Origin of the sequence: Bradyrhizobium sp. AUGA SZCCT0105, from assembly GCF_018129565.1 — a bacterium.
Taxonomy (GTDB): domain Bacteria; phylum Pseudomonadota; class Alphaproteobacteria; order Rhizobiales; family Xanthobacteraceae; genus Bradyrhizobium.
Genome location: NZ_JAFCMK010000010.1, coordinates 111,109 through 164,052 on the forward strand (window position 1 = coordinate 111,109; position 52,944 = coordinate 164,052).

The 52,944-nt window shown below is 65.0% G+C and carries 47 protein-coding genes and 1 tRNA gene (1 of these 48 only partly in view); 26 read left to right on the forward strand and 22 right to left on the reverse strand.

Annotated elements, in window-relative coordinates; all coding sequences use genetic code 11:
• Positions 1-436: the beginning of a bifunctional helix-turn-helix domain-containing protein/methylated-DNA--[protein]-cysteine S-methyltransferase gene (locus JQ573_RS34060; protein WP_212312991.1), read on the reverse strand. 464 nt of this gene lie to the left of the window's left edge; 436 of the gene's 900 nt are visible here — the first part of the coding sequence; the start codon lies at positions 434-436; the stop codon falls past the left edge of the window.
• Positions 437-547: 111 nt separating this feature from the next.
• Complete coding sequence (locus JQ573_RS34065) at positions 548-1,108, reverse strand: DUF2244 domain-containing protein (protein ID WP_249132626.1); 561 nt, start codon at positions 1,106-1,108, stop codon at positions 548-550.
• 22 nt (positions 1,109-1,130) lie between these two features.
• On the opposite strand from JQ573_RS34065, the gene nth reads away from it, so the two are divergent.
• From nth to JQ573_RS34095, 6 genes are all read left to right on the forward strand, one after another.
• Positions 1,131-1,904, forward strand: a complete 774-nt coding sequence (gene nth, locus JQ573_RS34070) for an endonuclease III (RefSeq protein ID WP_212312685.1) — start codon at positions 1,131-1,133, stop codon at positions 1,902-1,904.
• A 123-nt stretch (positions 1,905-2,027) separates the two neighbouring features.
• The gene (locus JQ573_RS34075; RefSeq protein ID WP_212312982.1) at positions 2,028-3,122 is read left to right on the forward strand and encodes an HlyD family secretion protein; all 1,095 of its coding nucleotides are present in this window, start codon (positions 2,028-2,030) and stop codon (positions 3,120-3,122) included.
• Positions 3,109-4,737, forward strand: coding sequence for an MFS transporter (locus JQ573_RS34080; protein WP_212312683.1), 1,629 nt, complete (start codon positions 3,109-3,111; stop codon positions 4,735-4,737). The genes JQ573_RS34075 and JQ573_RS34080 overlap by 14 nt, the downstream gene beginning before the upstream one ends.
• 139 nt (positions 4,738-4,876) lie before the next feature.
• Positions 4,877-5,938, forward strand: coding sequence for a type III polyketide synthase (locus tag JQ573_RS34085; protein WP_212312681.1), 1,062 nt, complete (start codon positions 4,877-4,879; stop codon positions 5,936-5,938).
• Positions 5,935-6,447 carry an isoprenylcysteine carboxyl methyltransferase family protein gene (locus JQ573_RS34090; protein ID WP_212312679.1) on the forward strand — a complete coding sequence of 171 codons (513 nt, stop codon included), beginning with the start codon at positions 5,935-5,937 and terminating at the stop codon, positions 6,445-6,447. Before JQ573_RS34085 ends, JQ573_RS34090 begins: the two co-directional genes overlap by 4 nt.
• 62 nt (positions 6,448-6,509) lie before the next feature.
• The gene (locus tag JQ573_RS34095; RefSeq protein ID WP_212312980.1) at positions 6,510-8,012 is read left to right on the forward strand and encodes a DHA2 family efflux MFS transporter permease subunit; all 1,503 of its coding nucleotides are present in this window, start codon (positions 6,510-6,512) and stop codon (positions 8,010-8,012) included.
• On the opposite strand, the gene JQ573_RS34100 is transcribed toward JQ573_RS34095, so the two are convergent.
• The 3 genes from JQ573_RS34100 to JQ573_RS34110 all read right to left on the reverse strand — a co-directional run bounded on the left by JQ573_RS34100 (position 8,009) and on the right by JQ573_RS34110 (position 11,399).
• The gene (locus JQ573_RS34100) at positions 8,009-8,761 is read right to left on the reverse strand and encodes a sulfate transporter family protein (protein ID WP_212312677.1); all 753 of its coding nucleotides are present in this window, start codon (positions 8,759-8,761) and stop codon (positions 8,009-8,011) included. The two genes, JQ573_RS34095 and JQ573_RS34100, sit on opposite strands and share 4 nt — an antisense overlap.
• A 145-nt stretch (positions 8,762-8,906) precedes the next feature.
• Positions 8,907-10,319, reverse strand: coding sequence for an MFS transporter (locus tag JQ573_RS34105; protein ID WP_212312675.1), 1,413 nt, complete (start codon positions 10,317-10,319; stop codon positions 8,907-8,909).
• 156 nt (positions 10,320-10,475) lie between these two features.
• Entirely contained in the window at positions 10,476-11,399 is a 924-nt protein-coding gene (locus JQ573_RS34110) for a LysR family transcriptional regulator (protein WP_212312673.1), read from the reverse strand.
• 121 nt (positions 11,400-11,520) lie between these two features.
• On the opposite strand from JQ573_RS34110, the gene JQ573_RS34115 reads away from it, so the two are divergent.
• Both JQ573_RS34115 and JQ573_RS34120 read left to right on the forward strand, forming a co-directional pair.
• Complete coding sequence (locus JQ573_RS34115) at positions 11,521-12,690, forward strand: CaiB/BaiF CoA-transferase family protein (RefSeq protein WP_212312671.1); 1,170 nt, start codon at positions 11,521-11,523, stop codon at positions 12,688-12,690.
• 7 nt (positions 12,691-12,697) lie between these two features.
• Entirely contained in the window at positions 12,698-13,645 is a 948-nt protein-coding gene (locus JQ573_RS34120; protein WP_212312669.1) for a hydroxymethylglutaryl-CoA lyase, read from the forward strand.
• Positions 13,646-13,766: 121 nt separating this feature from the next.
• Here JQ573_RS34120 and nikR read toward each other — a convergent pair whose 3' ends face one another.
• Positions 13,767-14,210 carry a nickel-responsive transcriptional regulator NikR gene (nikR, locus tag JQ573_RS34125; RefSeq protein WP_212312666.1) on the reverse strand — a complete coding sequence of 148 codons (444 nt, stop codon included), beginning with the start codon at positions 14,208-14,210 and terminating at the stop codon, positions 13,767-13,769.
• Positions 14,211-14,370: 160 nt separating this feature from the next.
• Here nikR and JQ573_RS34130 point away from each other — a divergent pair, with 160 nt between their 5' ends.
• Positions 14,371-16,572 (forward strand): TonB-dependent receptor, encoded by a 2,202-nt coding sequence (locus JQ573_RS34130; RefSeq protein ID WP_409334680.1) that lies wholly within the window; start codon positions 14,371-14,373, stop codon positions 16,570-16,572.
• Here JQ573_RS34130 and JQ573_RS34135 read toward each other — a convergent pair whose 3' ends face one another.
• A complete protein-coding gene (locus JQ573_RS34135) occupies positions 16,573-18,171 on the reverse strand; it encodes a glycosyltransferase family 39 protein (RefSeq protein ID WP_212312977.1) in 1,599 nt (532 codons plus the stop codon).
• A gap of 179 nt (positions 18,172-18,350) precedes the next feature.
• The gene (locus JQ573_RS34140; RefSeq protein ID WP_249132627.1) at positions 18,351-19,232 is read right to left on the reverse strand and encodes a YiiX/YebB-like N1pC/P60 family cysteine hydrolase; all 882 of its coding nucleotides are present in this window, start codon (positions 19,230-19,232) and stop codon (positions 18,351-18,353) included.
• Positions 19,233-19,430: 198 nt separating this feature from the next.
• On the opposite strand from JQ573_RS34140, the gene JQ573_RS34145 reads away from it, so the two are divergent.
• The gene (locus JQ573_RS34145) at positions 19,431-20,840 is read left to right on the forward strand and encodes an NAD(P)/FAD-dependent oxidoreductase (RefSeq protein WP_212312664.1); all 1,410 of its coding nucleotides are present in this window, start codon (positions 19,431-19,433) and stop codon (positions 20,838-20,840) included.
• A gap of 390 nt (positions 20,841-21,230) precedes the next feature.
• On the opposite strand, the gene JQ573_RS34150 is transcribed toward JQ573_RS34145, so the two are convergent.
• From JQ573_RS34150 to pheS, 4 genes are all read right to left on the reverse strand, one after another.
• Complete coding sequence (locus tag JQ573_RS34150) at positions 21,231-22,175, reverse strand: MBL fold metallo-hydrolase (RefSeq protein WP_212312657.1); 945 nt, start codon at positions 22,173-22,175, stop codon at positions 21,231-21,233.
• Positions 22,176-22,204: 29 nt separating this feature from the next.
• Positions 22,205-22,981, reverse strand: coding sequence for a sulfite exporter TauE/SafE family protein (locus JQ573_RS34155; protein WP_212312650.1), 777 nt, complete (start codon positions 22,979-22,981; stop codon positions 22,205-22,207).
• Between the two features lie 179 nt (positions 22,982-23,160).
• Positions 23,161-25,569: a phenylalanine--tRNA ligase subunit beta gene (pheT, locus tag JQ573_RS34160; RefSeq protein ID WP_212312648.1), complete on the reverse strand. Its 2,409-nt coding sequence runs from the start codon at positions 25,567-25,569 to the stop codon at positions 23,161-23,163.
• Between the two features lie 81 nt (positions 25,570-25,650).
• A complete protein-coding gene (gene pheS, locus JQ573_RS34165; RefSeq protein ID WP_212312646.1) occupies positions 25,651-26,733 on the reverse strand; it encodes a phenylalanine--tRNA ligase subunit alpha in 1,083 nt (360 codons plus the stop codon).
• Positions 26,734-26,928: 195 nt separating this feature from the next.
• Between pheS and JQ573_RS34170 the strand changes: the two genes are divergently transcribed.
• The gene (locus tag JQ573_RS34170) at positions 26,929-27,339 is read left to right on the forward strand and encodes a hypothetical protein (protein ID WP_212312637.1); all 411 of its coding nucleotides are present in this window, start codon (positions 26,929-26,931) and stop codon (positions 27,337-27,339) included.
• Between the two features lie 2 nt (positions 27,340-27,341).
• Here the strand turns inward: JQ573_RS34170 and rplT are convergent, their stop codons facing one another.
• From rplT to infC, 3 genes are all read right to left on the reverse strand, one after another.
• Positions 27,342-27,701 carry a 50S ribosomal protein L20 gene (gene rplT / locus JQ573_RS34175; protein ID WP_029081033.1) on the reverse strand — a complete coding sequence of 120 codons (360 nt, stop codon included), beginning with the start codon at positions 27,699-27,701 and terminating at the stop codon, positions 27,342-27,344.
• A gap of 77 nt (positions 27,702-27,778) precedes the next feature.
• Complete coding sequence (rpmI, locus tag JQ573_RS34180) at positions 27,779-27,979, reverse strand: 50S ribosomal protein L35 (RefSeq protein WP_008539890.1); 201 nt, start codon at positions 27,977-27,979, stop codon at positions 27,779-27,781.
• Positions 27,980-28,372: 393 nt separating this feature from the next.
• The gene (infC, locus tag JQ573_RS34185) at positions 28,373-28,912 is read right to left on the reverse strand and encodes a translation initiation factor IF-3 (RefSeq protein WP_092126381.1); all 540 of its coding nucleotides are present in this window, start codon (positions 28,910-28,912) and stop codon (positions 28,373-28,375) included.
• Between the two features lie 228 nt (positions 28,913-29,140).
• Here infC and JQ573_RS34190 point away from each other — a divergent pair, with 228 nt between their 5' ends.
• Entirely contained in the window at positions 29,141-29,977 is an 837-nt protein-coding gene (locus JQ573_RS34190; RefSeq protein ID WP_212312635.1) for a carboxylesterase, read from the forward strand.
• 180 nt (positions 29,978-30,157) lie between these two features.
• A complete protein-coding gene (locus JQ573_RS34195) occupies positions 30,158-30,625 on the forward strand; it encodes a nuclear transport factor 2 family protein (RefSeq protein WP_212312633.1) in 468 nt (155 codons plus the stop codon).
• A gap of 128 nt (positions 30,626-30,753) precedes the next feature.
• Here JQ573_RS34195 and JQ573_RS34200 read toward each other — a convergent pair whose 3' ends face one another.
• Genes JQ573_RS34200 through JQ573_RS34210 form a run of 3 tightly spaced genes read right to left on the reverse strand, consistent with a single transcriptional unit; the run spans position 30,754 to position 33,417 of the window.
• Complete coding sequence (locus JQ573_RS34200; RefSeq protein WP_212312631.1) at positions 30,754-31,551, reverse strand: acyl-CoA thioesterase domain-containing protein; 798 nt, start codon at positions 31,549-31,551, stop codon at positions 30,754-30,756.
• A gap of 34 nt (positions 31,552-31,585) precedes the next feature.
• Positions 31,586-32,776, reverse strand: a complete 1,191-nt coding sequence (gene queG / locus JQ573_RS34205) for a tRNA epoxyqueuosine(34) reductase QueG (protein WP_212312629.1) — start codon at positions 32,774-32,776, stop codon at positions 31,586-31,588.
• A complete protein-coding gene (locus JQ573_RS34210) occupies positions 32,725-33,417 on the reverse strand; it encodes a glutathione S-transferase family protein (RefSeq protein ID WP_212312627.1) in 693 nt (230 codons plus the stop codon). Before JQ573_RS34210 ends, queG begins: the two co-directional genes overlap by 52 nt.
• A gap of 262 nt (positions 33,418-33,679) precedes the next feature.
• Between JQ573_RS34210 and JQ573_RS34215 the strand changes: the two genes are divergently transcribed.
• On the forward strand, positions 33,680-34,486 hold the full coding sequence (locus JQ573_RS34215; RefSeq protein ID WP_212312625.1) for an undecaprenyl-diphosphate phosphatase: 807 nt from the start codon (positions 33,680-33,682) through the stop codon (positions 34,484-34,486).
• Positions 34,487-34,677: 191 nt separating this feature from the next.
• On the opposite strand, the gene JQ573_RS34220 is transcribed toward JQ573_RS34215, so the two are convergent.
• Positions 34,678-35,646, reverse strand: a complete 969-nt coding sequence (locus JQ573_RS34220) for a complex I NDUFA9 subunit family protein (protein WP_212312623.1) — start codon at positions 35,644-35,646, stop codon at positions 34,678-34,680.
• A 148-nt stretch (positions 35,647-35,794) separates the two neighbouring features.
• On the opposite strand from JQ573_RS34220, the gene JQ573_RS34225 reads away from it, so the two are divergent.
• Positions 35,795-35,881, forward strand: a tRNA-Leu gene (locus tag JQ573_RS34225).
• Positions 35,882-36,266: 385 nt separating this feature from the next.
• On the opposite strand, the gene JQ573_RS34230 is transcribed toward JQ573_RS34225, so the two are convergent.
• Both JQ573_RS34230 and JQ573_RS34235 read right to left on the reverse strand, forming a co-directional pair.
• Positions 36,267-36,482, reverse strand: a complete 216-nt coding sequence (locus tag JQ573_RS34230; protein WP_212312621.1) for a hypothetical protein — start codon at positions 36,480-36,482, stop codon at positions 36,267-36,269.
• A 15-nt stretch (positions 36,483-36,497) separates the two neighbouring features.
• Entirely contained in the window at positions 36,498-37,763 is a 1,266-nt protein-coding gene (locus JQ573_RS34235) for an MFS transporter (RefSeq protein WP_212312619.1), read from the reverse strand.
• Between the two features lie 441 nt (positions 37,764-38,204).
• Here JQ573_RS34235 and JQ573_RS34240 point away from each other — a divergent pair, with 441 nt between their 5' ends.
• The 8 genes from JQ573_RS34240 to ptsN all read left to right on the forward strand — a co-directional run bounded on the left by JQ573_RS34240 (position 38,205) and on the right by ptsN (position 48,067).
• A complete protein-coding gene (locus JQ573_RS34240; RefSeq protein ID WP_212312610.1) occupies positions 38,205-40,985 on the forward strand; it encodes an autotransporter outer membrane beta-barrel domain-containing protein in 2,781 nt (926 codons plus the stop codon).
• 242 nt (positions 40,986-41,227) lie between these two features.
• Positions 41,228-41,842 (forward strand): ribonuclease D, encoded by a 615-nt coding sequence (locus JQ573_RS34245; protein ID WP_212312608.1) that lies wholly within the window; start codon positions 41,228-41,230, stop codon positions 41,840-41,842.
• A 182-nt stretch (positions 41,843-42,024) separates the two neighbouring features.
• Entirely contained in the window at positions 42,025-42,762 is a 738-nt protein-coding gene (gene lptC, locus JQ573_RS34250; protein ID WP_212312606.1) for an LPS export ABC transporter periplasmic protein LptC, read from the forward strand.
• Positions 42,763-42,767: 5 nt separating this feature from the next.
• Positions 42,768-43,499, forward strand: coding sequence for an LptA/OstA family protein (locus JQ573_RS34255; protein ID WP_212312604.1), 732 nt, complete (start codon positions 42,768-42,770; stop codon positions 43,497-43,499).
• A 358-nt stretch (positions 43,500-43,857) separates the two neighbouring features.
• On the forward strand, positions 43,858-44,844 hold the full coding sequence (gene lptB / locus JQ573_RS34260) for an LPS export ABC transporter ATP-binding protein (RefSeq protein ID WP_212312602.1): 987 nt from the start codon (positions 43,858-43,860) through the stop codon (positions 44,842-44,844).
• 90 nt (positions 44,845-44,934) lie between these two features.
• On the forward strand, positions 44,935-46,590 hold the full coding sequence (gene rpoN / locus JQ573_RS34265) for an RNA polymerase factor sigma-54 (RefSeq protein WP_212312600.1): 1,656 nt from the start codon (positions 44,935-44,937) through the stop codon (positions 46,588-46,590).
• A gap of 185 nt (positions 46,591-46,775) precedes the next feature.
• Positions 46,776-47,375: a ribosome hibernation-promoting factor, HPF/YfiA family gene (hpf, locus tag JQ573_RS34270; RefSeq protein ID WP_092120840.1), complete on the forward strand. Its 600-nt coding sequence runs from the start codon at positions 46,776-46,778 to the stop codon at positions 47,373-47,375.
• 230 nt (positions 47,376-47,605) lie between these two features.
• Positions 47,606-48,067: a PTS IIA-like nitrogen regulatory protein PtsN gene (gene ptsN / locus JQ573_RS34275; RefSeq protein ID WP_029082506.1), complete on the forward strand. Its 462-nt coding sequence runs from the start codon at positions 47,606-47,608 to the stop codon at positions 48,065-48,067.
• Positions 48,068-48,250: 183 nt separating this feature from the next.
• Here ptsN and JQ573_RS34280 read toward each other — a convergent pair whose 3' ends face one another.
• Positions 48,251-48,889 carry a TetR/AcrR family transcriptional regulator gene (locus tag JQ573_RS34280; protein ID WP_092120837.1) on the reverse strand — a complete coding sequence of 213 codons (639 nt, stop codon included), beginning with the start codon at positions 48,887-48,889 and terminating at the stop codon, positions 48,251-48,253.
• 329 nt (positions 48,890-49,218) lie between these two features.
• Here JQ573_RS34280 and JQ573_RS34285 point away from each other — a divergent pair, with 329 nt between their 5' ends.
• From JQ573_RS34285 to JQ573_RS34295, 3 genes are all read left to right on the forward strand, one after another.
• Positions 49,219-50,022, forward strand: a complete 804-nt coding sequence (locus JQ573_RS34285) for an SDR family NAD(P)-dependent oxidoreductase (protein ID WP_092120835.1) — start codon at positions 49,219-49,221, stop codon at positions 50,020-50,022.
• A gap of 36 nt (positions 50,023-50,058) precedes the next feature.
• Positions 50,059-51,189 carry a DUF5938 domain-containing protein gene (locus tag JQ573_RS34290; RefSeq protein ID WP_212312598.1) on the forward strand — a complete coding sequence of 377 codons (1,131 nt, stop codon included), beginning with the start codon at positions 50,059-50,061 and terminating at the stop codon, positions 51,187-51,189.
• A 143-nt stretch (positions 51,190-51,332) separates the two neighbouring features.
• Positions 51,333-52,871, forward strand: coding sequence for an AMP-binding protein (locus tag JQ573_RS34295; RefSeq protein ID WP_212312596.1), 1,539 nt, complete (start codon positions 51,333-51,335; stop codon positions 52,869-52,871).
• Positions 52,872-52,944: the final 73 nt, after the last annotated feature.

The following is a 52,944-nucleotide window of genomic DNA, read 5'->3' on the forward strand; positions in this document are numbered from 1 at the left end:
CGATCGCGGTGCCGAACGGCGAGGGGTGGAAGCCGAAGCGCAGCGTCATGCCGCCGCCGCCGGTCTTCCATTCGCCGGGAGACATCGCCTCATGGGTGACGAACAGATCGTGCAACCGTCCCGGTCCCGAGAGACCTGAGTCGAGTGCGGCGTCGAGCACGCTGGCGGAATCGCGCAGCAGGTTCTTGGCGTGGTCCAGCGTCAAAGCCTGCATGAAGGCCTTCGGCGTCAACCCGGCCCAGCGGCGGAACAGATGGTGCAGTTCATCCGGCGTCACGGCGGCGGCATCGGCCATCGCTTCGATGGTCGGCTGCGCGCGCCAGTGCTCCGAGATGAACGCGATGGCGCGCCGTACCGAGTCATAGTCGCGCAGCGCGGCGCTCTGGTGGAAGCCCGGCTTGGCCAGGCGCTGGTCGTGTATGGCGAGTGTCATCATGGTGTCTGATTTAGGAGCCATGGCGCGTCCAAACCACCCGATTTCCGACAAGCATGATCCGGAAAAGTGGGGACCGGTTTTCCGGCAAGATCATGCTTAAAATAAGTATGATCAAGCGATGGGATTGTAAGTCGGGCCGCGTTTCGCGGTGTTCAGTGCGGCCGCCAAGGCTTTGGAAAAGCTGGCCTTTTCGTCCGGACCCAGGAAACTGCCGACGCTGACCCGGCGGCCCCGGGACACCAGATAAAGCCGCTCGATGCCGAACTCCTCGTGCGAGATCTGCTCGAACCGCACCCAGAGCGGGTTGAGCACCCATTCCGCCACATGGCCGCGGTGACTGGTCCGGCGCACCCGCAGTTCCGACGGCGTGACGGTGATCTCTTCGCTCGCCTTGGCGGAGCGGAAATTGACCTTGAACGCCCAGTAGATCACCAGCACGTCGAGGCCGAAGAAACCGAAGATCGGCCAGGCGCCGAGCCACCAGAACACCGCGCCGGCGATGAAGCTGACCAGTGTGACGAACGACATCAGCACGATGAAGCCGGTGCGATTCAGCGAGCGGTGCGGCGTCAGCAGCGCCGAGAACAGTTTCGGCTCCGTGTCGGGCGCATCGACGTCGAGGCCATTGGCCCTGGGGTCTTCGCCCGGATCAAAGTCGTTGCCTGCGGTCATGACGTGTCAGTATATCCCGTTCATGGCCAAAATCATCCGCTCTCAACGCGCCAGCACCTCAAGCGTTCGGTCCGCGCCGAAGAAGAAAGCCGCGAAAGCGGCAAAGCCGCTGCCCAAAAGCGTGGCAAAGAAGGCTGCCAAGAAAACCGCAAAGCCGAAGCCGTGGACGGCGGAGGAAGTCTACGAGGCCTTCGACCGGTTCCGCAAAGCCAATCCCGAGCCGAAGGGCGAGCTCGAGCATCTCAATCCCTACACGCTGCTGGTCGCGGTGGTGTTGTCGGCACAGGCAACCGATGCCGGCGTCAACAAGGCGACGCGGGCGCTGTTTGCGATCGCCGACACGCCGGAGAAGATGCTTGAGCTCGGCGAAGACAAGGTGCGCGACTACATCAAGACCATCGGGCTCTATCGCAACAAAGCCAGGAACGTCATCGCGCTGTCGGAGAAGCTGATCGCCGAATTCGGTGGTGAGGTGCCGCGCACCCGTGCCGAAATCGAATCATTGCCCGGCGCGGGCCGCAAGACTGCGAATGTCGTGCTCAACATGGCGTTCGGCGAACACACGATGGCGGTCGACACCCATGTGTTCCGCGTCGCCAACCGCACCGGTCTCGCGCCCGGCAAGACGCCGCTCGAGGTCGAGCTGGGACTGGAGAAGGTCATCCCGACCGAGTTCATGCTGCACGCCCATCACTGGCTGATCCTGCACGGCCGCTACACCTGCCTCGCGCGCGGTCCGCGTTGCGACGTATGCCTGATCAATGATCTTTGCCGGTGGCCGGAGAAGACCGTCTGAGCCATGATCGTCATGTGATAAGTGACGCGCCCGGCATTCGGCGCGCGTGATTGAGGGGAGTGTGGTGTGGCAGAGCAGGTTCAAGACGGTCCGTCACAAGTCAGCAAGACCGCGCCAGCAGCAGTGACAACACCAGCCAGGCCGCAGCCTGCGGCGAGCGGCTTCTGGAGCCGTTTTACCATCCCGCTGTTCGCGGTGCTGGCCGCGCTTGTATTCGTCGCGGTGGCGACCACGCATTGGGACGCCTGGGTCGGCAGCGCCACCATCCAGACCACCAATGATGCCTATGTGCGCGCCGAGTTGACCCAGCTCAGTAGCCGCGTGTCCGGCGAAGTGCTCACGGTCGCCGTCTCCGATTTCCAGCGCGTCAAGGCCGGCGACCTCCTGGTGCAGATCGATCCTGCCGACTATCAGGCGCAGGTCGCGCAGGCTGAGGCGGGTGTGGTCGGCGCGCAGGCCGCGCTCGATAACCTCAACAACCAGGTCGAGCTGCAATACGCGACCATCGCGCAAGCCGAGGCCTCGCGGTTGTCTGCGGAGGCGCAGCAGACCCTGGCACGCCAGGAGCAAGAGCGTCAGCAATCGCTGTCGCAAACCGACGCCGGCACGCGGCAGCGGCTCGAGCAGGCCACCGCATCCTATGCCAAGTCGGATGCCGACGTGCAGGCCAGCCGCGCGGTGATCGCCGCGCAGCGCCATCAGCTCGAGGTCCTGCAAGGCACCAAGAAGCAGCGTGCCGCCGACCTCGACGCCGCCAGGGCGCTGCTGGCATCGGCCAAGCTCAAGCTTGGATATACCAGGATCGCCGCACCGTTCGACGGCGTCACCGGCGAGCGCCAGGTGCAGCCGGGTGATTATGTCAACATCGGCACCAATCTGATCAATGTCGTGCCGCTGCCGAACGTCTATGTGATCGCCAACTACAAGGAAACCCAGCTGACCAACGTCAGACCGGGCCAGCCGGTCGAGGTGACCGTCGATACGTTCTCCGGCCAGACGCTGCGCGGCGTCGTCGAGCGCATCGCGCCGGCGAGTGGATCGCAATTCGCGCTGCTGCCGCCCGACAACGCCACCGGCAATTTCACCAAGGTGGTGCAGCGCATCCCGGTGCGCATCCAGTTCGACAAGGGCCAGCCGCTGCTCGATCGCCTGCTGCCCGGCATGTCGGTGGTCACGCGGATCAACACCGGCGAGGCGGTCGCCAATGGCGGAAAGTGACGAGCGCGAGCGCGGCCCGGTCTCGCGCGGCGATGTCGCGCGCTATCCGCTGTTTGCCGTTATCGCCGTGCTGCTCGGCGCGTTCCTGGCGAATTTCGACAGCCGCCTGACCTCGGTCGGCCTGCCCGACCTGCGGGGCGCGTTCTCGCTCACCTTCGACGAGGGCGCCTGGCTCTCGACCGCTGCGATCGGCTCGCAGATCTTCATCGCGCCCGCGGTGGCCTGGCTCGCCACCGCGTTCGGCCTGCGGCGCGTGCTCGGAATTCCGAGCCTGGTCTATGCCGTGGTTTCGCTGACCATCCCGTTCGTGCACGACTACACGACGCTGATCGCGCTCAGCATCGCCCACGGCATGCTGCTCGGCACCTTCGTGCCGGCGACGCTGATGATCATCCTGCGCAACCTGCCGATCCGCTGGTGGCTGCCGGCGATCGCGATGTATTCGATCCGCGTCGGCTTCGCGCTGGATTCGTCGAGCTCCCTGGTCGGCTTCTATGTCGAGCATCTCGGCTGGCCGTGGCTGTACTGGCAGGGCGCGGTGATCGCGCCGCTGATGGGGTTGATGGTGTATCTCGGCACGCCGAATGAGCCGGTCAATCGCGACCTGCTGCACCATGCCGATTGGGGCGGCATGCTGTTGCTCGGCGCCGGCCTGGCGATGGTCTATGCCGGGCTCGATCAGGGCAATCGGCTGGACTGGTTGTCGTCGGGCACCGTGATGGCGCTGCTGATCGGCGGCGGGCTTTTGATCATCGCCTTCATGATCAACGAGACGGTCGCGCGCCGGCCGTGGGCGCATTTCAACGTGCTGTTCTCGCGCAATATCGGGCTCTCGCTGATCGTCATCCTGCTGTACACGCTGACCAGCCTGTCGAACTCGTCGCTGGTGCCGAATTTCCTCGGCACCATCGGCGCGCTGCGGCCGGAGCAGTCGGGCGTGCTGCTGTTCACCTACGGCGCGCTGCCGATGTTCGTGCTGGTGCCGATCTCGATTGTCCTGTTGCGTCACCTCGATCCGCGCATCGTCGTGGTGCTCGGATTCTCGGCATTCGCAGCGGCCAATCTCTGGGGCACGCAGCTGAGCCATGTCTGGGCGCGCGAGGACTTCGTCGGCATCGTCCTGCTCACGTCGGTCGGGCAGGCGTTCACGCTGCTGCCGATCATCATCATGGCGCTGTCCAATTCCGATCCGTCGCGGGCGACGGCGTTCGCGGCCTATATCCAGATCATGCGGCTCGGCGGCGCCGAGATCGGCATCGCCCTGATGGGGACCTGGCTGCGCGTTCGCGAGCAGATCCATTCGAACTATCTCGGACAGCACGTCCAGAGCGGCGATGTCGACGTCGTGAACCTGCTGAAGCGGTTGGCGGGTGAATTTTCCGGCCACGGCATCGGGGCGGCGACGGGACGCGCCATCGGCACGCTCGCGGCGCTGGTGCAGCGCGAGGCCAACACGCTCGCCTACATTGACGGCTTCTGGCTTTGTTTCTGGATCGCGATCCTGGCGCTGTTCCTGGTCGCCCTGATCACGCGCGCGCCGCAGGGTCCGCTGTCGCCGGTGCCGCTTGGCTTCGTGAAGAACGTGCTGCGCAGGTTGGGCGCCGCCGCTTCCTGACTTGCGAACGGCGCGGATATCGCCGGGGCTTGCCGCTGCCGGGTCAATTTATAGTGAATGCGGCGCCCCAGCTATCTCGTGGGTGTCTGAAATATTTTGCACGTCGCGTGGTTCCACAAGTGGGGGAACGGGAGCCACGATGATCGAGACCAAGCAGACGGCCGCGCTTGTTTCCATGGCGACGGCGGTTCCACCGCATCTATTCCATCAGGGACAAATCCTGCAGGCCGCGCGCGACCTTCTCGCCGACCGCTATCCGGAGTTCGAGACGCTCTCCAGCCTGTTCGCCAACACCGGCATCCAGCATCGCTACGGCGTGAAGCCGATCGACTGGTATCTCGAACGGCGCGGCTGGCCGGAGCGAACGCAGGCCTTCCTGGAAGGCGCGGAGGCGCTGTTCGTCGATGTCGCCCGCAAGGCGATCGCCCGTGCCGACCTGACCGGCAGCGACATCGATATCGTGGTCACGGTGTGCTCGACGGGCATCGCCACGCCGACGCTGGAGGCGCGCGTCGCGGGCCAACTCGGCCTGCGGACCGATGTGTCGCGCGTGCCGGTGTTCGGCCTCGGCTGCGCGGGCGGCGTGTCGGGCCTGTCGATCGCGGCGCGGCTGGCGCAGGCGCAGCCAGGCGCGAATGTGCTGCTGGTTGCGCTCGAGCTCTGCACGCTCGCGGTTCGCCACGACGAGCTCACCAAGGCGAATATCGTCGCGGCTAGCCTGTTCGGCGACGGCGCCGCTGCGATCGTGCTGCGCGCCGGCGACGGCGGTGCGACGCGGATCGAGGCGGCCGGCGAAAAGCTGTGGCCGGATACGCTCGGCATCATGGGCTGGACGGTCGATCCGGAAGGCTTCGGCGTCGTCTTTCAGCGCACCATTCCGGATTTCGTTCGCGACCATGTCGGACCGGCCGTTGCCGAGATTCTGGCTCGGATGGAGCTGACGGCCGATGACATCGATCGCTTCCTCTGCCATCCCGGCGGCTCCAAGGTCATCGCCGCCTTGGAGCGGGCGCTCGCGCTCGATCAAGGCACGCTCGATCACGAACGCGACGTCATTGCTGCCTGCGGCAACATGTCGGCCCCGACGGTTCTCTTCGTCCTCGAACGCGCCCGTGCCAAGGGCTTGCCGCCGCGCTCGCTGCTCACGGCGCTCGGGCCCGGCTTCACGCTCAGCTGCGTTGCGCTCGGGCACGCGGCATGAGCCTCGCCTCGCTCATCCTTGCGCTGGTCACCTTGCAGCGTCTCGGCGAGCTCGTGCTGTCCCGTCGCAACACGGAGCGGCTGCTGGCGCGAGGCGCGATCGAGGTCGGCGCCGGTCATTACCCGCTCATTGTGCTGGTTCACGCCGGCTGGCTGACAGCGCTGTGGATCTGGGGCCGTAACCAGGATGTCAGCCTGGCCGCGCTCGCGGCCTTTCTCCTGCTGCAAGGCTTGCGGCTGTGGATCCTCGCGGCGCTCGGACCGCGATGGACCACGCGGATCATCGTCTTGCCGGGCGCGCCGCTGGTCGCATCCGGGCCGTACCGACATTTTCCACATCCAAACTATGCCGTCGTCGTCGGTGAAATCGCGCTGCTTCCGCTCGCCCTGCATCTGCCGGTGCTGGCGCTGATTTTCACCTTGCTCAATCTCGCGGTGCTTGCGATCCGGATTCGCACCGAGAGCCGCGCGCTCTCGGTTGCGGACTGGCCGCGCGTCAGCACGCCATGAGCGACCGGGCGGAGCATCGCACCGACAGCCCGTCGGCGGCGACCTGGGCCGGCTTTCTCCTGATGTGCCTCGGCATGTTCATGGCGATCCTCGACATCCAGGTCGTCGCAACCTCGCTGCCGACGATCCAGCGCGCGCTGGCTATCTCGCCTTCAGCGATGAGCTGGATCCAGACCGCCTATCTGATCGCGGAGGTGATCGCGATCCCGTTGACCGGATTGTTCACCCATGCGTTGTCATTGCGATGGCTGTTCGCGATCGCCGTGAGTCTGTTCACCGTCGCCTCGGTCGGCTGCGCCTTCAGTGGCGGATTTGCCGTGCTGCTGGTCTTTCGCGTGCTGCAGGGATTTTCCGGTGGCGTCCTGATCCCAGCGGTGTTCTCCGCCGTGTTCACGCTGTTTCCGGCGCGCCTTCATCCGGTGGCGACCACGATCGGCGGCGTCGTCGCGGTGCTTGCGCCGACCGTTGGACCGGTCGTCGGCGGCTGGATCACGCAGACCTGGTCGTGGCCTTGGCTGTTCCTGATCAACCTGGTTCCGGGAACGATCGCGGCCACGGTCACGCCGTTGCTGCTGCCGAAGGAGGGCGCGAATCTCCGCGCCTTCGCCAGGCTAGACGCATGGTCGCTGGTCCTGCTTTCAGCGGCGCTCGCGAGCCTCATGATCGGTTTGAAGGAAGCGCCGCAGCGCGGCTGGGGCTCGATGCCCTGCCTGAGCCTGCTGATCGGAAGCATGGCCGGGATCACCCTGCTGATCCGGCGCACGCTCCGCGCGGCGCACCCGATCGCGCGATTGACCCTGTTCAGGCGGCGTTCGTTCGCGATCGGTTGCGCCCTGAGCTTCTGCCTCGGCACCGGCCTGTATGGATCGACCTATCTGATGCCGGTGTTCCTCGGCTTCGTCCGCCGCCATGATGCCTTCGAGATCGGCACCATCATGCTGGTCACGGGGGTTGCGCAGCTGATCGCAGCACCTATGGCGGCAATTCTCGAAAGCCGCGTCGGCGCGCTCCTGTTGACTGCTACAGGCTTCGCCTTGTTCGCGCTCGGTCTCGGCTTGAGTGCATTTCAGCCGCGCATCGCGGATTTCGGCGAAATGATCTGGCCGCAGATCATGCGCGGTGTCGCGATCATGTTCTGCTTGCTGCCGCCGACGCGCATTGCGTTGGGCACTCTGCCGGAGGCGGAGGTTGCCGACGCCAGTGGATTGTTCAACCTGATGCGCAATCTGGGGGGCGCGATCGGGATCGCCTTGATCGATACGATCCTCTATGGCCGAAGCCCAATTTATGGTGAGGATTTTCGTGCACGCCTGCTGGCAGGTGATCTCAACGCCGCACAGGCGATCGGCCTCGATCCAATGTTGCTGATCAACCGCCCGCCGGGGCCGCCGGATGACGCCACGGTGGCGTTTATCCGGCCGCTGGTCGAGCGGGCGTCGCTTGCCCTCAGCGTCAACGAGGCATGGGCGATGCTCGCCTGCGTCGCGATCGTCGGGCTTCTGCTGGTGTTATTGGCGCGCGATCGGACGCCGGCATCGGTGCAGGTGCCCCCAGATAGAGCTTAGACGGATCGGACGTTGCTTCGCCGCGCCGGCTCGATCAGCTCGCGGCGCGGGCCTGACAGCCGCTTGTACATGTGCACCATGAAGGCCATCCCGAACAGCGGCGTCGCCAGATTGACGATCGGGATCGAGACGAAGGCGGCGATGAACAGGCCGGCGGTGAACACGGTTGCCGCATTCTCCTTGCGCATCGCCTTGGCATCCTCTGGCGAACGGAAGCGCATCGCGGCGAGCTCGAAATATTCGCGGCCGAGCAGCCAGGCGGTCGCGATGAAGAAGATGATGAAGCCCGCACCCGCGAACAGCACGAACGGCAGCGCGACGAGGTAGACCAGGATCGTCAGCAGCGCCGTCTTGACGCCCTCGATGGTCGCGAGCGTGACCGGCAGCGCTGTGCCGGGATGGTCGGCCGGATAGTGCTCGCGCTCGACATGATCGGCGACGTCGTCGACAAACAGGCTCGCCACCAGTGAGGTGATCGCGGGCATCAGGAAGATGCCGCCGAGCACGACGCCGAGGCCTGCCGAGATCGAGATGACCCAGGACAGCACGTGCAGGGTGGAATGGAAGTTGGGGCCGAGCATGCCTTCGGCCCAGACCTCGCCGGCGTCGGCAAACCAGCTCAGCAGCCGCTGCAATCCGATCGCCAGCACGGTGATCAGCACTAGCGCGAGCCCGATCGAACGCCACAGGATCGTGCGCATCGGCGGCGACAGGATTTGCGAAAGCGCCTTGACGGCGGCGTCGAACATGACTGGGTTACCTCTGCAAAATGACGTGCGAGAGGTAGCCACCCAATATGGCTTCGGCAAGTGCCGCTTGTGTCGCGGTCACAGCGTTTTCGAGCGAAGTCGGCCTTTGATGCGGGGTCGCCGCCGCTTCGCGTCAAGAAACGCTTCAGGCGTCGAGCGGCTTGCCGCGGACGTTGGGTCCCCAGACACCGATCGTGATGATGACGATGACCATCGCGGCGGTGATCAGGCCGAACACCCCGCTGACGCCGGCCTCCTTCAACATGAACGCCACGATGAAGCCGGAGAAGGTCGCGCTGAGCCGGCTCATCGAATAGACGAGGCCTGCCGCGCGCGCCCGGATCGCGGTCGGAAACACCTCGGTCTGGTAGGCGTGATAGGCGTAGGACAGGGTCATGTTCGCGCCGGTCACCAGCACGCCGCTGGCGATCAACAGCGCCGGCTCGGTGAGCTGAGCGAAGGCGAGGCCGAACACCGAGATCGCGGCGGCCGCTCCGCAAATGATCCATTTGCGCTCGAAGCGGTCGGCGAAGGTTGCGGCCAGCAGCGGCGCGAGCGGGTAGGCAAAGGCAATGATGAAGGAATATTGCAGGCTCTTGGTGACGTTGATGCCCTTCTCGACCAGCAGCGCCGGAACCCAGTTGGAGAAGCCGTAGACGCCGAACGCCTGGCACAGATTGAAGATCATGAAGAGCACGACGAGCGAGGCGTAAGGCGGCCGGAACAGGTCGGCATAGCCGGTCTCGACCGCCGCACGTGCCGGCGCCATCGCGGCTTTAACGGCAGGGCGCGGCGTGGCCGTAGGCGACGAAGCCTCGAGCCTCCGCATGATTGTCTCGGCTTCAGCAAGGCGGCCATGGCGGGCCAGCCAGAGCGGGCTTTCCGGCACGTAGAGCCGCAGCACCCAGATGATCATGCTGGCGGCGGCGCCGATCAGCACCACCCAGCGCCAGCCATCGATGCCGTAAGGCGAGAGCGGCACCAGCCACCACGACAGCGCGGCGACGATCGGCACCGCCGAGAGCATCACCGCCTGGTTGATTGCAAAGGCCCGGCCGCGCATCCAGCTCGGCACCAGTTCGGTGATGTAGGCGTCGATGGTGATGACCTCGATGCCGATCCCGATTCCGGCGATGAAGCGCCACAGCAGCACGCCGCCAGGTGTGGTCTGGCACGCCATGATCACCGAAGCTGTGCTGTAGAACAGCAGCGAATAAGTGAAGACGGCCTTGCGCCCGAAGCGATCGGCGAGGAAGCCGAGGCAGAAGGTGCCGATGAACAGGCCGGCGAAGGTCGCCGCGACGAAGGCGCCGATCCCGGAGAAGCCGAAGAAGGCCTGTGTCGTCGTGGTCATCAGCCCGCTGCGGGCGAGGCCCGGCGCGATATAGCCGGTGAAGAACAGATCGTAGATCTCGAAGCAGCCCCCGAGCGAAAGCAGGATCACCAGCCGCCAGACATAGCCGGAAGTCGGCAGCGCCTCGAGGCGCCGCGAGATCTCGTCCCGCCCGCTTGTCGTGTTGGCAAGATCGGCAACCGAGCCGAGTTCGACGGCGCTCATGGTGGTCCTCCCCGAATGGTCCAATGGCCGCCTTTCTTGCGAAGGCGTGCCGGCTAGGCATGTTTGACAGCCGATAACCAGAAATCCAGACGAACATATCGAAGGAATCGTTCGATATTTTCGATAGCGCTGGTTCTGACGCGGTGAAAGCGTGCTTCAGATCAGCAGCGTTGCCTCCCACGCACCGCGCCCGACCTGTTCAGCGATCAGGGAGCGGATCAGCCGGCACATCTCCTCCATGACATAGGTCATCGGCCGGTTGCGCAAGCGGCAGAGATAGAGCGTGCGGCTTAGCCTGGGTTCGATCACTTCGCGTGCGACCAGCAATCGCGCCTTCAATGGCTCGCTGACGAAATGTGTCGTCGCGATCGTGCAGCCGAGACCCGCGGTTAAGGCACCGATCATGCCGCTGGTTGAATTGAGGTGGAGGATTGCATTGGCCTCCAGCCGCTTCAGCGGCACGGGGTCGTCCAGCAGGGCGCGGGCCGACAGCCCGTGCCGCAGCAGGATCAGTGGCAACTGGGCCACCTGCTCGAACGTGATCGGTCCCTTCTTTCCGATCAGCTTTTCGGTGCCGACGCAGAACATCTGCTCCTCCAGCACCGGCTCGGCGATCAGATCCTTCTCCGATGGCGGATTGTAGACCAGCGCGAGGTCGACATCTGAGCTCATCAAATGCAGCAGCGTCGCGCCGGAGAGACTCTCGGTCAGCGACAGCTTCAGGTTGGGATATTTCGCCAGCACGGTCCGCATCAGCGGCACGCCGATCGCCTTCATGCCGGAATTGGCCATGCCGATCGAGATATCGCCGGCAATCGCGCTGCCGCCTTCCTTGATCTCGCGCTCGGCCGCCGCCATCGCGCGCAGGATGATGCGGGCATGCTCGTAGAGCCGCTCGCCCGCCGCGGTCGGCTCCATGCCGCGCGGCTTGCGCTCGAACAGCGGCGTGGCGAATTCGGCCTCGAGATTGGCGATGTGGTGGCTGAGCGCGGATTGCGCGACATTGGCCTGATCCGCCGCCCGCGACAGGTTGCGTTGCTCGTAAACCGCGATGAAATAGCGAAGTTGGCGCGAATCCATTGGGGTTCTGCGTTCTAGAACGACGAATGCACTATTCGACAGATTATATTTTTCAGATAGCGTGCGGAAGCCTAACCTGCGCCGATCAGTCAAAACGAGCGCAACGAGCACGGAGAAACCGATGACCGGGAGCGGACTGCCGCTGGAAGGCGTGAGGGTCGTCGAGATGACCCACATGGTGATGGGGCCGACCTGCGGGATGATCCTGGCGCAACTCGGCGCCGAGGTGATCAAGGTCGAGCCTCCCGCCGGCGACAAGACCCGATCGCTCGGCGGCATGGGCGTGTCGTTCTTCCCGCTGTTCAATCGCGGCAAGCGCAGCGTCGTGCTCGATCTCGCCAACGCCGAGGACCGCGACACGATGCACCGGCTGCTCGCCGGCGCCGACGTGTTCCTGGAGAATTTTCGTGACGGCCAGCTCGACAAGCAGGGACTTGGGCCTGAAGAGCTGCGCGCGAAATATCCGCATCTGATCATCGCCGGCCACAAGGGCTTTCTCTCCGGGCCCTACGATCATCGCCCGGCGCTCGACGAGGTCGTGCAGATGATGTCAGGGCTCGCCGCGATGACCGGCACCCGCGACAAGCCGCAGCGCGTCGGCTCTTCCGCCAACGACATCATGGGCGGCATGTTCGGCGTGATCTCGATCCTGGCCGCGCTCTATCAGAAGCGGGGCGGCAATGGGAATGGCGCCGACATCCGCATCGGCCTGTTCGAGAACTGCCTGTTCCTGGTCGCCCAGCACATGGTCGAGTACGAGATGACCGGGCGGAAGCCGCGCTCGATGCCGGAACGCGAGCACGCCTGGCCGATCTACGACATCTTCGATGCCGCCGGCGGCGACCGCATCTTCATCGGGGTCGTCACCGAAGGTCATTGGCAGAGTTTTTGCCGCGAGTTCGGCTTGCAGGAATTCGCCGACGATCCGACGCTGCGCTCGACCACGGACCGCATCATGGCGCGCGACCGGATCATTCCGCGCGTCGCCGAGGTGATCAAAGGCTGGAACGTCGCCGACCTCTCGGCCAGGCTCGACGCGCTCAACATCTGCTTCTCGCCGATCAACCGGCCGGAGGATCTGCTCAGGGATCCGCACGTGCTGCGGCCTGGCGGGCTCGTCAACACCATCAATGCCGACGGCAAGCCGTTCCGCGTTCCCGCGCTGCCGGTCGAATGGAACGGCAGCAACATCGGCGAAGGCCTGAAAGTGCCGGTGCTTGGCGCCGATACCGATGCGGTGCGTGCCGAACTCGCACAACAGAAGATTTCATCAACCGGAAACGCTGCGTGAGGCTCACATGACCCGCGTCCACGATATCTATCCCAACGACAAGGTAAGCTTGCGCGAAGTCGGCTTGCGCGACGGCCTGCAGCTCGTGAAGACATTCCCGTCGACCGCGGCGAAGCAGCGCTGGGTGCGCGATGAATATGCCGCCGGCGTCAGGCATTTCGAGGTCGGCTCGTTCCTGCCTGCCAAGACCTTTCCGCAATTCGTCGATGTCCGCGATGTCATCGCGACCATCGCCGCGCTGCCCGGCGCGCATGGTGTCGCGCTGGCGCTGAACGAGCGCGGCGTCAACGAGGCGCTGGCCTCCGGTGTCGCCGAGATCGCCTCGGTAGTGTCGGCGACCGAGGAACACAGCCAGGCCAATGCCAACCGCTCGCGCGAGTCCGCGATCGAGAATATCAAGCGTCTCTGCGAGCTGCGCGACGCCAGCGCGCACAAGCCGCTGGTCAATGCCGCGATCTCGATGGGGCTGGGCTGCTCGATCGTGGGTGCGGTCGACCCGAAGGAGGTGCTGCGCCTCACCGAGAAGCTCTATGAGGTCGGCGTCGACATGGTCGCGATTGCCGATACCGTCGGCTATGCCGGACCGAAGCAGGTCGGCGAGCTGACGCGCGGCGCGGTGAAGATCGCAGGCGCGAAGCCCGTCTGCGTCCATCTGCACGACACCCGCGGCATGGGCATCGCCAACGCCTCCGCCGCGCTCGATGAGGGCGCCCGCGTGCTCGACGGGTCGCTCGGCGGCCTCGGCGGCTGCCCGTTCGCGCCGGGCGCGACCGGCAATGTCGTGTTCGAGGACCTCGTGTTCCTGTGCGAGAGCAAGGGATTTCCGACCGGCGTCGATCTCGACCGGCTGGTCGAGGTGCGCGCGATCCTGAAAGCCGAGATGCCGAACGAACAGCTCTATGGCGGCCTCGCCCGCGCCGGCTTGCCGCGCGGCACCAAGGCGAAGGCGGCGTAGCGAGTTCTTAGCGTAGTCGTGTAGCCCGGATGAAGCGAAGCAAAATCCGGGAGGCTTTGTCCGCGAAACCCAAGGCCCCGGATTGCGCTGCGCTCCATCCGGGCTACGCAGCAGCGCAAGCTCAATCATGCCTGTGCCCGTGCCCCCGCTTGCGCGGCTTCTTGTCCGCCGCGGTCGGAATCATCACGACGCGGCCGTAACGAACCCCGCGCTCGGCGATGATGTGATCGGCGAGATGTCGGACCTCGCCGCTCGGGCCCTTCAGCGCGGTCACCTCCATGCAGCTGTCGTCGTCGAGATGGACATGCAGCGTCGCCAGCGACAGGTCGTGATGGCCGTGGAAATTCTGCACCAGCCGCTTCGACAAATCGCGCGCGGCGTGATCGTAAACATAGACCAGTGCCGCGACGCATTGCCCTGACGGCGCGTCCTCCGCGCTCTGTTGCAGGCCGGCGCGCGCGAGATCGCGGATGATCTCGGAGCGGTTCTGATAGCCCCGCGCCTCGGCGGCGGCGTCGATCTCCGCGAGCAGATCATCCTCGATGGTGATGGTGATGCGTTGCATGGACTATCCGTGTTGGCTCGATTGCCTGCTCGATTGGCTGGCGGTATGACATTCATATTGAAACGTCATACCACGCTTGCTAGCGTCGTTTCGCCGGGATTGGTTTAAGCTGGTGCGGTCGTCGCGTGACTGTAGCAGGTATCATGCGGGGGCATGGGCGTTGCGTCGGACTGTATGGCGGATATTTCCCGCTGCCGCATCCATTGCGGCATTCGCGCCGGTCGCCGAGGCACAGACCATCGCAACCGCGCCTGGGCAATTGCCGCCCGTGACGGTGACCTCGCCCGATCGAGCGCCGCCGCGGCGCGCCAAACCGTCCCAGCATCCACGCCATGTCGCCGTCGGCGGTCGCAAGCCCGCGGCACTGCAGCCGAGCCAGCTCAGTTCCGCAAGCAACGGAATCACCGGCGGCTCTGCAACGGTGTCTCCCACCTTGCAGCCGACCGCGGCCAGCGAGCGGCAGATCAGCGGCGACGAGGTGAACGCGCGGCCGGTCTCGCGCGTCGGTGAAGTCCTGGAGGCGGTGCCGGGCCTGATCGTCACCCAGCATTCCGGCGAGGGCAAAGCCAACCAGTATTTTCTGCGCGGCTTCAATCTCGACCACGGCACCGATCTCGCCATCACCGTCGACGGCATGCCGGTCAACATGCCGACCCATGGTCACGGCCAGGGCTATGCCGACATCAACTTCCTGATCCCGGAGCTGATCCAGTCGGTCGACGTTCGCAAGGGCCCCTACTACGCCGACAAGGGCGACTTCGCGTCTGCCGGCGCGGTCGACATCAACTATCTCGACCGGCTTTCGAAGAATACCGTGGAGCTGACCGCCGGCAGCTTCTTCTATCAGCGCGCGATGGCCGCGGGCTCGACGCGCGTGGGTGATGGAACGTTGCTCGCAGCCTTCGAGGCCAACAAATACAACGGCCCGTGGGACGTGCCCGACGACATCCGCAAGCTGAACGGCGTGCTGCGCTACAGCCAGGGCACCGCGACCGACGGCTTCTCGCTGACCGCGATGGCCTATTCCAACGGCTGGAATTCGACCGACCAGGTCGCGCAGCGCGCGATCGATCAGGGCCTGATCGGCCGCTACGGTTCGCTCGATCCGACCGACGGCGGCACCTCCAGCCGCTTCAGCCTGTCCGGCAACTGGGCGCAGTCCAGCAACTACGGGCAGACCAGGCTCAACGCTTATGTGATCCGCTCGTCGTTGCAGCTCTACAACGACTTCACCTATTTTCTCGACGACCCCGTCAATGGCGACCAGTTCAGCCAGATCGACAAGCGCACCGTCTATGGCTTCGACGCCAGCCACGCCGCCGCTGTCCGCATCGCCGGAATCGACACGCGGACCCGGATCGGCGTGCAGACCCGCTACGACGACATCAATGTCGGCCTGTTCAAGACCGCGCAGCGCGAGATCCTGTCCACGGTGCGCAATGACCAGGTGCAGGAGGGCAGTGTCGCGCTGTGGGCCGATAGCACCGCGCGCTGGACCGACTGGCTGCGCACCACGGTCGGCGTCCGCGAGGATTATTTTGCCGGCCACGTACTGAGCGACACGCCGCAGAATTCCGGCAACGCGCAGGCGGCGATGACGAGCCCGAAGGCCGGCATCGTGCTCGGTCCCTGGTCCAAGACCGAGTTCTACGGCAATGCCGGCTTTGGCCTGCATTCCAATGATATCCGCGGCGCGACCATCACCGTCGATCCCAACGACAAGGTGATGCCGCTCGATCGCGTGCCGCTCTTGGTGCGCTCGAAGGGCGCCGAGCTCGGCATCCGCAGCAAGGCGATCGACGGGCTCACTTCGTCGCTCGCGGTGTTCGTGCTCGACTTCGATTCCGAACTGCTGTTCGTCGGCGATGCCGGCACCACCGAGCCGAGCCGGCCGAGCCGGCGCGTCGGCGTCGAGTGGACCAACCAGTATAAACTGCTGCCGTGGATGAGCCTCGATTTCGACCTTGCCTATACCCGCGCCCGCTTCACGGATTATGATCTGGTCGGCAACTTCATTCCCGGCGCACCGGCCTGGGTCGCCAGCGGCGGCGTCACCTTCGGCCGTGACACCGGCTGGTTCGGCAGCCTGCGCGCTCGCTATTTCGGTCCGCGCCCGCTGATCGAGGACGACAGCGTCCGTTCGCTGTCGTCCCTCATCGTCAACGCCCGCGCGGGTTACAAATTCGACAACGGCATGCGACTGCAGCTCGACGTCCTCAATCTCTTCAACGCGCAAACCAACCAGATCGAATATGACTATCTGTCGCGGCTGCCGGGTGAGCCGATCGACGGCGTCGCCGACCGTCATGTGCATCCCGCCGAGCCGCTTGCCGTGCGCCTGACGCTGGCGGCGACGTTCTGATCAGTCGCGCGCGCGGCGGCTCGAGCTGAAATCCTCGACATCGGGCTGCACCGGGGATGTTTCGCGATAGGGCGGTACGATCAGCATCACAACCCGCCGTGTCCGGCCGGCCCTGCCGAGTAGCGTCGCCTGGGCATCAAACTCGGAGCGAAAGACGTCGGTTGCGCGCAAGGTCGTGCGCTCCATCCAGCTCAGGCAGTCCGTCTGGTCGGCGAAGCACAATGCGGCCCAGCCGCGATCAAGCGTGGTCTTGCGCGGCAATCCCCAGGTGTACTGATAGGCGAACGGCCGGGCATAGTGCGGATGGTCCGGACTGTAGAAGGCGGCAGCGAAAGCGAGCGCGTCGTCGCCGCTGACGGCGGCGAGCGGTGTCCCGGCCGCGTCGCGCCATCGCGCGGTGAGCTCGGTCGCGGCGGCGTGATAGAAGTCGCGGCCTTCTTCATAGCCGTAAGCGCTGCGATAGAGGGCATGGATCGGAGCGCCGACGGTGACCGCGAGAATGGCGATCCCGGCCACCATGACGGTCAGGTTGACCGCGTAGAAGCGCTCGATCGGGTAGCTCGTTGCGCACACGATCAGAACCACGAACAGGAAGAGACCCTGTACCGCCCAGAGCGACGGCAGGTCGGTGCCGATCGCGAGCGAGACGGTCACCGGAAACAAGATGGTCCCGATTGTGACCAGCAGCAGCAGACGGAGCCCTGGGTTCATCGCGCGGAAATCGGCCGGCAGCCGCGCCAGCCGCGGGCCGGCAATGAACACCCAGGTCACCGCCGCGATCGCGAGCGCCGCGATCAGGCCCGTGATGAAGTAGGTGACTTCCCATAGCGCGGCGACATGATCGGCGCCGGCATGCGCGAGCGCATAGTCGAACGGCGTTGCGCCTGTGGTGGCGAGCCAGTGCAGATGCGGGCCAAGCACGAGCATGCCGGCCAGCGTCGAGATCCAGGGTGAGGCCGACAGCAGATAGCGGCGGCGATCCGGATGCAGCACGGCTGCGGAGACGAAGCTTGCGACCAGGAAGATCGAATAATACTTGCCGAGCATCGCCAGTGCGCAGGCCGCCCCCGCCGCGATCGCCCAGCCGAGCTGCCTCGGCGCCTCGAACGCGCGCAGGAAGCAGTAGGTTGCCAGCGGCCAGACCGCCAGCAGCACCGTGTTCGCGTTGAAGCGCTGGGCATGGAATTGATAGACCGGCAGCAGCATCAACAGCAGCAGCACGATCGCCCGCTTCTCGCCACGGACAAAGCGGCGAGCGATCAGGTCGACCGCCCATAGCGCCAACGCTGCGTTGACCATCGCCATCAGCTGCAGCGACCAGTCGGTCAGGGGGAAGATCACCGTCCATCCCCGCGTGATCCAGCCCATCAACGGCGGATGCTTGGGGTATCCCCATGCGAGGTGCCGGCCGAGCGTCCAGGTCTCGAGCACGTCCGGATGCAGGCCGGCGCCGAGATAGGCGATGACGAGATACGTGGTCCAGGTTGCAACAAAGAGGACGAGCAGAATCGGGATCGACCACCCGGTTTCGATTCCCTCCAGCCATTTGATCAATGGACGGCGCCAGCGCGCCGGGTCCTTGTCCGACGCGACGGCCATCGCCGAGAAATTGATAAGCGAGAGCACCGTAAAACTACCGAATGAAAGCAGGCGTGAAGCGCGCGCACCCTAGTGATGCGAGCGCGAGAACTCAACGGCGGAGCCGGACGATGAGACGGATTCCAGACCGGGGTTGAGGCGGCCAGCGCTCGACATGTCGAGCCTGACGCCTGCGCCCGTCACACCGGCGCGGTTTCCGCCGCGGTCACTTCCGCAGCCGGAAGCGGCGCCTCTTCGTCAATCGCTTCAGGAACAAGCGGCGGCGACTTGTACTCTGGAAACACACTGAATTCGCCGGCTACCTCCTGGAGCGGCTTCTGCTTGTCGGCCCAGTGCAGGGCCGTGTAGTCGAAACCGTGCACGATGGTGGGTTTGATGACTTCGAAATAGGGCGAGATGTCGAAGTCGCGCGGCATGTAGAGCGACGAATCGCGGATGTGCAGGATCTCGCGACGCGCCTTGCGGCTGGCAGCACGCGTGATCTTCGGCAGGATCGGATAGCGCACGGCGTCGAACGCCTGCGCGATCAGCGCCGAGCAGATGATCTTGGTCGGATCGCCGGAGCCGAACGCGATCATGCGGCGCCGCCAGCGCTGCGGAATCGGCAGCGGAAACAGATAGCGCGCGAGATCGACGATGTTCTTGGTGTCGTAGCCGAAGCCGATGCGGTTGATAGCGTAACGGCACACCGTGGTGCGGTCCTCGAAGGACAGCCCGACCGGCCGGCAAAGGCGGGTGTGATAGGACAGGTATTTCGACAGCGGCGCCGAGGTCACGCCTTCGCCGATATTGGCCTCGATCAGCACATGCTGTTCGCCGTCAGGCTCGAACGCGCCGTCGATCGGTCCAACGAAAAGCGCGGCATGCGACCAGGTCGATTGCGTGAGGTATTTGATAATGCCGGAAATCCGGTTGTTGCCTTCGACCAGCAGCACATCGCCGGGCTGCATGATGCCCCGCAGATGGTCCGGGTCGCTCGGCGTGAACGGCTCGTAACCGGGGACTTCCTTCTGCAGGTACCCCGCGATCCATTTGCCGACGGTATCGAGCATTACGCCCATGAATTCCCCCCAGCGGTTCTACGACCGCTTCCGTTCACTTAATCATGGTCGCAAGCCGTTGCAATTTAGTTCATGCCGTCAGCGGATCAATCATGATTGATTTACCATGATGGTTGCTGCGGTCGGTGAGATGCGGCACAGTTCGCGAAGCGTTCCCATTCTCTGCAAGTCCCCGGAAACCATGCCAGAAGCTATGTCATGACAGTGACCCGCCGCGATTTCCTGTCGGCGTCCGCAGCTCTGGCGCTGGCGCCCGTGCTGGGCGGCCGGGTTGTCGCTGCGCCGCTGCCGCGCGAGGCCGACATCGTGGTGATCGGCGCGGGTGCCGCGGGCATTGCCGCGGCGCGACGGATCGCCGCCGCGAACCGCAAGGTGATCGTGGTGGAGGCGTCCGGCCAGGTCGGCGGGCGCTGCCAGACCGATGCATCGACCTTCGACGTGCCGTTCGACCGCGGTGCGCGCTGGATGCACAATCCCGAAACCAATCCGATGATCCGGCTGGCGCGCTCCGCGGGCCTCGACATCGTCACGGCGCCTGCAGGGCAGAAGATCCGCATCGGCCGGCGCTACGCCCGACCTAGCGAGACCGAGGAGTTTCTGGCGGCACTGGTGCGCGCCAATCGCGCCATCGACGACGCCTCGCGCAAGGCCGATATCGCCTGCGCCGCGGCAATGCCGAAGGATCTCGGCGATTGGGCCGGCACCGCGGAATTCCTGCTCGGGGCCAATTTCAGCGGCAAGGATCTGAAGGACCTTTCGGCCGTCGACAAGGTGCGCGCGCAGGATCGCAACACCGCCATCGCCTGCCGGCAGGGGCTCGGCGCGCTGATCGCGAAACTCGGTGAGCAGCTTCCGCTGGCGCTGTCGACACCCGCGCAACGCATCCTGTGGAGCAATCGCGACGTGATGGTCGAGACGCCTTCCGGCAAGATCACCGCGCGCGCCGCTATCGTCACGGTGTCGAGCAACGTGCTCGCGAGCGGCAATATCAAGTTTGCGCCCGAGATCCCGAAGCGCACGCTCGACGCCGCCGCCAAGCTCGGCCTCGGCAGCTACGATCGCATCGCGTTGCAGATCCCCGGCAATCCGCTCGGGCTGTCGCGCGACGACGTCATCATCGAGCAGAGCAATTCGACCAGGACGGCGCTGCTCTACGGCAATATCGCGGGCTCCTCATTATGCACGATCGACGTCGCCGGCTCGTTCGGCCGCGACCTGTCAGCGCAGGGCGAGAAGGCGATGACTGCTTTCGCGGTGGAATGGCTGACGAAGCTCTACGGCAGCGAGGTCGGCGCTGCCGTGAAGAAGACCAGCGCGACGCGCTGGAACGCACAGCCCTTCATCCTCGGCGCGATGTCGGCGGCAGTCCCCGGCGCGCAATTTTCCCGCAGGATCCTGTCCGAGCCGATCGGCGCGATGTATCTCGCGGGCGAGGCCACGCATGAGACGCTGTGGGGTACGGTCGACGGCGCCTGGGAAAGCGGCGAGCGCGCCGCCGACGCCGCGCTGCGCAGGATCGGCGGGGTGAAGGATACGACGCCGGAGCCCGCAGCGCCCGCCGCAAAACACAAGCGCCGCGCGCCGCGCTCTGCCGGGCCGATGAATTGATGGCTAGGTGAGATCAGGCAGCTTGGTGGAGTGTGGGTAGAGCGCTGCCGCACGACAGGTGTCGTCCCTGCGAACGCAGGACCCATACTCCGCGGCCGCTGTTGTGTGAACGCGACTCGTCGTTCGAGCATCGCGTAAGCATCACCATTCGTGGTTATGGGTCCCTGCGTTCGCAGGGACGACGGCGAGTCTGTGGCGCCACCTGAGTCGCCCATCCCGGTCGCCGTCGGGCAACTCAGTGATTGGGGGCGGCTTTTCTTCCCGTCATTCCGGGGCAGCCCGCAGGGCTGAGCCCGGAATCCATCGGGCCGCAAAGTGGTGGTGAAATGGATTCCGGGCTCGACGCTGCGCGTCGCCCCGGAATGACAGGAACGGACGGCGTGCCCAGCCTCACACCGGCAGCTTCAGCTCCATCAGATCCTTGGCCACCACGATGCGGCCCTTGAAATTCGTCTTCACGTCCCGTGTCCAGTCCTCGTCGGTGACATCAGGGTCGTCGCCGGGGACGAAATGGCTCAGCACCAGTGTCTTCACGCCGGCGGCCGCTGCAATGCGGCCGACGTCTTCGGTCGAGGTGTGGCTGTCGAGCAGATGCTTCTTCAGTGTCGCGCCGTTCTTGGTCTTTGCCACCAGCCGATCGACCGCGGGAATGTACAGGCATTCGTGGACCAGCACGTCGGCGCCCCTCGCGAACTCGGCAAGCTTCTGATTGTAGGCGGTGTCGCTGGAGAACACGATCGTGCCGTCCGGCGTCTCGAACTTGTAGGCGAAATTGTCGACGATCGGCGGATGCGGCGTGCGGAACGCGGTGACGGTGACGTCAGGCGTCTTCAGCACCACGCCGTCGTCGGTGATGTCCTTCGCGATCAGCAGCTTGCGCGGATCGGGCCGGCCTTCGTCGGCGATCCGGGTCTCGACGTCGAACTTGTTCAGCTCCCAATAGTCCTTGGTCATCGCCTCGATGCCCTTGGGGCCGAACGAGTGGATCGGCGTCGAGAGGCCGGCCGCCCACGCGTTGTAGAACAGATTGCCGTATTCCAGATTGTGATCGGAATGGTGGTGGCTGATGAAGATGTACTTCACGGACGGGATCGGCACGCCGGCGCTGACCAGCTGGCGGCTGACGCCCATGCCGCAATCGATCACGAACGGCGTGTCGTTGACGACGACGAGATTGGCCGGATTGGAGGCGCCGTTGCCGACCCGCGGACCGCCTTTGGTGCCGAGGAACACGATCCGCGTGCGCGGCTTTGCGCCCTGCGCGTGCACGCTCGGGGCTGCGAGCATGGCGGCGCTGCCGAGCGCCAGTTTCAAAGCATTGCGGCGATCGATCATCGGTTCTCTCCCTGATTATTTTCTGGACCCTACCCGCCGCGCAAAATGCCATCAAGCGCCGGCAGGCCGACGATGACGGCTGCTGCGATCAGCGCGTAGCAGATCGCGCGAAACACCTGCTCGCTGGCCTTGCCGAACAGCGACGCGCCGAACCAAACGCCGATGCCGTAGACGGGGCCGACGATCAGCGAGAACTTGATCGACTCGATCGTGATCAATCCGGTGAACCAGTAGCTGACCAGCGAGAAGAAATCCGAGGCGCCGAAGAACAGCACGATGTTGGCGCGCGAGATCACCGACGAGATCGGGCGTCCCAGCCAGTAGGCGACGATCGGCGGGCCGCCGGTCTGCGCGAGGCCGCTGCAGAAGCCGGAGAGGCCGCCGACGCCGATCGAGAGCGCGGCGTGATCCTTGCCGTGATAGCGCCAGCCCGACAGCAGCAGCGCGAGCAGCGCCGCGACGAAGCAGGAAATGATCCAGCGCGTGGTCACGGGCTCGAGCACCGTCAGGAAATAGGTGCCGACGGGAACGCCGACCAGCGCGCCGGCGACCATCACCGCGGTCGCCCTGCGATCGGCATGAGTCCAGGCGTTCGGCAGCAGCGGCGCGGCGGCGACGAAGTCGATGATGAGCAGCAGCGCCGCCACCAGCCGCGGCGCTGCCACGCTGCTCGCCAGCGGCATGAAGATCAGCGCCGAGCCGAAGCCGGAAAAGCCGCGCGCCGTGCCCGACACGAACGCAATCGCGCAGATCGCAAGCGCGATGCTGGTCGAGATGTCGGAGGGGAGGAGGGTGAAGGAGGTCATGGGAGGATAGCGAGATCCAACTAGCTGGCCGGCAAATGGACTCAGACCCGTCATCCTGAGGTGCGAGCGGAGCGAGCCTCGAAGGATGAATCGGCAACAGCTGGGCCGTCGACCCTTCGAAACGGCCGCTGCGCGGCCTCCTCAGGGTGACGGTGCGAGAGCGCGCCCTCTCTACTCCATCACGCCCGCAGCGTGCCGCCGGTCTTCTTCGTCACTTCGGCGACGACCTTGGCGGCGACGGCGTCGATCTCCTGGTCGGTCATCGTCTTCTCGCGCGGCTGGATGGTCACGGCGATTGCGATCGACTTCTTGTCGGGATCGATGCCCTTGCCTTCATAGACGTCGAACACGGTGACGCCGGTGATCAGCTTCTTGTCGACATTCTGCGCCGCGCGGACGATGTCGCCCGCCTTGACGCCGCGATCGACGATGAAGGCAAAGTCGCGCGACACCGGCTGGAATGCCGAGAGCTCCAGCACCGGCTTGGCGCGGGTCGCCTTCTGCTTGCCTTCCGGGATCCGCTCGAGGATCACCTCGAACACGATCATCGGACCGTCGGCGCCGAGCGCCTCGGCCGCACGCGGATGTAGCTCGCCGAAGGTGCCGAGCACGTTCTGCGGGCCGATCTGGATGGTGCCAGAACGTCCCGGATGCAGCCAGGCAGGACCGCCCGGCACGATCTGCAGCGCCTGCATCGGCGCGCCGGCCGCCGCCAGCACGGCGAAGGCGTCGGCCTTGGCATCCATCGCGTCCGCCGCGGCCGAGCCGGTCCAGTGCCGCCCGATGCCCTTCGACGAGGCGTAGCCATGGCGTACACCGGAGGCGGCCACGAGCTGGTCCTCGGGGCGGTCGCCGCGGAACACCTGGCCGACCTCGAACAGTGCGACATCGGGATAGCCGCGATTGATGTTGGCCTGAGCCGCCGCGACGAGGCCGGGCAGCAGGCTCGGCCGCATGTCGGAGAGATCGGCCGCGATCGGGTTGGCGAGCACCAGCTCGCTCTGGCCGCCGCCGAACAGTTTTGCCGCGTCATTGGTGATGAACGACCAGGTCACGGCTTCCACCAGGCCGCGGACGCCGAGCGCGCGCTTGGCGCGGCGGGTGCGTTGCTGCATCGGCGTCAGCACCGGCTTGCGCGGCTCCTCGCCACGCTCGAACGGCGTCATCGGCACCTTGTCGACGCCGACGATGCGCACGATCTCTTCCACAATGTCGGCCTTGCCCTGCACATCGGTGCGCCAGGACGGGATCGCGATCTTCACGACAGGGCCGTTGCCGGCCAGCATGAAGCCGAGCCGGGTGAGGATCAGCTTAACTTCGACCAGCGGCACCTCGATGCCGGCGAGACGCTTGACCTCGCTGAGCGGGAAGTCGACCACGCGATCCTCGCCGAACTGCTTGCCGACCACGACGTTCTCGGACGGCGTGCCGCCGCACAGCTCCAGCACCAGTCTGGTCGCGAGCTCGAGCCCGGGCACCATGAAGGCCGGATCGACGCCGCGCTCGAAGCGGTAGCGCGCATCCGAATTGATGCCGAGCTTGCGGCCGGTCTGCGCGATGTTGATCTCGTTCCACAGCGCCGATTCGATCAGCACGTCAGTCGTGTTGTCGTCGCAGCCCGAGGCCTCGCCGCCCATGATGCCGGCGAGCGACTCGACGCCGTGCTCGTCCGCGATCACGCAGACATTGCTGTCGAGCGTGTAGGTGCGGCCGTCGAGCGCGAGCAGGGTCTCGCCGTCCTTGGCGCGGCGGACGCTGAGGTTGCCCGTCACCTTGCTGGCGTCGAACACGTGCAGCGGACGCGCGCAGTCGTAGGTCATGAAGTTGGTGATGTCGACCAGCGCGTTGATCGGGCGCAGGCCGATCGAGATCAGCCGCTTCTGCAGCCATTCCGGCGACGGACCGTTCTTGACGCCGCGCACCAGCCGCAGCGCGAAGCCTGGACACAGCGCGGCATCTTCCACCTTCACCTGGACGGGGCAGGGGAATTCGCCCTTGATCGGCCTGATGCCGGGATCCTTGAACTTGCCCATGTCGGCGGCGGAGAGATCGCGCGCGATGCCGTGCACGCCGGTGCAGTCCTGCCGGTTCGGCGTCAAATTGATCTCGATGACGGGATCGCCGAGCCCGGCCCAGTCGGCATAGCCCTTGCCGAGCGGCGCGTCGGCCGGCAGCTCCATGATGCCGTCGTGGTCTTCGGAGATCTGCAGTTCGGCGGCCGAGCACAGCATGCCGCGGCTCTCGACGCCGCGGATGGTGCCGACGCCCAGCGTGATGTCTTTGCCCGGGATGTAGGTGCCGGGCGGCGAGAATACGCTGATCAGCCCGGCACGCGCATTCGGCGCACCGCACACCACCTGCACCGGCGCACCGCCGTCGCCGGTGTCGACCATGCAGACGCGCAGCCGGTCGGCATTCGGATGCTGCTCGGCCGAGATCACGCGCGCGATGGTGAACGGCGCGAGCGCCTTCGCCTTGTCCTCGATGTTCTCGACCTCAAGCCCGATCATGGTGAGCTTGTCGGCGAGCTTGTCGAGCGGCTCGTCGGTCTCGAGATGTTCCTTCAGCCAGGAGAGGGTGAACTTCACGGCTGCATGCCTCGGTTCTTGTTGGTGTTGACTAGATTATCTTGGTCGCTCGTTTCGCAATGTTGCGCTCACGCGCGGACATCACGTGCTGAGCCCGCCAGCGATCGTCGGGATGTCGAGCGGCTTGAAGCCGTAGTGGTTGAGCCAGCGGATGTCGTTCTCGAACAGCTGGCGGAGATCGGCGATGCCGTATTTCAGCATCGCGATGCGGTCGATGCCCATGCCCCAGGCAAAACCCTGGTAGATGTCGGGATCGATGCCGCAGGCGCGCAGCACGTTCGGGTGCACCATGCCGCAGCCGAGAATCTCCATCCAGTCCTCGCCCTCGCCGAAGCGGATCTCGCCCTTGTCGCGGCGGCACTGGATGTCGACCTCGAGCGACGGCTCGGTGAACGGGAAGAACGACGGCCGGAACCGCATGTTGATGTGGTCGACCTCGAAGAACGCCTTGCAGAACTCGTGCAGGATCCATTTGAGGTGGCCGAGATGCGAGCCCTTATCGATCACGAGGCCCTCGACCTGGTGGAATTGCGGCGTGTGGGTCGCATCCGAGTCGATGCGATAGGTGCGGCCCGGGCAGATCACGCGGATCGGCGGCTTCTGGCTCAGCATGGTGCGCACCTGCACCGGCGAGGTGTGGGTGCGCAACAGCATGCGCGTGCCGTCCTCCTTCGGATTGAAGAAGAAGGTGTCGTGCATTTCGCGCGCCGGATGGCCGATCGGGAAGTTCAGTTTTGTAAAGTTGTAGTCGTCGGTCTCGATGTCGGGACCTTCGGCGACCGCAAAGCCCATATCGGCGAAGATCGTGGTGAGCTCGTCCCAGACCTGGCTCAGCGGATGGATGCGGCCGGTCTCCGCCGGCGTCTCGCGCAGCGGCAGCGTGACGTCGATGGTCTCGGCGGCGAGGCGCGCATCGAGCGCGGCCGCTTTCAACACGTCGCGCCTGGCAGCGAACGCCTGCGTCACCGCATCCTTGGCAAGGTTGATCCTCGCGCCCTCGGTCTTGCGCTCCTCCGGCGACATTTTTCCAAGGGTCGCAAGGAGCGCCGAGATCGAGCCCTTCTTGCCGAGCGCCGAGACGCGCACCGCCTCGAGGGCGGCCTCGTCAGCGGCCGAGGCGATCTGGTCGAGGATGGAAGTTTCGAGGGTTGCGAGATCGGACACGGTCAATTCCTGCGCTGAGCATGATCCGGCGGGAAGAGCCGGCTTCCGAACCATGCGCCAAAATTCGGCTGGGTTGTCGCCGCCCGAAGGCCGTAACGTCAAGCAAAAAGCCGGTCATTTCGGGCTTGTGGCCGACTGCATTGAACCCCGCGCGGAGGTCGGGCTACCCAAGGGGAGTTCAAGGAGACCCACGCGATGTTGCTGCGATCTTGCCTGGCCGTGCCGGCGGTCCTGTTCATGCTCGGCACGGCGTATGCCGCGACCGAGGAATGTCCCGCCAAATCCACCCAGATGGACGACATCATCGCGGTGCTGGAGAAGGCGCCGAGCTGCAACCGCGCGATGAAGATCTTCGAGGCGTGCGAATACGGCGCCAGCGGAGACGTCCAGTTCGGTGCCGTGGTCGAGAAGAAATGCGAGGCGGACTTCCTGTCCGGCCTCAAGGGCGCGCCGAAGCGGGCGTATCAGCACGAGATGCAGGTCTGCGACCGCAAGTACCGGAATGAATCCGGCACCATGTACATCTCGTTCACGGCGTTCTGCCGGGCGCAGGTCGCCCAGCGCTATTCGCAGAAGGCGCTGAAAGCGGGCTCCAGAGCCCGCTAAGATCAGGCGGCCAGCGCGGCCTTGGCCTTCTCGGCGATCGCCTGGAACGCAACCGGCTCGTGGATCGCGAGATCCGACAACACCTTGCGGTCGACGACGACGCCCGACTTGGACAGGCCGTTGATAAACACGCTGTAGGTCATGCCGAACGGACGGACCGCGGCATTGATGCGCTGGATCCAGAGCGCGCGGAAGGTGCGCTTCTTGCGCTTGCGGTCGCGGAAGGCGTACTGGCCGGCCTTTTCGACGGCCTGCTTGGCGGTGCGGATCGTGTTCTTGCGACGGCCGTAATAGCCCTTGGCGGCCTTGAAAACTTTCTTGTGCTTGGCGTGAGAGGTCACACCGCGTTTGACGCGAGACATGACGGAAATCCTTGAGATCTAGAAGAAGTGACGGGGCGCCGCGCCAGGCGCGGCCGGGTTCAAGCAGATGAGCGCGATCAGGCGTTCGGCAAGAAGTACTTCTTGACGTTGTCGCCGTCGGTCTTGAACAGCACGCGGGTGCCGCGGAGCTGACGGATCTGCTTCTTCGTCCGCTTGATCATGCCGTGGCGCTTGCCGCGCTGGGCGTGCATGACTTTGCCAGTGGCAGTCACCTTGAAGCGCTTTTTAGCGCCCGACTTGGTCTTCAACTTGGGCATTTAGCTCTCCTGTCGCCCAACACGAATATCGCCCAAAGAGGCGTTCGGCCGGCTAAAATGCTCGTTAGAGCGTTGAAAGTGCTATGGTTTTTTCCGAATTGAAAGAACCTGCACTGAACGTCGCCACGGCAGCCCTTGATCAGCCGGGCGGCGAAGGCCCGGCTTATGACAGAGGATCGGCGGTTTTGCAACGTTTCAGGTAGCCAAACTACGGAACCGTAGCCCGGATGGAGCGGAGCGAAATCCGGGGCGGGTCGAGCCGCGGACGCACCGTCCCGGATTACGCTGGCGCTCCATCCGGGCTACGGGAGCCCCTATCCGGGCTACGAAAAGAAACGGCCCGCCAGAGGGTCTGACGGGCTGCTCCATTTTCAGCAAAGCGACGAATTCGAATTAGCGCGGCGCCAGCACCATCACGACCTGGCGGCCTTCGAACCTCGCGTCCTGCTCGACCTTGGCGAACTCGGCAACGTCGGCCTTCACCTTGTCCAAGAGCTTGGTGCCGATCTCCTGGTGCGCCATCTCACGACCGCGGTAGCGCAAGGTGATCTTGACCTTGTCGCCTTCCTCGAAGAAGCGCTGCATCGCGCGCATCTTCACGTCATAGTCGTGATCGTCGATCATCGGGCGGAGCTTGATCTCCTTGATCTCGACGACCTTCTGCTTCTTGCGAGCTTCGGCGGCCTTCTTCTGCGCGGAATATTTGTACTTGCCGTAGTCCATGATCTTGCAGACCGGGGGACTGACGTTCGGCGAAATCTCGACGAGATCCATGCCGGCTTCCATGGCCATCTTGATGGCCACCATGGTTTCGACGGTGCCCTGGTTGACACCATCTGAATCAATCAGCTGGATCTGCGCGTTGCGAATCTCATCATTGGTGCGCGGCCCGTCTTTTGCGACTGTGGGCGGGGCTCTATTGGGACGGCGAATGGGTAACTCTCCAAAGTTGTGAAAGGGAAGGCGGATATTTTGAAGCAAGACGCTGCGACGGGCAAGCGAACTCGCTCTTTTACGCGGCAAAACCGTCAATTGCGAGGCATTTTAGCCACGCCCGGCACATATAGCGGGCGCGCCTGCTCTGCAAGGCGGGCCTGCTGCCGTTGACCGCTGCCGCGCGACGATTGAAAAGCAGGTCTCTGACACGCGAGTGACCAAACCATGAGCCAAACTGCCACATCCGAGCAGGAACCCGCCTTCATCGAGGTCGGCGAGGGCCTTGGGGCGCGTCGGATCGCGGTGCGCGCCCGTCCAGGCGGCGGCGCAAGTGGCGCGCCCGGCAGCACAAGTGGTGCGCCGGGGTTGTTCTGGCTCGGCGGCTTCAAATCCGACATGACCGGCACCAAGGCGATCGCGCTCGATGAATGGGCGGCCCAGCATGGCCGCAGCTCGGTCAGGTTCGACTATTCCGGCCACGGCGAATCCGGCGGCGAGTTCGCCGACGGCACGATCGGCCGCTGGCTCGAGGAGAGCGTCGCGGTGTTCTCGCAGTTCTGCCGCGGGCCGCAGGTCGTGATCGGGTCCTCGATGGGCGGCTGGATGGCACTGCTGTTGGCGCGCGAGATCGCCAGACGTGGCAATGCGGGCGGCGGCGGCAAAGCCCAGCTCGCCGGCCTCGTGCTGATCGCGCCGGCGCCCGACTTCACCGAGGAATTGATGTGGAAGGGTTTCTCGCCGGAGATCCGCGCCGAGATTGAGACCAAGGGCGTCTGGCTCAGGCCGTCCGAATATGGCGACGGCTCGCCCTATCCGATCACCCGCAATCTGATCGAGGAGGGCCGCAACCACCTCTTGCTCGGAAGCAAGATCGACGTCGGCTGCCCGGTGCGCATCCTGCAGGGCGCGCAGGATCCTGACGTGCCGTGGAAGCACGCCTTCGCGCTGGTGCATCGATTGCCGGCCGAGGACGTGGTGCTGACCATGATCCAGGACGGCGATCACCGGCTGTCGCGCCCGCAGGACATCGCGCGGATCATCGCCGCAGTGGCGGAGATTTAGCCACGCCGCCGCCCTTCGAGGGCCGCTGAAGAAGCGGCCACCTTCAGCGACAACGGCTTCGCCGTTGCGCGGGGGTGACGGCTACGGATAGGGACGTCATCCTGAGGTGCGAGCCTTGCAGCGCACTTGCGCTGCTGGGCGAGCCTCGAAGGATGGCCACACGCACCGGGGAGAAACGCAATGGATACAACAAGCATGCTGCGCGCGTTCTGCGACGCGGTCGAACAGCGCAACGGCAAGGCCTTCGCGAGCCTCTTCACCGAGGACGGCGTCTACCACGACGTGTTCTACGGTGCGTTCGAGGGCCACGCCAAAATCGCCGAGATGATCGACGACTGGTTCTACCGGACCGCGACCGATTTCCGCTGGGTGATGCACGACCCCGTCACTGACGGCAAAACGCTCTACGCGCGCTACACGTTCAGCTACCGCTCGACCTTGCCGGAAGCCAAGGGGGCGCGTGCGATGTTCGAGGGTGTCGCGATCATGCGGCTGCGCGATGGCAAGATCACGGAGTACCACGAGGTCGCCAACACCGCGCCCGCCTTCGTCGACCTGAACTTCGCGCCGGAACGGATCGCCAAGATCGTCGGCAAGCAGGGCGCCGCGCTGCGGGCCCGGCCGGAGATGAAGCGGCATTTGGATTGATCGAAGCCGCAATTTCTCTGTCGTCATTCCGGGGCGCGCGAAGCGCGAGCCCGGAATCCATCGGGCCGCATGCCCTGGCCGAGAAATGGATTCCGGGTTCATCGCTGCGCGATGCCCCGGAATGACGATCAGGGCGGCGGCGGATTGGTCATCGGCTTGCGCTGGGCGAGCGCCGCGACGGTGGAGGTGCCGATCGGGCCCTGCTCGTCATAGAGCCAGCATTCGCCGATCGCGATGCCGTCGGTGGCGTGATGGTTGACGACTTCGAAGCCGATCCAGTTGCTCACCGGCAAACGGTGCAGATAGATCGTGACGTCGCTGTTGATGTAGCCGAGGCCCTGGTCGCCGGCATTGGCGAAGGGACTGGCGAAATCCGCGCCGGTCGCGACATGGACGAACGGCGTCATCCTCACGCCCGCGACGAGCTCGCGGACTTCGCTCATCCAGAGCCTGCGCTCGCCGAGCGAGCCCATGTGGCCTGCGATCGGCCGCGTTTCCCATTTGCCGTTCATGCCGAGCCTCGGATCGGCCGGCTTCGGAATCTCCGCGGGCGCCGGCACGTTCCAGTTCGGCGGCGACCACACATTGCCGGGCGCATTTTCCGTCCTGCGCAACAACTGGCAGGAGGCGCGCGCCATGCTGGTGCCGCCGGAGACAAACTCGGCCTCGATCACCTTGATGCGGAGCCCATCGCGCACGAGCTTCGTCGTCACCTCGACCGGCGTCGTGATGTTGGGCAACCGGAACATGTCGACGGTGAGCCGTGCCGGGACGAAATCGTCGGAGCCGTGACGCTCCTCGATGACGAAGCCGAGCAGGCCGATTACGACGCGGCCGTGCATCGATTCCGGGCTCCACGGACCGTTGGCAACTGACGTCGGCATGAAGCCGTCGCCATCTCTGGTGAAGAAGGGCTGGTTTGTCATGGTCTGCGACCATGACGGGAACGGCGCGACGAAATCAAGAGGCGGCTGCCGCACGCCACTCCTGCTGCACGCTGATGTCAGGCTCGCCGCCGGCGCGTGACGCCAGCGCTGCGAACGCGTCGCGGGCGATCAGTTGCGACAGCGCCCACACCGCCGCGCCGCGCACCAGCGGGCTTGCATCGTCGAGCAGGCGCCGCGCCTCGCCGGCAAGGCTTGCGTCGCCGGAGTTGCCGATCGCGATCAGCACATTGCGGATGAAGCGGTCGCGGCCGATGCGCTTGACCGGCGATTTCGTGAACAGCGCGCGAAACGCGGCATCGTCGAGCCGCGCGAGATCGGCGAGCGCGGGCGCGCGCAACGTGTCGCGTGCGGCGAGCTTCTGCTCGCGGCCCGCCATCGCGAACTTGTTCCACGGACACACCGCGAGGCAATCGTCGCAGCCATAGATGCGGTTGCCGATGGCCTTGCGGAATTCGTGCGGGATCGGACCCTTGTTCTCGATCGTCAGATACGAGATGCAGCGCCGCGCATCGAGCTTGTAGGCGGAAGGAAACGCCGCGGTCGGGCAGATGTCCTGGCAGGCGCGGCAACTGCCGCAATGATCGGCTTCGCCCTCATCGCGCGGCAGCTCGGTCGCGGAATAGATCGCGCCGAGAAACAGCCACGAGCCGAATTCGCGCGACACCAGATTGGTGTGCTTGCCCTGCCAGCCGATGCCGGCGGCTTGTGCGAGCGGCTTCTCCATGACCGCGGCGGTGTCGACGAACACCTTCACTTCGTCGCCGGTCGCAGCAGCGAGCCAGCGCGCCAGAATTTTCAGCCGCTTCTTGATCACGTCGTGATAGTCGTCGCCCTGTGCATAGACCGAGATCGCGCCATGCGACCGGCGCGCGAGAATTTCGAGCGGATCATCGTCGGGCCCGTAATTGACGCCGAGCATGATGATCGAGCGCACGCCGCTCCACAGCACGCGTGGGTCCGTGCGCCGCTCCGGATTGGCCGCAAGCCAGTCCATCTCGCCATGGCGGCCGGAGCCGAGGAATTCCAAAAAATATTGTCCGGCCTCGCGCGTCGCATCAGGATCGGTGAAGCCGATGGCATCGAAGCCGAGTGCGCGCGCCTCGCGCTGAAGGGCGGCCTTGAGATCGGACGGAGAGAGCCGGACCGCCTGGTTCAGAAGTCGAGGTCCACATAGGTGCGCGACGCCGGCACCCCCGCCAGCCACTCGCTGAGCAGCGGACGGAACGACGGGCGGGATTTCACCCGCGCGTACCACGCCTTTGCCGCGTCGTCCTCGCTCCATGGCACGTCGCCCAGATAGTCGATCGCCGAGAGATGCGCCGCGGCGGCGAGATCCGCGTAGGTGAGGCGGTCACCGGCGAGATAGTTCCGCGTCTTCGCCAGCCAGCCGATATAGCTCAGATGATAGCGCACATTGACCTTGGCGGCGCGCATGATGTCGGGCGCCGGCGGACCGCCGCCATTGTCCTCGCTCATGAAGCGCTTGTAGATCCGCTCGGTCACCAGCGGATTGGAGGCTTCCTCGAAGAACTTCTCGTTGAACCACGCCATCAGCCGGCGCACCTCGACGCGCTCGGCCGTCGAGGTCGGCAGCAGCCGCCGCTCGCCGGCATCGAGGCCGTGCGTCTCGTCGACATATTCGGCGATCACAGGCGCCCCCGGAATCGGCGGAAAACCCTCGGCGATCAGAACCGGCGTGTTTGCCGCCGGATTGAGCGCCAGGAACGCCTCGCGCCGCTCCCAGACCCGTTCCTCCACCAGGCGCAGATCGAGGCCATACTCGCCGAGCACGAGGCGAATGAAGCGCGAATGCGGACAGAACGGATGGTGATACAGCGTATACATGAAGCCCTTGGTAGTGTCGTGGCGCTTAAGAAACCATCAACCTGTGTGACCTGACCTGTGAATTGGCCGGACCAGTTCCGCTCGTCTCTATGTCGCGTCGGCACGCAAACCGGTAGCCACCCCCGCCGATGGTGCGGGTCACAAAAACGCTATAGCCCAGCAAATCGGCCGGGTAACCCATTGTTTGACGATTCTTTGCGATTGCGGCCTATGTGCGAATAAGCGAGAAGAATTCGGTTTTCCACACAGGGCAGATCAGATCATGATGACGGATATGCTGCGGGCGGTGATTCTCGGCATCGTCGAGGGCGTCACCGAGTTCCTGCCGGTTTCTTCGACAGGCCACCTGCTGCTCGCGGAACGCTTCTTCAATCTCGGCGAAGGCAATTTCTGGAAGAGCTTCGCGATCCTGATTCAGCTCGGTGCGATCCTCGCGATCCTCGTACTCTACTTCACCAGATTGTGGCGCGTCGCGCTCGGCATGTTCTCCAATCCCGACGACCGTCGCTTCGTGATCGGCGTGCTGGTGGCGTTCCTGCCCGCCGTCGTGATCGGCCTGATCGCCGGCAAATACATCAAGGAATTCCTGTTCAATCCGTGGGTGGTCTGCTTCACGCTGATCGTCGGCGGCGCCGTCCTGCTCTGGGTCGATCAGCTCGATCTCAAGGTGTACGAGGACGACGCGACCCGGTTCCCGCTGTTGATGTATTTCTGGATCGGTGTCGCGCAGTGCATGGCGATGATCCCCGGCGTGTCGCGCTCCGGCGCCAGCATCGTGGCTGCGATGCTGCTCGGCGCCGACAAGCGCTCGGCAGCGGAGTTCTCGTTCTTCCTCGCGATCCCGACCATGGTCGGCGCGTTCGCCTATGATTTCTACAAGAACCGCGCCGACTTCTCGTCGGACAATCTCAGCGTCATCGCGGTCGGCTTCGTGGTCTCCTTCATCGTTGCAATGGTCGTGGTGAAGACGTTCCTCAACTACGTCACCCGCCACGGCTTCACGTTCTTCGCCTGGTGGCGCGTGATCGTCGGCACGCTCGGCCTGATCGCGCTGGCGATGGGACGGTAAAGGCGCGCTCCGCTGTCGTCCCTGCGAAAGCAGGGACCCATAACCACTGCTATTTCAGTCGCGAAGAGCTGTGGCCCCAGCGCTCTACACCCGCAGCATTTGTGGTTATGGGTCCCGGCTCGCGCGGAGCCTGTCATCGGGCGCGCGTTCGCGCGACCCGTTGGCTTGGCCGGGACGACGAATGAGAGCGCCTACGCGCTCTTCTTCTGGAACTGCCCCGTCGCGCGGAAGCGCCAGAGATATTGCGGGGCGATCGCTTCCATCGAATCGGGCGTGATGCCGAGACCCGCGAAAGTGAGACCGGCGGCCTTGGCGGCGTCGGATACCACATTGTCCGAGCGCAGCATCGCGACCTGATCCGGGGTCAGCGTGAACGGCCCCGGCGCGAATTGCAGGACATACGACTGCAGCTTGGCGAGGCCGAACGGCAGCGGCGCCAGCATGCGGTCGCGCTGGGTGATCTGAAGGATGATCTGCATCACCTCGCGCATGGTCAGCACTTCCGGGCCGCCGAGCTCGTAGGTCCCGCTCGGCTTCGCCTTGCCGTCCACGGCATCGGCCACGGCGTCCGCGACGTCGGCGACATAGGCCGGCTGCACCTTGTTGATGCCGCCGCCGACCAGCGGCAGCACCGGCGACATCCGCGCCAGCGCCGCAAAGCGGTTGGTGAACTGATCCTCGGGCCCGAACAGCAGCGACGGCCGCATGATGGTGGCCTGCGGCAGGGCCGCCTGCACCGCCTGCTCGCCTTCCGCCTTGGCGCGGTAATAGCCCGACAGCGAATCCCTATCGGCCCCGATCGCCGAGACGTGGACCATCCGCCCGCCCACGGCGGCTGCCGCCTTGGCGATGGTCTCGGCGCCCTTCACCTGCACGGCGTCAAAGCTCTGCCCGCCGCCCTCGGCCAGGATGCCGACCAAATTGATGGCGATATGCGAATCACGCATCGCCGCCTCGACCGAGGCCGGGTAGCGCACATTGGCCTGGACGGCATGAATCTGCCCGACGCGGCCGAGCGGCTGCAGATGGCCGGCCAGTTCAGGCCGCCGCACCGCGACTCGCACGCGGTATTCGCGCTTGCAGAGCGCCCGGACCACGTTCCGTCCCAGAAAACCCGATCCGCCGAATACCGTGACGAGCGTTTCCAGGTTCGATGCCATGAGGTCCATTCCTGCCGGATTCGAGAGCGATTGGGCGTGTTTAGAGCCTCTCGCGATACGCCATCAGCCCAATCCTGTACAGGCTATTTGAATTTCCAATCGCGAATTTGACAAGCGCGTAACCGATCCTTACTAAGCCGCTCCACATGCCCAGGTGGCGGAATTGGTAGACGCGCTGGCTTCAGGTGCCAGTGGCTTAACGGCCGTGAAGGTTCGAGTCCTTTCCTGGGCACCACCCCCTTTTTAAGCGATTGAAATCGCTCAGCATCCGGAGGGTGGGTGCGGCGAAGCCGTGACCCGCCGGGGGGCGCGGCGCGACAGCGATCATTCGCTTCGTTCTGTGCGCCGAATCCCCGATTTGGAGTGACTGGTTTCCCGCCTGGCGTTGAGGAAAATCAGACTATGCCTCGATCAGGGGCAGGCACACCGTGAAGCCTTTCCCGTTGGGCTTCGAGCCACACCAAGCGTTTCATTGCCGACTTCTTTAGCGAGGCAGAAAGCTCAAGGTGCAATGCCCGAAATTCGGCGCGGCTGATCCAGCTATTCAGTTCGCGCAAGCTGAGTTCGGCCGCATCGGCCTCAGTTTGCGGTGATCGCGACCGTTTGCGCATTTTCCAGCGTCAGGCGAGACGGACGTGATCTCGTTCGATCCAAACGGAGTGCATGTAGCTTGGCTCCTGGACGACCTCGCCGACTTCGAGCTCGACCAGGCGTCCCTTGAGATCGACAATCGGAAAATGACGGCCGAGGCACCTCATGAATAGTACCCGCGTTTCGATGTCTTCCGGCAGCGCCTCCGGAACTGCCACGACTTCAACCCTATCCCCAATCTTCATTCCAGCGACCGCCCCTCACACCACCCGCCGCCCCGCACGCCGCGCGATCGGCCGCTGCACGAAATACATCGCGATCATCGAGATCATCGAGCTCGCCACGACGACATAGCCGATCCGGTCGAAATGCAGCAGCGAGCCGTCCGCATTCTCGGCGACGATCGCGGCTGCAGCCACCGAGCCCAACCCGCCCGACAGCTGCTGCACCGACGCGCTGATCGCGCTGAACGAGCCGCGCTGGCTGGCGTCGGGGATCGCCGACATCAGCGTCTGCGACGGGATCATGCGCGAGAAGATGCCGACGAACATCAGCACATTGACGATGATCGCGGTCAGCAGCGAGACGTGGCCGAGATGGGTGTAGATCAGCACCATGATGGCCGACACCACGCAGCCGAAGATGAAGGTCGGATATTTGCCGAACGCATCGCTGGCGCGGCCGACCAGCGGTCCCATCAGGATGCTGAACAGGCCGGAGACCAGGTAGATCGTCGGCAGATGGACGATGTCGATGCCGAGATTGTGCACGGTGAAGGCGCTGCCGAACGGCATCAGCATGAAGCCGCCGGTCGCCAGCAGCGTCGTCACCAGGAAGGCCAGCGTGTAGCGCGGCTGCGCGACGGTTGCGATCAAATGCTGGAACGGGTTGCTGTCGTGCTGCAGCTTGAGATGCCCGTCGACCGGCTCCATCACCAGCGCGATGGTGGCGATTGCCGCGATCGACAGGCCGACGATGGCCACGAAGCAGACGTGCCAGTTCCAGTGATTGGCGAGGAATAGTCCGGCGGGCACGCCGAGCACCTGGCTCGCGGCGAACGCAGTCTGGATGAAGCCCATCACGCGGCCGCGCAGATGCAGCGGAAACAGGTCGGTGACGATGGCGAGCACGACGGAGCCGATCACGCCGCCGAACAGGCCGGTGACGATGCGGCCGAGCAGCAGGACGTGGAAATTCTGCGCCAGTGCGCACAGCACGGTGCCGAAGGTGAAGCCGACATAGAAGAACAGCAACAGCCGCTTGCGGTCGAAGCGATCGGCAAAGCCGGCGGCGAGGATGCCGGAAATGCCCGCCGCGAACGCGTAGGCCGAGACCGCGACGCCGAACTGCCCTGCCGTGATGTTGAGCGACGGCATCAGGATGGCGCCGAGCGGCGACATGATGATGAAGTCGAGGATCAGGGTGAATTGCGTGAAGGCAAGCAGCGCGATCAGGAAGGCTTGATAGCGCGAAAAGCCGCGTTCCTGCGGCTCGTCGATCGGCGCGGCGATGGTCTGTTCCGACATAAGGCTCATTTCATTGCGAAGCGGGTCCGGGCCGGCAACAGATAGGGTGGGTACGGCCGGATTTCATGGGGCGCGCCGGCAACAGTTCCATCGAAATTGAACGCGTAGCGACAATGACTTGGCCGCGCACCCCACGTTGAGTGCTGCGAGAAATATGGGGGCTGCGGCGCACCCGGCCCGCACGGCAATTGTTTCTGGTTGTGTCGAGCGATAACTGCAACGGGTGAGTGCTGTACTTCACAACCTCGAAAGCGTACGCACGTCAAGGATGTGAATCGTGATGATACAGCTCATGGTTCCGCCTGTGGCGATCGCGCAACAGATCGCTGCAAATCGTCTCAAGCTTGAACGGAGCAGATCAGCCGACGCTGAGAGCGGGGCAGGGGGTCACAGGTGGCGTGAGGCCGGGGGTCGGGTTCGCGCCGAGGTTGGAGTAAGGGCATGGTTTCATCGCGGCTCGCGGCGATCCTGTCGTGCACTTTGGGTGGCGGCTATCTTCTATCGGTATCGCAGGCGTTTGCCGCCTGCGATAGTCTTGCGCCGGCGAGCGGTCAGACGGTGACCTGCTCGACCGCAGCGCCGAATCCCTCGCCCGCTGGCGTGCAGGCCGCAGCCGGCAGCTCGAACGTCACCGTGAACGTGCTGCAGGGCGCCGGCATCACGCCGGGCGCCGGTGCGACCGCGATCGGCCTTGTCTCCCGCAGCACCGCCACCAACAACGGCACGCTGACCATCAGCGGCGGCGGCACCGGAATCTTCGGCAGCGGCGACGGCAATGTCTTCACCAATGCTACGTCGGGCGTGATCACGACCACCGGCGCCGGCAGCAATGCCATCGCTGCCAGCAGCAATGGCAACACGCTGATCAACAACGGCACGATCACGACCCAGAACGGCACCTCGCGCGGGCTTGCCATCACCGGTCTCACACAGCACAACAACAATACGCTGATCAATACCGGGACCATCACCACCCAGGGCCCGCAGTCGCACGGCCTCTATGTGCAGACCGGCGACAGCAACACCTTCACCAATAGCGGCACCATCACCACGGCCGGCGCCGGTGCGCGTGCGATCTTCTCCGCCGGACAATTCATGACCATCACCAACACCGGCACGCTGCTGACGACCGGCGGCGATGCCGGCGGCACCGCCAACAACACCGTCTTCATGCAAGGCAATGCCGCCGTCCTGCGCAACAGCGGCACTATCGAGGCGCGTGGCGTCAACGCCGACGGCGTGTTCTCCAACACGGCCGGTTCGTCGTTCACCGCCCGAATCGAGAACCTCGCCGGCGGCAAGATCATCAGCCAGAACGGGCCCGCGATCCGCACGCTCAACGGCGCCACCACCATCGTCAATGCCGGCCTGATCGCCGGCAACAGCGGCACGGCGCTCGCGGGCGGCGGCGGCGCGGTGACGATGATCCTGCAAACCGGCTCGCAGATATCAGGCCTTGCCGATGGCGGCGGCGGCAACAACCAGGTGCGGCTGCAAGGCAGCGGCACGGCCGATAATGCGTTCGCGCGATTCCAGACGCTGACGATGGAAGGCAGTGACTGGACCTGGGCCGGCACCGGCACCTTCGCCAACACCTTCATCAACAGCGGTTCGCTGACGCTGCAGACCTCGCTGACCGGCAATGTGTCGATTGCGGCGGGCACCAGCCTGCTGGCCGGTAACGGCGCGAACCCGTCGATCACGTCGTTTCCGGGCGGGCCGCCGATCACCGTCACCAACGCCGGCGTCATCAATCTCACCAACGGCGGCGCCACCGCAGCGAACAGCCTGACGATCGCGGGCAACTATGTCGGCGCTGGCGGCGGGCTCTATCTGCGCACCGTGCTCGGCGGCGACGGTTCGCCGTCGGATCGCCTCGTCATCTCCGGCGGCAATGCGTCGGGCTCGACCGCGGTGACCGTCACCAATGCCGGCGGCGCGGGCGCGCTGACCACCGCTGATGGCATCATGGTGGTGCAAGCTGTCAACGGCGGCAGCACGGCCGCCGGCGCATTCGGCCTCTCCAACGCCGTCGTGGCCGGTGCGCACGAATATCTGCTGTTTCGCGGCGGCGTCTCCGCCGGCAGCGCCGACAATTGGTATCTGCGCTCGCAGCTGTTGCCCGGCACATCGTCGCCGGCGCCGCCGGCTGCACCCGCACCAACGCCGCCGGCATCGCCCAATGTGGTGCCGCCGCCCGCGATGCTGCCCGCCGAGGATCTGTCGTCGCTGACGCCGCCGCCGGCAGGCGCCGCGCCGGTCGAGCTCTACCGCGAGGAAGTCGCGGTCTATTCGGCATTGCCGCAGGTCGCGCAGAAGCTCGGGCTCGCAACGCTCGGCACCTTCCATCAGCGCCAGGGCGATCAGGCCATGCTGACCATTGGCGGCGAACAGCCGGCGGCGTGGGCGCGCGCGTACGGTTCGCACAGCGCGCAGAGCTGGGCCGGCACGGTCAGTCCGTCCTTCGACGGCACCATGGCCGGCGTACAAGTCGGGGTCGACATCCTGCGCTTTGAGCCCGCGCCCGGGCATCATGATCGCGCGGGCTTGTTCTACGCGTATGGCTGGGCCAGCGGCACCATCAACGGCTTCGCGCTCGGCATGAACAACGTCCGCACCGGCACGCTCTCGATCGATAGCCAGAATGTCGGCGGCTACTGGACCCATATCGGCCCCTCAGGCTGGTACGTCGACGCCGTGCTGATGGGCAGCTTCTACGGTGCAAGCCCGCAGTCGGATCGTCAGGTCGGCGCGCTTGTGTCGGGCACTGGCGTCGCCGCGTCGCTGGAGGCCGGCGTGCCGCTACAGCTCAACCGCTTTCTCGCGATCGAGCCGCAGGCGCAACTGATCTGGCAGCGCCAGTCGTTCGACAGCTTCAACGACATCTTCTCCAGCGTCGCGCCCGGCAGCGCCGATACGCTGACCGGCCGGCTCGGCGTGCGCGTTCCCGCGACCTTCAGCGTCGGCACCGCCGAACTGCGCCCCTATCTCGAGGCCAATCTCTGGCACACGGCCGCGAACGACCGCAGCATCGCCTTTGCGACCACCGACCTGATCGGCGTGCAAAGCCGCGGCACCGCCGTCGAGATTGGCGCCGGCGTTATCGCGCAGCTCAATCGCACGATCAGCGCCTATGCGAGCGCGGGTTACACGACGTCGGTGGACAGCACCCGCCGTGACGACATCACCGGCCGGTTCGGGCTGCGCGTCAGCTGGCAATAATGGCGCGCCTGCGTGAGCGCTGTGGACTGCCCAAGCCATTGTCTCCGCTGCACAATGGCGCTAAACCCTGAACCATCTGTGCGTGCACGATGAGGTTCGCGTTGCCGGCGCTCCGCCCTTGATGGGCTTTGACGCCGAGACGCAAGCCAAAGGCTTGGACAACGAGGCTTGATGCACGCTCGCCTGTCGGGGAATTGAACGATAGCTTGTCCCGAGAGCGATTCGACGAGGTTTTTGACAGCATGACCATCCGCCTGCATCGCGGCGACCTGCCAGATCTGTCCCGCTACACCGATTCCGTGGCAATCGACACCGAGACCATGGGACTGCATCCGCACCGTGACCGGCTCTGCGTGGTGCAGATGTCGAACGGTGACGGCACCGCCGACGTGATCCAGATTCCGAAGGGGCACACCGACTCGCCGAACCTGAAGGCGCTGCTCGCGAATCCTGCGATCACCAAGATCTTCCATTTCGCGCGGTTCGACGTCGCGGTGCTCTACAACACGTTCGGCGTGATGCCGGCGCCGGTCTATTGCACCAAGATCGCCTCGCGCCTGTCGCGCACCTATACCGATCGTCATGGCCTGAAGGATCTGGTGCGCGAAGTGCTGAACGTCGAATTGTCGAAGCAGCAGCAGTCGAGCGACTGGGGTGCGCAAAGCCTCAGCGAGGCCCAGCTCGCCTATGCCGCGTCCGACGTGCTGCATTTGCATGCGCTGCGCGACAAGTTGAATGTCATGCTGGCGCGCGAGGGACGGACCGATCTCGCGAAGGCTTGCTTCGATTTCCTGCCGACGCGCGCCAGGCTCGATCTCGACGGCTGGGAGGCCGAGGACATCTTCGCCCATTCCTGATTTCGCCCGTTCATGATGGGCGCCGAATTCGTCGCCGCAGGGCCGGTTCCGCCCCGTTTCGGCCAAACTGTTCACGCGTGGTCCGCCTTGAAGTCGGCTTGGGGGGCGCGACGCGAGGTCCGGGCTGCATATTCGGGCGGCTCCGGCTAGAATAGGGGCAATTCCGCGCCTCTGGAGCTCAGGTGAACTCGGTTCAGAATCCAGCCCAGCATCCCGGCTATGTCACGGGCCTCGAGGCGCGCTTTGCCGCCGCCGCGCGGCACAGCCGCATGGTGCGGATCCTGCGCATCGCGGTGCCTGCGGTGGTCGGGCTGTCGATGGCCTCGATCGTCTTCGTCTCGGTCTACAATCCATTCCGCGAGATGATCCCCAAGCTGCCGGTCGAGATGGATAACCTCGTCGTGTCCGGCACCAAGATCACGATGGAATCGCCGCATATCGCCGGCTTCTCGGCCGACGGCCGGCCCTATGAAATGTGGGCCAAGGCGGCGATCCAGGACGTCACCGATCCCGATCATGTCGAGCTGAAGACGATCCGCGCCAAGGTGGCGCAGCAGGATCAGTCGACGGTGACGATGGATGCGCGCACCGGCTTCTTCGACAACAAGAAGCAGCTGCTCGACCTGCGCCAGGATATCTTCCTGCAGTCGTCCACCGGTTATGAGGCCAAGCTGACGCAGGCCTTTGTCGACATCAACAAGGGCAACGTGTCGTCGGACGAGCATGTCGACGTCAAGCTGCTCGAAGGCACGCTGACCGCCGACCGCCTCAGGATCTACAACAGCGGCGAGCTCGTGCGGTTCGAAGGCAATGTCGTGATGAATCTGGACAAGCTCGGCGACAACAATCCGAGCCCGCCCGCCGAGCCCGCGCCACTTCCGCCGCCACCGAAGCCGCGCAAGTCCGCCAACCCGAAATGAATTTGATGATGAGACGTTTTCCGCACGGCGTCGCAATTGCGGCCTTTCTGCTCACGCTGTTCGCAGCCGGCGCTGCGTCCGCGCAGGGCTCGATGAGTGGCGTTCCCAACGCCATGCAGGGCTTTTCGCAGAACCGCGACCAGCCGATCCAGATCGAGGCTGCCTCGCTCGAAATGCGCGACAAGAAGAAAGAGGCGACCTTCGCCGGCAATGTGAAGGTCGTGCAGGGCGACACCACCATGACCTCGAAGGTGCTGGTGGTGTTCTACGAGGACAAGTCGACGCCGGCGCCGGCGCCGACCACGGGCAGCACCAAGGCTGCCGCCACGTCAAAGGGCGCGCCGATCCAATCGGCGACCCCGGGACCCGGCGGCGCGTCCTCGATCAAGCGGCTGGAGGCGAAGGGCAATGTCGTCGTCACCCAGAAGGATCAGGTCGTCACCGGCGAGACCGCGATCTTCGACACCAAGACCAACCTGATCACCATGCTCGGCGGTGGCGGCGGCCAGGTGGTGCTGACCCAGTGCCAGAACGTGCTGCGCGGCGACCGCCTGCTGGTCGACATGACCACCGGTGTCTCGCGGGTGGAATCCGACAGCGGCAAGGTGCAGGGCCTGTTCATCCAGTCGCAGGGCGGACAGAACGGCAAGGGCGGCTGCGGCACGCCGGCGGCCCCCGGCGCGGCCCCTGCAGCCCCGTCGCCGCTTCAACTGCTTCCGGGCAGCAAGTCGAAATAGGCCTCCCAAAGTAAGCTTCACGTAAGGTGAAGTAGAATCAATAAGTTAGATAATATTTTGCGGCCGCGAGGTTGAAGCGCGCGGGGCGAGACTGTATCTACTCCAGCGGCCCGGCCGGACGATGTGCCTTTGAGGGGGAGTTATGTTGGCCGGGACAGGGGCATCCATTCATTCAAGGCGCGGGTGATCGCGCTTTGCCGTGTTGTTTGAGCATGATCTCCGCGCAGACGCGTCCGCTTTTGTCGCGAAGGAATGTCGGTATCCAGTTTTCCGGCTCATGCTGGCGCCTTGGCGTGCGAATCGATCGGTCCGCAGGCAAGGTCGCGGGATCACCGTGAAAGGCTGAAGCGAAGCGGGGATGGTGGATTTTCTCGGCATGTTCCGGCGGCGCCCTGCGAAACGCAGTTCCGGATTTGCGCGCGCGCATAACGATATCACGGCGCTCGGCGACCAGTTCGGCGAGATGCTGACGTCACCGGTGCGCGACGCGCCGCCGATGGCGCGCGCCGCTCCGGTTCCCGCCGTCGAGCTGCCGCGATCCCAGCCCGCAGCCGCACCCGCCCCGGCGCGGGCGAGGCCGGCCAGGCACAACGCCGCTTCTGCGCCGCAGCTCATCAAGCGGCCGGGCTATCTGGCTGTGCATAGCGTGGAAAAGAGTTTTGGCAGCCGCCAGGTCGTGCGCGGCGTCAGCATCTATGTGCGCCGCGGCGAGGCGGTCGGCCTGCTCGGGCCGAACGGCGCCGGCAAGACCACCGTGTTCTACATGATCACCGGCCTGATCAAGGCCGATCGCGGCGCGATCGAGCTCGACGGCCACGACGTCACCAAGCTGCCGATGTATCAGCGCGCGCGGCTCGGCATCGGCTATCTGCCGCAGGAAGCCTCGATCTTCCGCGGCCTGACGGTCGAGCAGAACATCCGCGCGGTGCTCGAGGTCGTCGAGCCCTCGAAGAAGAAGCGCGAGCACGAGCTGGATTCGCTGCTCGACGAGTTCAACATCACGCGGCTGCGCAAGAGCCCGTCGATCGCGCTGTCCGGCGGCGAGCGCCGCCGCGTCGAGATCGCGCGCGCGCTGGCGACGCGCCCGAACTACATGCTGCTCGACGAGCCGTTCGCCGGCATCGACCCGATCGCGGTCGGCGACATCCAGGACCTCGTCCGCCATCTCACCAACCGCGGCATCGGCGTGCTCATCACCGACCACAACGTCCGCGAGACGCTCGGCCTGACCGACCGCGCCTATATCGTCTATGCCGGTGAGATCTTGACTGAGGGAAGCCCGGAGGAGATCGTTAATGATCCGGATGTACGCCGGCTTTACCTTGGCGAGGAATTCCGCCTCTAGCCCAAATTTTGCATCCGTCAAGCCGTGTACATCCCAAGCGGACTAAGATAAGCAAGAATCGAGCCAATTTTTGGGATCGATCTTGCCTCCATGGCGCTAACGCAAAGACTAGAGTTCCGCCAGTCGCAGTCGCTGGTGATGACGCCGCAGCTGATGCAGGCGATCAAGCTGCTGCAACTGTCGAACCTGGATCTGTCGGCCTTTGTCGAGGAAGAGCTGGAGCGCAACCCGCTGCTCGAGCGGGCCGCCGACGGGCCGGAACCGCCGGTGGCGGGCGAGCCGGCGATGGAGCGGCCGGACTACGGCGATTCCGACGGTTCCTCAAGCTACGGAGACGAGGGCGAGGCGTCCGACATGGCCGCGAGCTCAGGCGGCGAAACCGCCTTTGAGCCCGGCCAGGAGGAATGGCTGAACCGCGACCTCGGCACCCGCGCCGAGATCGAGCAGACGCTCGATACCGGGCTCGACAACGTGTTCTCCGAAGAGCCGGCCGAAGCCGCCGCGCGCGCCGCGCAGGACGCAGCCCCGTCGGTCTACACCGAATGGGGCGGTGGCGCCTCCAGCGACGACGAATACAATCTCGAAGCCTTCGTGGCCGCCGAGCTGACGCTCGCCGACCACCTCGCCGAACAGCTCGCGGTGGCGTTCTCGGCGCCCGCGCAGCGCATGATCGGGCAGTATCTGATCGACCTGGTCGACGACGCCGGCTACCTGCCGGCCGATCTCGGCCGGGCCGCCGAGCGCCTCGGAGCGTCGCAGCAGGCGGTCGACGAGGTCGTCGCGGTGCTCCAGAAGTTCGATCCGCCGGGCGTCTGCGCGCGAAATCTGAGCGAGTGCCTGGCGATCCAGCTGCGCGAGCTCGATCGCTACGATCCGGCGATGCAGGCGCTGGTCGAGCATCTCGATCTGCTCGCCAAGCGCGACATCGCGGCCTTGCGAAAGCTGTGCGGCGTCGACGACGAAGACATCACCGACATGATCGCGGAGATCCGCCGGCTCGATCCGAAGCCGGGGCTGAAGTTCGGCACGGCGCGGACGCAGACCATGGTGCCCGACGTCTATGTGCGTCCGGGTCCCGACGGCGGCTGGCATGTCGAGCTCAACAGCGACACTCTGCCGCGCGTCCTGGTCAACCAGACCTATTACTCTGAGCTGTCGAAGACGATCCGCAAGGACGGTGACAAGTCGTATTTCACCGACTGCCTGCAGAACGCGACCTGGCTGGTCCGCGCGCTCGATCAGCGCGCCCGCACCATCCTGAAGGTCGCAACCGAAATCGTCCGCCAGCAGGACGGATTCTTCACCTATGGCGTCGCGCACTTGCGGCCGCTCAATCTGAAGGCGGTGGCGGATGCGATCCAGATGCATGAATCGACGGTGTCGCGCGTCACCGCCAACAAATACATGGCGACCAATCGCGGCAGTTTTGAATTGAAGTATTTTTTCACCGCGTCGATCGCCTCCGCCGACGGCGGCGAGGCGCATTCGGCCGAAGCGGTGCGTCACCACATCAAGCAGTTGATCGACGGCGAGGCGCCGTCGGCGATCCTGTCCGACGACACGATCGTGGAACGTTTGCGCGCTTCAGGCATTGATATCGCCCGCCGCACCGTCGCGAAGTACCGCGAGGCGATGCGGATACCATCCTCGGTGCAGCGCCGCCGTGACAAACAGAGCATGCTCGGTAATGCCCTTTCGGCTCCTGCCTCCTCGCCCGACCGCTCGCGCGATACAGCCCCCGTTTAGGTTACTTCTTGAGTACGACCCCGTCCGAGTACGGGCAGGATCATGCCCTCGTTGCGTTCGCGTCAAATCGCGATAGTCTCAATCTTTCCTGGCGACGCGTCGTCCAGCAAGGGAGGTGACCGGAAGCCCAGCAAACATCATGCTCCTGCAAGAGTGATCGAGGCATCCAGCAATTGAGGCATCAAATGACCCTTCGAATCTCGGGAAAGAGCATCAGCATCGGCGAGGCGCTTCGCGCGCGCGTCAGCGAGCGCACCGACGAGGTCCTGCGAAAGTATTTTGATGGCAACTATTCCGGTCACATCACGCTGAGCAAGGATGGCTTCGGCTTCCGAACTGACTGCTCGCTGCATCTGGATTCCGGCATCATGCTGGAAGCCGAATCCAACGCCGCCGATGCCTATGCCAGCGCCGATGCCGCGCTCCTGATGATCGAGAAGCGCCTGCGCCGCTACAAGAGCCGGCTCAAGGACCGCTCGGCCCGCAAGACCTACACCGCGAACGCTGCGTTTGCCGAATTGAACGGCGTCGGGCTCGACGCGCCGAGCTACGTCATCGAGGCGCCCGAGAACGAGGACGAGGTCACCGAATACAGCCCGGTGATCATTGCCGAGGCAACCACCGCGCTGAAGCGGCTGTCGGTCAGCGAAGCCGTCATGGAGCTCGATCTGACCGGCGCCTCCTGCCTGGTATTCCAGCATGGCGGCAGTGGCCGGTTGAACATCATATACCGCCGTACGGACGGCAATGTCGGCTGGGTCGATCCGCCGGCGGTGAGCCCCTGAGGATAGTTGGCCCATGGCATTGACGTCCGAAGCCAGCCCTGCTTATGGTCGCCGCCTCCAGGAATAAGGGGGCGGAACAGGGTTCGCAGGTGTTGGCACCGCCGATACGTTGGAGTAGAAGCCCTGCCAGCTGGACCCGGGCTAAGCCCGCATCCCACCTCAACTTCTTGACGCCGCCGCTGTAAAGCCTATTTCGCAACCTGACGGTTCATTCACCTCGGAACGTCCCAATGCCGATTACCGATTTGGTCGCACCCGAGGCGATTCTCCCGGCTTTGAAAGTCATCAGCAAGAAGCAGGCGCTGCAGGAACTCGCCGCGCGCGCTTCGGCTTTGACCGGGCAGAACGAACGCGCGGTGTTCGAAGTGCTGCTGCAGCGCGAGAAGCTCGGCACCACGGCCGTCGGCTATGGCGTCGCCATTCCGCACGGCAAGCTGCCCAAGCTGGAAAAGCTGTTCGGCTTCTTCGCTCGCCTCGAGCGCCCGATCGATTTCGAGGCGATGGATGGCCAGCCGGTCGATCTGATCTTCCTGCTGCTGGCACCGGAAGGTGCCGGCGCCGATCACCTCAAGGCGCTGGCGCGCATCGCCCGCCTGCTGCGCGACCAGGACGTCGCCAAGAAGCTGCGTGCCTCGCGCGACGCGCAGGCGATCTACTCGGTGCTCGCGCTGCCGCCGGCGAGCGCGGCGTAGTCACTCGGCGCGCGATTATCATCTGAGCAGTTGTCGGCTGTTGCGCGCTTGCGCATCGGCAACATGCGTCGCAATCAGGTCCGTAGCCCGGATGAAGCGAAGCGCAATCCGGGAATCTCGCCGTCGGTACGGATCCCGGATTTCGCTGCGCTCCATCCGGGTTACGAAGCGTTCGCAAGTCTCTCAACAGATCGTCGGCAGCAGACGGCGGACTTCGTCGAGCAGATCGGGGATCGCCTTCTCGTCGCTGGCGAGGTGCCTGAGCAGCGCGCTCTGGAACAGGCCGTCGAATAGCGCGTAGAGCGCAGCCGGAGACGATGCCGGCTTCCTGTTGCCCAACTCTGCGTAGCGCGTGGCGATGCGCCAGATCATCGCCTCCAGGCTCTTGTCGATCTCGAGCACGTCCTTGCGAAACGCGGGCTCGAACATCGCCTGCGAGCGCAGATCGTACCAGAGCCGGTGCATGCGGGCTTCGTCCTGCAACGTCGCCGCGAGCTTGGCGAGGAAGCCTTCGGTCAATTCGTCGCGGCTTCGTGCCGTCGTCACCACCTCGTCGTAGCGCGTGACGCATTTCGCCTTGTAGTGACGGACGCAGCAGCAGATCAGATCGAGCTTGTCGCTGAAGTAGTAGTGAAACACGCCGTGCGTGAAGGCGGAGTTCTGCGCGATCTCGCGCAGGCTGGTGCGCGCGAAGCCGAGTTCGCCGAGCGTTTCCAGCGCGGCCTCCGCAAGCTCGACGCGTCGTGCGTTGAACTTCTCGTCGCGCAGCGTCTCGGCCGCCACCGCCACGCGTTGAGCCGCTCCTGTCGCTTGCCGCGCCATCTCGTGCCTTTCCTGTCTCTTCCCTGCAGCAACTTATACCGCGCGAACCGCAGCGCGCTCCATCTCTTCACAATCATCCTCTTTGACACTTGTCAAATTCAGGCTTGACAAGTGTCAAGTTCCTGGACGAGGGTTGGCCCAATAATTTGGACAACCGTCAAGACGGCTGACCTAACGACATCAGGAGGAAATGCACTGCCGGGCGCGCCATCGCTGCGCCCTGCTGACGCCGGCCGTGACCACCAATGCGCTCAGAATGCGCAAGGCCGCCGGGCGTGCTGTCGATCGCCAAAGCACCGATCAATCACAAGCAAAGGGAGGACTACGTCATGAGTGCGAAGAGCCTTGAAGGCAGGAAAGCCCTGGTCACCGGCGGCGCCCGGGGGATTGGCGCGGCGATCGCGCAGGCGCTGGCGCGCTCCGGCGCCGCGGTCATGATCGGTGATATTCTCGACGATGCCGGCAAGGCCAGCGCCGCCGAGATCGCCAAGGCCGGGGTGAAGACCGGCTTCGTCAAGCTCGACGTCACCGACGATGCGCAATGGGAGCGGGCCGTCGCCGCAACGGTCGAAACCCTCGGCGGTTACGACATCCTGATCAACAATGCCGGCATCGAGATCACCTCGCTGGTCGCCGACATCAAGGCTGAGGACGCGCGCCGCATGTGCGACGTCAACATCGTCGGCACCGTGCTCGGCATGAAGCACGCCTTCCGTGCGATGCGGCCGGGCGGAGCCGCGGGCAAGGGCGGCGCAGTCGTCAACATCGCCTCGGTCGCAGCGACGATCGCCTTTCCGAGCATCGCCGTCTACTCCGGCACGAAATCCGCCGTCGATCGCATGACGCGGGTCGGCGCGATGGAAGCCGGCAAGCTCGGCTATGGGGTGCGGGTGAATTGCATCTATCCCGGCCTGATCCCGACCGACATGGGCCTGCAGCTCGCCAATGACATCGTGAAGATCGGTCTCGCGCCCGACGTCAATGCCGCCGTCGGCTCCGTGGTGGAGCAGACGCCGCTCGGCAAGCTCGCCGAGGTCTCCGACATCGCCGACGCCGCGGTGTTCCTGTGCTCGAACGAGGCCCGCTTCATCACCGGCATCGGCCTGCCGGTCGATGGCGGCATGGGCATGTAGCAACGAAGCCGACAACAAGCATTTCGGAGGATCGCAATGAGCGAGAAGAAGCCCGTCATCGTCTATGGCGCTTCCGGCTACACCGGCCGGCTGGTCTGCGAATATCTGCGCGAGTACAACATCCCCTTCATCGCCGCCGGTCGCAGCGGCGAGAAGCTCAATGCCGCGATGAAGTCGAACGTGGCCGGCATCGAGACCGCCGACTACGAGGTGGTGACGGTGCCGCACACCGCGGCCGCGCTGACCGAATTGTTCAAGGGCGCCTCGGTCGTGCTCAACACCGTGGGTCCGTTCGCCAAGTTCGGCAACGAGGTGGTGCAGGCCTGCCTGGCTGCCAAGTGTCACTACACCGACACGACAGGCGAGCAGGACTGGCTGATCACGCTCGAACAGGAGTTTGGCACGAAGTTCGCCAGTGCCGGCCTGCTGCTGGCGCCGGGCATCGCGCAGATGTACACCACCGGCGAGATCGCCGCGCAGCTGTGCCTGGAGACGCCCGGCCTCGACACCCTGGACATCGCCGTGTTCTGGGGCGGCAGCCCGACCATCGCCTCGACGCAGACCATCCTGGTCAACGCCGCGATGGCCAAGGCCTACTACCTGGAGCAGAACAAGTACGTCGAGCATCAGCCGGATGCCGGCCTCTACAACCTCGCCATCCCCGGCCAGCACGAGCTGGCGCTGGCGCTGCCCTGGGGCGGCACCTCGCACCCGGTGTGGTTCAAGCGCGATCCGCGCGTGGCCAACGTGAAGGTGCTGGGCGGCGTGTTCAACCGCGCGCTGATGCTGGGCGTGCCGCAAATCGTCGCCGCGGCGCTGGAGGCGACCAAGGACATGAAGCCCGACGAGCGCTACGCCGCGCTGGCGCAGACCGCGGCCGGCGTGATGAACACCATGCCGCCGCGCGAGAACCCGCGCGTCAACAAGTCGTTGGATTCGGTGTATGCCTCCGGCCCGCTGGGGCGCGCGCACTGCGTCATCTACGGCAACAGCAACTACAAGCAGACCGGCATGCTGCAGGCCTTTGCCGCGGCGTACCTGCTGCAGCAGCCGCCCAAGCGCGTGGGCTTCGCCTCCGCCTGCCAGGCGTTCGGCCATCACGAGCTGCTCGGGCAATTGCGCAGTTTCGGCCTGGTCGGCAAGCCGGTCCTGACCGTGCACGATTGAGCTTGGGCCCCGATTGGCTCGGGGCCCAACACTCCGTTCCCTGAAGCGTTTTCGTCAGGCGGACCGATATCCAATCTGCTCGAAAACGCCGCCTCCGCGGGTGACGCAGTAGCGCGTCACCCGCCTCTTGCGCGAGACCTGCCATGCGCTTCATCGATTATCTCGACAAGGGTGCCTCGCTCGGCGCCGACGCGCCGTGCCTTACCATGGACGGGCGCGACCTCAGCTATGGCGAGGTGCAGCGGCTGAGCTACCGGATCGCGCGCGGGCTCGAGCGGTCGGGCATCGCGCCCGGCGAGAAGGTCGCGATCCTGTCCGGCAACGATCCGCTCGCGTTCGCCTGCGTGTTCGGCATCTCGCGCGCCGCCGCGGTGTGGTGCCCGATCAATCCGCGCAACGAGGCGACCGAGAACAAGTTCATCCTCGACCAGTTCGATTGCAGCCTGCTGCTGTTTCATTCGAGCTTCGCGCCGATGGTCGAAGCCGTCAGGCAGGATCTGCCCAAGCTGCGCGCGCTGGTCTGCCTCGATACCGAGCTGCCGTTCGCGCCGTCATTCGACCGCTGGCTCGGCGAGCTCGCCGATGATGTCTATCAGCGAGAGACGATCGACGATCTCGCGATGATCCCGGGCACCGGTGGCACCACCGGGAAGCCGAAGGGCGTGATGCTTTCGGGGCGCAACATCGAGGCGATGACCGCGTTGACCCTGATGGGTTACCCGTTCAAGGGCCGTCCGATCTATCTGGCGCTGGCGCCGCTGACCCATGCCGCCGGCGTGCTTTGTTTTCCGATCATGACGTTGGGCGGCCGCGTCGTGATCATGCATCACCCTGACATCGGCGAGTTCCTCGCGCTGATCGAGCGCTATCGCGTCACGCATACCTTCCTGCCGCCTACCGTGATCTACATGCTGCTCGACCATCCCGGGCTCGATGCGGCCGATCGAAGCTCGCTGCAATGCTTCTGGTACGGCGCGGCACCGATCTCGGCGACGCGGCTCGCCGAGGCCCTGAAACGGATCGGGCCGATGGCCCAGCTGTTCGGCCAGACCGAGGCGCCGATGATGATCTCGATGATGGCGCCCGCCGATCACTACAATGCAGACGGCACCATCGCGATGGAGCGCCTTGCCTCCGCCGGGCGGATCGGTCCGCTGGTGCAGGCCGGCATCATGGATGGCGACGGCAAGCTGTTGCCCGCCGGATCGCGCGGCGAGATCGTGGTGCGCGGTTCGCTTGTCATGGAGGGCTACTACAAGAACCCGGAGGCCACGCGTGAGGCCTCGGCGCATGGTTGGCACCACACCGGCGATATCGGCTACATCGACGGCGACGGTTATCTCTACATCGTCGACCGCGCCAAGGACATGATCATCACCGGCGGCTTCAACGTCTACTCGATCGAGGTCGAGAACGCGTTGCGCGCCCACGAGGCGGTGCAGGATTGTGCCGTGATCGGGCTGCCCGACGACAAATGGGGCGAGCGCATCGTCGCGGTGGTGCAGCCGCGCGCCGGCCAGACCGTCGATGCGACGGCGCTGGCCGCGTTCGTCAAGCAGCAGGTCGGCAGCATCAAGACGCCGAAGCAGATTGAGGTCTGGGACGATCTGCCGCGTTCCAAGGTCGGCAAGGTGCTGAAGCCGGACATCCGCGCGCGCTTGACGGAGCGTTCAGGCGGCTAGAGCCTATCCCGTTCCGATTGAATCGGAACGGGGCTCTAGATTCTTGTTTTGACGCGTTTTCTTCACGCGAACC

What these genes read in the sequence shown, in the direction of transcription:
- JQ573_RS34065 (WP_249132626.1), bottom strand. Translation starts at nt 1,108, where the DNA reads ATGACCGCAGGCAACGACTTTGATCCGGGCGAAGACCCCAGGGCCAAT.
- nth (WP_212312685.1), top strand. Translation starts at nt 1,131, where the DNA reads ATGGCCAAAATCATCCGCTCTCAACGCGCCAGCACCTCAAGCGTTCGG.
- JQ573_RS34080 (WP_212312683.1), top strand. Translation starts at nt 3,109, where the DNA reads ATGGCGGAAAGTGACGAGCGCGAGCGCGGCCCGGTCTCGCGCGGCGAT.
- JQ573_RS34085 (WP_212312681.1), top strand. Translation starts at nt 4,877, where the DNA reads ATGATCGAGACCAAGCAGACGGCCGCGCTTGTTTCCATGGCGACGGCG.
- JQ573_RS34090 (WP_212312679.1), top strand. Translation starts at nt 5,935, where the DNA reads ATGAGCCTCGCCTCGCTCATCCTTGCGCTGGTCACCTTGCAGCGTCTC.
- JQ573_RS34095 (WP_212312980.1), top strand. Translation starts at nt 6,510, where the DNA reads ATGTGCCTCGGCATGTTCATGGCGATCCTCGACATCCAGGTCGTCGCA.
- JQ573_RS34100 (WP_212312677.1), bottom strand. Translation starts at nt 8,761, where the DNA reads ATGTTCGACGCCGCCGTCAAGGCGCTTTCGCAAATCCTGTCGCCGCCG.
- JQ573_RS34105 (WP_212312675.1), bottom strand. Translation starts at nt 10,319, where the DNA reads ATGAGCGCCGTCGAACTCGGCTCGGTTGCCGATCTTGCCAACACGACA.
- JQ573_RS34110 (WP_212312673.1), bottom strand. Translation starts at nt 11,399, where the DNA reads ATGGATTCGCGCCAACTTCGCTATTTCATCGCGGTTTACGAGCAACGC.
- JQ573_RS34115 (WP_212312671.1), top strand. Translation starts at nt 11,521, where the DNA reads ATGACCGGGAGCGGACTGCCGCTGGAAGGCGTGAGGGTCGTCGAGATG.
- JQ573_RS34120 (WP_212312669.1), top strand. Translation starts at nt 12,698, where the DNA reads ATGACCCGCGTCCACGATATCTATCCCAACGACAAGGTAAGCTTGCGC.
- nikR (WP_212312666.1), bottom strand. Translation starts at nt 14,210, where the DNA reads ATGCAACGCATCACCATCACCATCGAGGATGATCTGCTCGCGGAGATC.
- JQ573_RS34135 (WP_212312977.1), bottom strand. Translation starts at nt 18,171, where the DNA reads ATGGCCGTCGCGTCGGACAAGGACCCGGCGCGCTGGCGCCGTCCATTG.
- JQ573_RS34140 (WP_249132627.1), bottom strand. Translation starts at nt 19,232, where the DNA reads ATGGGCGTAATGCTCGATACCGTCGGCAAATGGATCGCGGGGTACCTG.
- JQ573_RS34145 (WP_212312664.1), top strand. Translation starts at nt 19,431, where the DNA reads ATGACAGTGACCCGCCGCGATTTCCTGTCGGCGTCCGCAGCTCTGGCG.
- JQ573_RS34150 (WP_212312657.1), bottom strand. Translation starts at nt 22,175, where the DNA reads ATGATCGATCGCCGCAATGCTTTGAAACTGGCGCTCGGCAGCGCCGCC.
- JQ573_RS34155 (WP_212312650.1), bottom strand. Translation starts at nt 22,981, where the DNA reads ATGACCTCCTTCACCCTCCTCCCCTCCGACATCTCGACCAGCATCGCG.
- JQ573_RS34170 (WP_212312637.1), top strand. Translation starts at nt 26,929, where the DNA reads ATGTTGCTGCGATCTTGCCTGGCCGTGCCGGCGGTCCTGTTCATGCTC.
- rplT (WP_029081033.1), bottom strand. Translation starts at nt 27,701, where the DNA reads ATGTCTCGCGTCAAACGCGGTGTGACCTCTCACGCCAAGCACAAGAAA.
- rpmI (WP_008539890.1), bottom strand. Translation starts at nt 27,979, where the DNA reads ATGCCCAAGTTGAAGACCAAGTCGGGCGCTAAAAAGCGCTTCAAGGTG.
- JQ573_RS34190 (WP_212312635.1), top strand. Translation starts at nt 29,141, where the DNA reads ATGAGCCAAACTGCCACATCCGAGCAGGAACCCGCCTTCATCGAGGTC.
- JQ573_RS34195 (WP_212312633.1), top strand. Translation starts at nt 30,158, where the DNA reads ATGGATACAACAAGCATGCTGCGCGCGTTCTGCGACGCGGTCGAACAG.
- JQ573_RS34200 (WP_212312631.1), bottom strand. Translation starts at nt 31,551, where the DNA reads ATGACAAACCAGCCCTTCTTCACCAGAGATGGCGACGGCTTCATGCCG.
- JQ573_RS34210 (WP_212312627.1), bottom strand. Translation starts at nt 33,417, where the DNA reads ATGTATACGCTGTATCACCATCCGTTCTGTCCGCATTCGCGCTTCATT.
- JQ573_RS34215 (WP_212312625.1), top strand. Translation starts at nt 33,680, where the DNA reads ATGATGACGGATATGCTGCGGGCGGTGATTCTCGGCATCGTCGAGGGC.
- JQ573_RS34220 (WP_212312623.1), bottom strand. Translation starts at nt 35,646, where the DNA reads ATGGCATCGAACCTGGAAACGCTCGTCACGGTATTCGGCGGATCGGGT.
- JQ573_RS34230 (WP_212312621.1), bottom strand. Translation starts at nt 36,482, where the DNA reads ATGAAGATTGGGGATAGGGTTGAAGTCGTGGCAGTTCCGGAGGCGCTG.
- JQ573_RS34235 (WP_212312619.1), bottom strand. Translation starts at nt 37,763, where the DNA reads ATGTCGGAACAGACCATCGCCGCGCCGATCGACGAGCCGCAGGAACGC.
- JQ573_RS34240 (WP_212312610.1), top strand. Translation starts at nt 38,205, where the DNA reads ATGGTTTCATCGCGGCTCGCGGCGATCCTGTCGTGCACTTTGGGTGGC.
- JQ573_RS34245 (WP_212312608.1), top strand. Translation starts at nt 41,228, where the DNA reads ATGACCATCCGCCTGCATCGCGGCGACCTGCCAGATCTGTCCCGCTAC.
- JQ573_RS34255 (WP_212312604.1), top strand. Translation starts at nt 42,768, where the DNA reads ATGATGAGACGTTTTCCGCACGGCGTCGCAATTGCGGCCTTTCTGCTC.
- lptB (WP_212312602.1), top strand. Translation starts at nt 43,858, where the DNA reads ATGGTGGATTTTCTCGGCATGTTCCGGCGGCGCCCTGCGAAACGCAGT.
- rpoN (WP_212312600.1), top strand. Translation starts at nt 44,935, where the DNA reads ATGGCGCTAACGCAAAGACTAGAGTTCCGCCAGTCGCAGTCGCTGGTG.
- hpf (WP_092120840.1), top strand. Translation starts at nt 46,776, where the DNA reads ATGACCCTTCGAATCTCGGGAAAGAGCATCAGCATCGGCGAGGCGCTT.
- ptsN (WP_029082506.1), top strand. Translation starts at nt 47,606, where the DNA reads ATGCCGATTACCGATTTGGTCGCACCCGAGGCGATTCTCCCGGCTTTG.
- JQ573_RS34280 (WP_092120837.1), bottom strand. Translation starts at nt 48,889, where the DNA reads ATGGCGCGGCAAGCGACAGGAGCGGCTCAACGCGTGGCGGTGGCGGCC.
- JQ573_RS34285 (WP_092120835.1), top strand. Translation starts at nt 49,219, where the DNA reads ATGAGTGCGAAGAGCCTTGAAGGCAGGAAAGCCCTGGTCACCGGCGGC.
- JQ573_RS34290 (WP_212312598.1), top strand. Translation starts at nt 50,059, where the DNA reads ATGAGCGAGAAGAAGCCCGTCATCGTCTATGGCGCTTCCGGCTACACC.
- JQ573_RS34295 (WP_212312596.1), top strand. Translation starts at nt 51,333, where the DNA reads ATGCGCTTCATCGATTATCTCGACAAGGGTGCCTCGCTCGGCGCCGAC.